Origin of the sequence: Sphingopyxis bauzanensis (genome assembly GCF_002205675.1) — a bacterium.
Taxonomy (GTDB): domain Bacteria; phylum Pseudomonadota; class Alphaproteobacteria; order Sphingomonadales; family Sphingomonadaceae; genus Sphingopyxis; species Sphingopyxis bauzanensis.
The window spans coordinates 447148-504818 of sequence record NZ_NISK01000003.1 but is presented as its reverse complement, the minus strand read 5'-3'; the positions used below and the strand labels follow the sequence as shown (position 1 = coordinate 504818).

General features: G+C 63.3%; 44 protein-coding genes (2 of these 44 only partly in view). 20 read left to right on the top strand and 24 right to left on the bottom strand.

The genetic code is table 11. The annotated features are described in order from the left end of the window. Nucleotides 1–926, top strand: the 3' portion of a protein-coding gene (locus CDQ92_RS13830; RefSeq protein ID WP_088441941.1) for a HEPN domain-containing protein. 4 nt of this gene lie to the left of the window's left edge; the window shows 926 of its 930 coding nt (coding positions 5–930); its start codon lies off the left edge, out of view; the stop codon is at nucleotides 924–926. 105 nt (nucleotides 927–1031) lie between these two features. Further along, nucleotides 1032–1478, top strand: a complete 447-nt coding sequence (locus CDQ92_RS13825; RefSeq protein WP_229667114.1) for a thermonuclease family protein — start codon at nucleotides 1032–1034, stop codon at nucleotides 1476–1478. Here CDQ92_RS13825 and CDQ92_RS13820 read toward each other — a convergent pair. Continuing rightward, entirely contained in the window at nucleotides 1457–1672 is a 216-nt protein-coding gene (locus CDQ92_RS13820) for a conjugal transfer protein TraD (RefSeq protein WP_088441940.1), read from the bottom strand. The genes CDQ92_RS13825 and CDQ92_RS13820 overlap by 22 nt on opposite strands. Before the next feature lie 16 nt (nucleotides 1673–1688). Beyond that, nucleotides 1689–2012 (bottom strand): conjugal transfer protein TraD, encoded by a 324-nt coding sequence (locus CDQ92_RS13815; RefSeq protein ID WP_088441939.1) that lies wholly within the window; start codon nucleotides 2010–2012, stop codon nucleotides 1689–1691. Between the two features lie 172 nt (nucleotides 2013–2184). Here CDQ92_RS13815 and traA point away from each other — a divergent pair, with 172 nt between their 5' ends. Beyond that, nucleotides 2185–5121, top strand: coding sequence for a Ti-type conjugative transfer relaxase TraA (traA, locus tag CDQ92_RS13810; protein ID WP_088441938.1), 2937 nt, complete (start codon nucleotides 2185–2187; stop codon nucleotides 5119–5121). Nucleotides 5122–5343: 222 nt separating this feature from the next. Here traA and CDQ92_RS13805 read toward each other — a convergent pair whose 3' ends face one another. Together CDQ92_RS13805 and CDQ92_RS13800 are read right to left on the bottom strand one after the other, a co-directional pair. Further along, complete coding sequence (locus CDQ92_RS13805) at nucleotides 5344–7269, bottom strand: hypothetical protein (protein WP_144035788.1); 1926 nt, start codon at nucleotides 7267–7269, stop codon at nucleotides 5344–5346. Further along, a complete protein-coding gene (locus tag CDQ92_RS13800; protein WP_144035787.1) occupies nucleotides 7256–10768 on the bottom strand; it encodes an HTH domain-containing protein in 3513 nt (1170 codons plus the stop codon). The genes CDQ92_RS13805 and CDQ92_RS13800 overlap by 14 nt, the downstream gene beginning before the upstream one ends. Before the next feature lie 12 nt (nucleotides 10769–10780). On the opposite strand from CDQ92_RS13800, the gene CDQ92_RS20905 reads away from it, so the two are divergent. Beyond that, a complete protein-coding gene (locus tag CDQ92_RS20905; RefSeq protein ID WP_144035786.1) occupies nucleotides 10781–11785 on the top strand; it encodes a hypothetical protein in 1005 nt (334 codons plus the stop codon). Between the two features lie 348 nt (nucleotides 11786–12133). On the opposite strand, the gene CDQ92_RS13795 is transcribed toward CDQ92_RS20905, so the two are convergent. Together CDQ92_RS13795 and CDQ92_RS13790 are read right to left on the bottom strand one after the other, a co-directional pair. Next, nucleotides 12134–13129 (bottom strand): LacI family DNA-binding transcriptional regulator, encoded by a 996-nt coding sequence (locus tag CDQ92_RS13795; RefSeq protein ID WP_088442257.1) that lies wholly within the window; start codon nucleotides 13127–13129, stop codon nucleotides 12134–12136. A gap of 87 nt (nucleotides 13130–13216) precedes the next feature. Further along, nucleotides 13217–14659: an MFS transporter gene (locus tag CDQ92_RS13790; RefSeq protein ID WP_158213846.1), complete on the bottom strand. Its 1443-nt coding sequence runs from the start codon at nucleotides 14657–14659 to the stop codon at nucleotides 13217–13219. 159 nt (nucleotides 14660–14818) lie between these two features. Here CDQ92_RS13790 and CDQ92_RS13785 point away from each other — a divergent pair, with 159 nt between their 5' ends. The 6 genes from CDQ92_RS13785 to CDQ92_RS13760 all read left to right on the top strand — a co-directional run bounded on the left by CDQ92_RS13785 (nucleotide 14819) and on the right by CDQ92_RS13760 (nucleotide 22839). Further along, the gene (locus tag CDQ92_RS13785; protein WP_088441934.1) at nucleotides 14819–16948 is read left to right on the top strand and encodes a TonB-dependent receptor; all 2130 of its coding nucleotides are present in this window, start codon (nucleotides 14819–14821) and stop codon (nucleotides 16946–16948) included. A 110-nt stretch (nucleotides 16949–17058) separates the two neighbouring features. Next, nucleotides 17059–18168, top strand: a complete 1110-nt coding sequence (locus CDQ92_RS13780; protein ID WP_088441933.1) for a glycoside hydrolase family 68 protein — start codon at nucleotides 17059–17061, stop codon at nucleotides 18166–18168. Between the two features lie 2 nt (nucleotides 18169–18170). Beyond that, a complete protein-coding gene (locus CDQ92_RS13775) occupies nucleotides 18171–19076 on the top strand; it encodes an ROK family protein (RefSeq protein WP_088441932.1) in 906 nt (301 codons plus the stop codon). A 10-nt stretch (nucleotides 19077–19086) separates the two neighbouring features. Beyond that, the gene (locus CDQ92_RS13770) at nucleotides 19087–20259 is read left to right on the top strand and encodes a serine hydrolase domain-containing protein (protein ID WP_158213845.1); all 1173 of its coding nucleotides are present in this window, start codon (nucleotides 19087–19089) and stop codon (nucleotides 20257–20259) included. A gap of 11 nt (nucleotides 20260–20270) precedes the next feature. Further along, nucleotides 20271–21212, top strand: coding sequence for an alpha/beta hydrolase (locus tag CDQ92_RS13765; protein WP_088441930.1), 942 nt, complete (start codon nucleotides 20271–20273; stop codon nucleotides 21210–21212). Nucleotides 21213–21270: 58 nt separating this feature from the next. Beyond that, a complete protein-coding gene (locus CDQ92_RS13760; RefSeq protein ID WP_088441929.1) occupies nucleotides 21271–22839 on the top strand; it encodes a long-chain fatty acid--CoA ligase in 1569 nt (522 codons plus the stop codon). Nucleotides 22840–22937: 98 nt separating this feature from the next. On the opposite strand, the gene CDQ92_RS13755 is transcribed toward CDQ92_RS13760, so the two are convergent. Together CDQ92_RS13755 and CDQ92_RS13750 are read right to left on the bottom strand one after the other, a co-directional pair. Next, nucleotides 22938–24425 carry an MFS transporter gene (locus CDQ92_RS13755; protein ID WP_088442256.1) on the bottom strand — a complete coding sequence of 496 codons (1488 nt, stop codon included), beginning with the start codon at nucleotides 24423–24425 and terminating at the stop codon, nucleotides 22938–22940. Nucleotides 24426–24533: 108 nt separating this feature from the next. After that, on the bottom strand, nucleotides 24534–25568 hold the full coding sequence (locus tag CDQ92_RS13750; protein ID WP_088441928.1) for a LacI family DNA-binding transcriptional regulator: 1035 nt from the start codon (nucleotides 25566–25568) through the stop codon (nucleotides 24534–24536). Nucleotides 25569–25887: 319 nt separating this feature from the next. Between CDQ92_RS13750 and CDQ92_RS13745 the strand changes: the two genes are divergently transcribed. The 5 genes from CDQ92_RS13745 to CDQ92_RS13725 all read left to right on the top strand — a co-directional run bounded on the left by CDQ92_RS13745 (nucleotide 25888) and on the right by CDQ92_RS13725 (nucleotide 35698). After that, nucleotides 25888–28638, top strand: a complete 2751-nt coding sequence (locus CDQ92_RS13745) for a TonB-dependent receptor (RefSeq protein ID WP_088441927.1) — start codon at nucleotides 25888–25890, stop codon at nucleotides 28636–28638. A 61-nt stretch (nucleotides 28639–28699) separates the two neighbouring features. Next, nucleotides 28700–30208 (top strand): tryptophan halogenase family protein, encoded by a 1509-nt coding sequence (locus CDQ92_RS13740; protein ID WP_268239140.1) that lies wholly within the window; start codon nucleotides 28700–28702, stop codon nucleotides 30206–30208. Beyond that, nucleotides 30205–31995 carry an alpha-amylase family glycosyl hydrolase gene (locus CDQ92_RS13735; protein ID WP_088441925.1) on the top strand — a complete coding sequence of 597 codons (1791 nt, stop codon included), beginning with the start codon at nucleotides 30205–30207 and terminating at the stop codon, nucleotides 31993–31995. The genes CDQ92_RS13740 and CDQ92_RS13735 overlap by 4 nt, the downstream gene beginning before the upstream one ends. Before the next feature lie 20 nt (nucleotides 31996–32015). Then, nucleotides 32016–33656, top strand: a complete 1641-nt coding sequence (locus CDQ92_RS13730) for an alpha-amylase family glycosyl hydrolase (protein ID WP_088441924.1) — start codon at nucleotides 32016–32018, stop codon at nucleotides 33654–33656. Beyond that, on the top strand, nucleotides 33656–35698 hold the full coding sequence (locus CDQ92_RS13725; protein WP_088441923.1) for a glycoside hydrolase family 97 protein: 2043 nt from the start codon (nucleotides 33656–33658) through the stop codon (nucleotides 35696–35698). Before CDQ92_RS13730 ends, CDQ92_RS13725 begins: the two co-directional genes overlap by 1 nt. Nucleotides 35699–36131: 433 nt before the next feature. On the opposite strand, the gene CDQ92_RS13720 is transcribed toward CDQ92_RS13725, so the two are convergent. Beyond that, nucleotides 36132–37322 carry an IS91 family transposase gene (locus CDQ92_RS13720; RefSeq protein ID WP_088441922.1) on the bottom strand — a complete coding sequence of 397 codons (1191 nt, stop codon included), beginning with the start codon at nucleotides 37320–37322 and terminating at the stop codon, nucleotides 36132–36134. 5 nt (nucleotides 37323–37327) lie between these two features. Further along, entirely contained in the window at nucleotides 37328–38236 is a 909-nt protein-coding gene (locus CDQ92_RS13715; RefSeq protein ID WP_088441921.1) for a tyrosine-type recombinase/integrase, read from the bottom strand. Between the two features lie 171 nt (nucleotides 38237–38407). Between CDQ92_RS13715 and CDQ92_RS13710 the strand changes: the two genes are divergently transcribed. Further along, nucleotides 38408–39478, top strand: coding sequence for a Fic family protein (locus tag CDQ92_RS13710; RefSeq protein ID WP_088441920.1), 1071 nt, complete (start codon nucleotides 38408–38410; stop codon nucleotides 39476–39478). A gap of 522 nt (nucleotides 39479–40000) precedes the next feature. On the opposite strand, the gene CDQ92_RS13700 is transcribed toward CDQ92_RS13710, so the two are convergent. From CDQ92_RS13700 to CDQ92_RS13675, 6 genes are all read right to left on the bottom strand, one after another. Then, on the bottom strand, nucleotides 40001–41164 hold the full coding sequence (locus CDQ92_RS13700; protein ID WP_088441919.1) for an acyl-CoA dehydrogenase family protein: 1164 nt from the start codon (nucleotides 41162–41164) through the stop codon (nucleotides 40001–40003). Between the two features lie 19 nt (nucleotides 41165–41183). Continuing rightward, a complete protein-coding gene (locus tag CDQ92_RS13695; RefSeq protein WP_088442255.1) occupies nucleotides 41184–42233 on the bottom strand; it encodes an aspartyl/asparaginyl beta-hydroxylase domain-containing protein in 1050 nt (349 codons plus the stop codon). A gap of 53 nt (nucleotides 42234–42286) precedes the next feature. Next, nucleotides 42287–43195, bottom strand: coding sequence for a DUF4349 domain-containing protein (locus tag CDQ92_RS13690; protein ID WP_158213844.1), 909 nt, complete (start codon nucleotides 43193–43195; stop codon nucleotides 42287–42289). Between the two features lie 74 nt (nucleotides 43196–43269). Then, nucleotides 43270–45582 carry an ATP-dependent helicase gene (locus CDQ92_RS13685; protein ID WP_229667113.1) on the bottom strand — a complete coding sequence of 771 codons (2313 nt, stop codon included), beginning with the start codon at nucleotides 45580–45582 and terminating at the stop codon, nucleotides 43270–43272. Between the two features lie 54 nt (nucleotides 45583–45636). Continuing rightward, nucleotides 45637–46179, bottom strand: coding sequence for a 16S rRNA (guanine(966)-N(2))-methyltransferase RsmD (gene rsmD, locus CDQ92_RS13680; protein WP_088441917.1), 543 nt, complete (start codon nucleotides 46177–46179; stop codon nucleotides 45637–45639). Between the two features lie 4 nt (nucleotides 46180–46183). Next, complete coding sequence (locus CDQ92_RS13675) at nucleotides 46184–47047, bottom strand: pseudouridine synthase (protein WP_088441916.1); 864 nt, start codon at nucleotides 47045–47047, stop codon at nucleotides 46184–46186. A 154-nt stretch (nucleotides 47048–47201) separates the two neighbouring features. On the opposite strand from CDQ92_RS13675, the gene CDQ92_RS13670 reads away from it, so the two are divergent. After that, nucleotides 47202–47639, top strand: coding sequence for a response regulator (locus CDQ92_RS13670; protein ID WP_088441915.1), 438 nt, complete (start codon nucleotides 47202–47204; stop codon nucleotides 47637–47639). A gap of 104 nt (nucleotides 47640–47743) precedes the next feature. After that, nucleotides 47744–49300 carry an AmpG family muropeptide MFS transporter gene (locus CDQ92_RS13665; RefSeq protein ID WP_144035784.1) on the top strand — a complete coding sequence of 519 codons (1557 nt, stop codon included), beginning with the start codon at nucleotides 47744–47746 and terminating at the stop codon, nucleotides 49298–49300. On the opposite strand, the gene CDQ92_RS13660 is transcribed toward CDQ92_RS13665, so the two are convergent. The 8 genes from CDQ92_RS13660 to purB all read right to left on the bottom strand — a co-directional run bounded on the left by CDQ92_RS13660 (nucleotide 49297) and on the right by purB (nucleotide 56797). Further along, complete coding sequence (locus CDQ92_RS13660; RefSeq protein WP_088441914.1) at nucleotides 49297–50637, bottom strand: bifunctional folylpolyglutamate synthase/dihydrofolate synthase; 1341 nt, start codon at nucleotides 50635–50637, stop codon at nucleotides 49297–49299. The two genes, CDQ92_RS13665 and CDQ92_RS13660, sit on opposite strands and share 4 nt — an antisense overlap. A gap of 150 nt (nucleotides 50638–50787) precedes the next feature. Next, the gene (accD, locus tag CDQ92_RS13655; RefSeq protein WP_088441913.1) at nucleotides 50788–51639 is read right to left on the bottom strand and encodes an acetyl-CoA carboxylase, carboxyltransferase subunit beta; all 852 of its coding nucleotides are present in this window, start codon (nucleotides 51637–51639) and stop codon (nucleotides 50788–50790) included. Next, on the bottom strand, nucleotides 51636–52427 hold the full coding sequence (trpA, locus tag CDQ92_RS13650) for a tryptophan synthase subunit alpha (RefSeq protein ID WP_088441912.1): 792 nt from the start codon (nucleotides 52425–52427) through the stop codon (nucleotides 51636–51638). The genes accD and trpA overlap by 4 nt, the downstream gene beginning before the upstream one ends. After that, nucleotides 52424–53656, bottom strand: a complete 1233-nt coding sequence (trpB, locus tag CDQ92_RS13645) for a tryptophan synthase subunit beta (RefSeq protein ID WP_088441911.1) — start codon at nucleotides 53654–53656, stop codon at nucleotides 52424–52426. Before trpB ends, trpA begins: the two co-directional genes overlap by 4 nt. Beyond that, entirely contained in the window at nucleotides 53653–54282 is a 630-nt protein-coding gene (locus CDQ92_RS13640; RefSeq protein WP_088441910.1) for a phosphoribosylanthranilate isomerase, read from the bottom strand. Before CDQ92_RS13640 ends, trpB begins: the two co-directional genes overlap by 4 nt. A 114-nt stretch (nucleotides 54283–54396) precedes the next feature. Continuing rightward, nucleotides 54397–55071, bottom strand: coding sequence for an orotidine-5'-phosphate decarboxylase (pyrF, locus tag CDQ92_RS13635; RefSeq protein ID WP_088441909.1), 675 nt, complete (start codon nucleotides 55069–55071; stop codon nucleotides 54397–54399). Then, complete coding sequence (locus tag CDQ92_RS13630; RefSeq protein WP_169714566.1) at nucleotides 55068–55415, bottom strand: lipopolysaccharide assembly protein LapA domain-containing protein; 348 nt, start codon at nucleotides 55413–55415, stop codon at nucleotides 55068–55070. Before CDQ92_RS13630 ends, pyrF begins: the two co-directional genes overlap by 4 nt. Nucleotides 55416–55480: 65 nt before the next feature. Beyond that, a complete protein-coding gene (purB, locus tag CDQ92_RS13625) occupies nucleotides 55481–56797 on the bottom strand; it encodes an adenylosuccinate lyase (RefSeq protein WP_088441908.1) in 1317 nt (438 codons plus the stop codon). Nucleotides 56798–56999: 202 nt separating this feature from the next. On the opposite strand from purB, the gene CDQ92_RS13620 reads away from it, so the two are divergent. Both CDQ92_RS13620 and CDQ92_RS13615 read left to right on the top strand, forming a co-directional pair. After that, entirely contained in the window at nucleotides 57000–57269 is a 270-nt protein-coding gene (locus CDQ92_RS13620; protein WP_144035783.1) for a hypothetical protein, read from the top strand. A gap of 47 nt (nucleotides 57270–57316) precedes the next feature. Continuing rightward, nucleotides 57317–57671 carry the 5' portion of an EF-hand domain-containing protein gene (locus CDQ92_RS13615; RefSeq protein WP_088441906.1) on the top strand. Its footprint extends 116 nt past the window's final position, so the window shows 355 of its 471 coding nt (coding positions 1–355); it begins with the start codon at nucleotides 57317–57319; the stop codon falls past the right edge of the window.

Here is a 57671-nt window from a genome sequence, read left to right as displayed (position 1 = left end):
GCAGCGACATCGATCATCTTCCCCCGCACAAACAGCGTGAGCTCGAGCGCGTCGTGCAGATCATCTTCGAAGAGTTCGAGGACGCGCTCGCGCTCGCCACGCAGGGCTGGAAGAAGAAGGGCCGCATATCGAAGGTCATCCTCTACGGCAGCTACGGGCGCGGCGGGTGGGTCGACGAGCCGCACACCGCGAAAGGCTACCAGTCGGACTATGATCTGCTGATCATCGTCAGCGATAAAAGACTCACCGACCGCATCGAATATTGGGCGAAGCTCGACGACCGGCTGATCCGCGAATTTGGCGTGACCAAGACGTTGCGCACGCCGGTCAATTTCATCGTTCACAGCCTGCAGGAAGTAAACAACGGGCTGCTTGGCGGCCGCTACTTCTTCATGGACGTCGCGCGCGACGGCATCGCGCTGTATCAGGACCATGACAGCGAACTAGCCGAACCCAAGCCGATGACACCGCACGCCGCGCTCGATATGGCACGGGAATACGCAGAAGAATGGCTCCCCTCGGCGCGGAGAAAGTTCAAACTCTATCGCGATGCCGTCGATCAAGATTTCCTAAAAGAGGCGGCGTTTCTGCTGCATCAGACCGTTGAGACGCTTTATCACGGCGTGCTCCTCATCTGCCGATTTTACACACCGCATAGCCACAACCTGGCTTTCTTGCGAACTCAAGCCGAGCAAATCGATCCGCGCCTGATCGATGCGTGGCCGCGCGAAGATCGCACCGATCGCGCCCGTTTCGAGAAGCTCAAGGATGCCTATGTAAAGGCGCGCTACAGCAAGCATTACAAGATCACCGAGGACGAACTCGCGTGGCTTGGCGATCGCGTCGAACATCTCGCCGCCATCGTCGAAACCATCTGCAACGAACGCATCGCCGAGCTCGAAGACACCGCGCGCGACGCGGGCTAGACTATGGCACGGCGCAATTTCCAGAACCGCAAACCATATCGATACCGCCCGCCTAAGTTCCGTCGCTCGAAAGCGGCAAAGAACCGAGTTTCTGCCACTCAAATTTTGATCACCGCGGCGCTCGTCGGCACGTTCGGCGGCCTTGCGTATTCGATGGCATCGAAAGGCGGCGACAGCAGCGAGCCCATGGCCGTTGCTGCGCTCGCGCCTTCGCCAGGCGAAGGCGCGAGCGATATTTCATGCAGCAGTATCTTCGTTGTCGACGGCGACACATTCCGCTGCGACGGGAAGCGTATCCGCCTCCAAGGAATCGATGCACCCGAGCTTGACGGGCATTGCAGGCCGGGACGTCAGTGCACCCCCGGAGATCCTATCGCCAGCACCGATAACCTTGAAGGCCTGATGGCGCGCGGGACGACCCGATGCAACCAGACCGACACCGACCGTTATGGCCGCATAGTCGCGCGCTGCACGTCGAAAGGGGTCGACCTGTCCTGCGAGCAGGTGCGGTCAGGCCATGCCGTCCTGCGCTACGCACCGATAAGCTGCTGATCGAACGCACGCTGCCCGCGCCTGCGCCAGCGGATTAGTTGCTGCTCCGCTTCTGCACCGCGCAGCGTCGCCGCCGCCTCGACCAACAATCCGAGAATGACGGCGCGATCATCGCCCGTCAGCTCAATCAGATCGGCCTTGGCGACAAGCCCGCCCAGCTCGATCAGCTGACGCGTTCGCTCGCGCCGATTCACCTGCCCCGCCCGCGTATCATGCCGCGCCCGCTTCGCCTGGAGGCGGTTGCGCGCCTGTACCGCTCGCCGATGCCCCGCCCGCGTTGCCGCCAGCGCCTTTGCGACTGCCGCTGCCGTTTCCGCCAAAAAAGGCCGCGCCGCTTTTGCGCCACGTCTCCTTCCGCGCCGCGTCTGCGCTGACGGCCTCGATCAGCGCGCCCGCGAGCTGCTCGATCGACACCGCATCGGCACCGGTCGCGATGACGAGTTCGCCGAGCTGGCCTTGCTTCTTCGACTTGAGCGCCTTGGCCTTGTCGGTGAGCGCCTGGAGTTCGGCGTCGAAATCGCGGGGTTTACGCATCGTTTGTCCTTTCCGTTGAGGAGGTCGGACGAACCAGCTATGCCGAGTCTCATTCCCGAGCAAGCGGTTGAAATCTCATGCGACTTTGTGATCCCGGGCGCGATCAAATCGTGTGAGCGCGCCCTTATTCGTCGTGCCGTCGTGCTCGTTTTGCTGTAAATGGATTGCCGTCGTGGCAATCTATCATTTCTCCGCCAAAATCATTTCCCGCTCTCGGGGCAGCAGCGCGGTCGCCGCGGCTGCCTATCGGTCTGCCGATCGGCTCCATGACGAACGGATCGGCCGCAGCCATGACTTCTCGAACAAGGCGGGCGTCGTGCATAGCGAAGTGCTGCTGCCGGAGGGCGCACCCGATGAGTGGCGCGATCGCGAAAAGCTGTGGAATCATGTCGAGGCGGGAGAGATCCGCAAGGACTCGCAGCTTGCCCGCGAGATCGAGTTCGCCATCCCGCGCGAGATGACGGAAGGGCAGGGTATCGAGCTGGCCCGCGACTTCGTCCAAACCGAGTTCGTCGAGCGCGGCATGGTAGCGGATTTGAATGTCCATTGGGACATCGGCGCCGATGGGCTGGCGCGGCCGCATGCGCACGTGATGCTGAGCATGCGAGATATCAGCGTAGGCGAGGATGGCGAGGCCGGCTTCGGCGCGAAGGTGCTGGACTGGAACCGCACTGAGCTGCTGATCCATTGGCGGGAAGCCTGGGCCGATCATGTCAACGAACGGCTGGCATCGCTCGATATCGATGCGCGCGTCGATCACCGTACCTTGGCAGCGCAGGGGATCGAGCTCGAGCCCCAGCACAAGATTGGCCCTGCCGCGTCGCGAATGGTCGAGCAAGGGCTCGAGGTCGACCGCGCCGAAGAGCATCTCGATATTGCGCGGCGGAACGGCGAAAAGCTCATCGCCAATCCTGCCATCGCGCTCAACGCGATCACGCACCATCAGGCTACATTTACCGAGCGCGACCTAGCGATGTTTGTTCACCGCCACAGTGCCGGCACCGACCAATATGCCGAGGTGATGTCGGCGGTGAAAGCATCGCCCGAGCTGATCGCGCTTGGCAAGGACGGGAAGGGTGACGACCGGTTTACCTCGCGCGCGATGATCGAGACCGAGCAGCGGCTGGAACGCGCGACTGCGACGCTCGACGCGCGGCGTGATCATGGCGTCGCCGACCGGCACCGCGAGCTTGCACTGGTGCGTGCGTCAAAGCGAGGGCTTGACCTGTCGGCCGAGCAACGCGGCGCGCTTGAACATGTGACATCGGCGCGGGGGGTAAGCAATGTCATCGGCTATGCCGGGACCGGCAAGAGCGCAATGCTCGGTGTGGCGCGGGAGGCTTGGGAATCTGCTGGTTTTCGGGTGCAGGGCGCCGCGCTCTCGGGCATTGCCGCCGAGGGTTTGGAACATGGCTCGGGTATCGCCTCGCGGACGCTCGCCAGCCTTGAGCATCAATGGGCCAATGACCGTGAGCGGCTGACCAACAAACATGTCCTCGTCATCGACGAGGCCGGCATGGTCGGGACGCGTCAGCTCGAGCGCGTCGTGGCCGAAGCGGAGAAACAGGGCGCGAAGGTCGTGCTGGTCGGCGACCCGCAGCAGTTGCAGGCGATCGAGGCCGGAGCGGCGTTCCGTGCCGCTGCCGAGCGGCATGGCGGCGTCGAGATCATGGATATCCGCCGCCAGCAGGAAGACTGGCAGCGCGAGGCGACGCGTGAGCTTGCCACCGGACGCACCGGCGCGGCGATCGGGCGCTATGCCGAGGCGGGCTTTGTCCATGCTGCTGATACGCGCGAGGCCGCGCGCGCCGAACTTGTCGATGCGTGGGATCGCGATCGGCAGGCGCACCCGAATGCCAGCCGGATCATCCTGACCCACACCAATGACGAGCGCGAGCAGCTCAACGAGGCGGTGCGCGAGCGGCTGAAGGCGGGCGGGGCGCTGGGCAAGGAAGTCGCTATCAAGGTCGAGCGCGGCGAGCGGATGTTCGCCGACGGCGACCGCATCATGTTCCTCCAGAACGATCGCGGGATGGGGGTGAAGAATGGTTCGCTCGGCACCGTCGAGAATGTGAACCCGGTGCGCATGGCAGTGGCGCTTGACGACGGGCGGCGCGTGGCGTTCGACATCAAGGATTATGCCCATGTCGATCATGGCTATGCGGCGACGATCCACAAGGCGCAGGGCATGACAGTCGATCGAGTGCAAGTGCTCGCGACGCCGGGGGTAGACAGCCATTCGACTTACGTCGCGCTGTCCAGGCATCGCGAGACGGTTGAACTCTATTATGGCCGCGACGATTTTGCCAATCAAAACAAACTCGTTCGCGCCGCCTCGCGCGAGCGCGGCAAGGATATGGCGAGCGATTATCGACTCAAAGAAGCCGCGGCTGAACCGAAGCGCGGCATGTTCGACGGTCTGAAGCTCACCGTCTCCCGCGACAAGGAACTCGGCGATGCACCTGCGAGGCCGCGCCCGGTCAAACTTGCCGAGGTTCGCGTCGGCGCCCGTTCACGCGATTCCGCCGCTGCGCGTTCGCCGCTCGACACAGCGATCGAGCGCTTTGCGCGGCTGACGAAAGAGATCGTCGATGTGCGCCGCGCCGGCGGCAAGGAACTTCCGCACGAGCTCGACAACTACAGAAAGGCCCGGCACGAGCTCGATGCCCTGCGTCCCGGCGGCGCGACCGATCTGCGCGAGGCGTTCGGAAAGAGCTACAAGCTCACCAGCGAGGCCGCCGCAGGACAGACCGCGGGAGCCATCGCGGCGATGGATCGGCGCGAAGCCGCGCGTGCCGCCGAGCGGGTGCGGCAGGCCGCTGCGGCTAAGCGGCTCGCAGCCGAGACCGAGAAGCGCGCTGAGCTCTTCGTCGCGGAGTGGAAGAAGGACAGCGCGCGGGCACGCAAGGCACCGACCTATGCGGCGCGGGACGAGGCGCGCGCCAATCTCAACGACATGGCGAAGAGCCTGCACCGCGACCCGCAGCTCGAGTCACTGCTCCAGGGTCGCCGCGCCGAGCTGGGCCTGAAATATTCTTCGACAGGATCGCTGTCACACGATCTCCAACGTCATCTCGGCCTCTCGCGCGGCATGGGGATGTCGATGTAGGCTGCTGCCATGGCAGCAAAACTCCCCCGCTCGGCCAAGCCCTCACCGACGGCCTCCTGTTCGGGGCATGCATTGCGCTGATCAGCGTCGGTATTTGGCGTTAAGTGAGAGGGCGCTGCACAGATCGGCAGCAATGCGCCCAAACTTTGCCGTTCCAGCCTCGAACGTAGTGCACCTGAAAGCAGCCATTCGTAATCGAAACTGCACACCCTTTATCAGCCTTCAGCCATCAAACCGATCATATGCGAGCATCGCACAGGACTTAGCCGATGCAAGCTTAGGAGCGAGGCCGGAATCGAAATCGCAAAGCAGGTTGATCGCACGTCTGAGATTCTGCAGCCCGTTCCCGGGCTGATGTGAAAGCGCGAAATTCCGCGCCATCTGACCGACCCGATCGAGCCACTCGGCGCGGTCCGCCGCGGTCGCCGCCGCCAGCATTGTGTAGCGCGCCGAGGCTCCGCTATCAGGAAGCTCCTCCTTTTGTACGGCTGCCAAAAGGAGGCCGATGATTTGGTCGGCCATGTCGCCGTCCCGCCAGCGTGCCGCGATCTGAAGACCGAACTCGGCGGCCATGAGATGGTCGGCGGGTTCGGCGAACCTCGTCAACGCCGCGAGAATCGCAGCCCCAACATCGGACCGCTTGTCCGGCGAAACTTCGAATGCGACTGCGATCTTGACCAGTTCGTTGAGCAGAACCGATGATCCGTTTTCGTTTCGCAGCCGTTCCAGATTTTCGTCCGCGAATTTCGGTTCGAGTTCGGTCAGGCCCGTCCAGCCGTCCTCGAACTCGTCAAGCGCCCCTGCGGCCACTAGGAACAGGCCGCGGCCAGCCTCGACCGCACCGCTGACCGCCTTGTCGCGCTCCCCGATCCATTCTTCCGGCCGTGACGCCGCCTGCAGCCGCGAGATGGCTTCGGTGACGCGGTCGATCAGCATGGCCTGTACGAGGCCGGCGCCGAAATAGTGGAATTGGAAAACCGGAGCCTCGCGGGTGTCGCATAGTCCCGCAAGGCGGGCCTGCGATCCGAAGCGTTTGCCAATTTCCTCGGCTAAATTCGCGGGATCGACGCCCGCGGCGCGTAACATGCGCAGCAAATGGCTGGCGTGCAGGATTAGCGCTAGGCGCTTCGCGTAGAGCGGCCAGCCATCGAAAGTACGGTTGCGCGCGGTTAGCGAGATCGTAATCGCGAGCGCCGCTTCGAGGGCCGGGCCGGCGGTCTCATACATCGGGTGCTGATGGTTGCAGATACGGCCGATGAGGTCGTTCGCCAGCTCGCGCATCGCTGCATTGTCGATATTGCGGCTCGCGACTTCGAACGCGGCTCCTACGCTGAAAGGGTCGGCACGGCTGGCAAGGAACTGCATAATTTCCAACCGCTCGGGCGGATCCAGGCTATCGCTTGCGGTCGCCACGAGACCGGATTGCATCGCCGCGAACGGACCCGACAGTCGAAGCAACCGGCAAAGGCGCGCCTGGTCGAGGCCCTGGGCCATGTCGACCCACGCAGCCTTGTAGGCGCCGAGTGTGTCAGGAAGGGGCCAGACACCGAGCAACGACGCATAATGCTGGGACTCGATCGGAACCAGATCGTCGAAGATGGCCGTCCCGTTGCTTATCCCCTGCGCCATTTCGCGGTATACGGCCTCGGGCGTCGCATCGGCCTCGCCTTGGAGCGCGATAAACAGCTCATCGTCGAACGGCGCATGCTCTGCGGCCGCGCGCCAAGCCATTTCCCGATCGGCGGACAGCTCGCCCGTGGCAGCGATCTCGTCGATTACCGATGCGCGTTCCGCTCCAATATCGCTGAACAGCCTCACATGCTGGAACCTGAGGCCTTCGGTACCTGAACGGAGGACAGCTGATCCATCTTCATCGAGCCTAGCTTCGTCGGTCGTCGTAGCGCCATCGAAGGAAGACAGATTGATGGTTTCGCCCCGGACAAGCGAGCGAAGCGCGTCGAACATCGCCGTTCGTTCGAACCGCTCGCCCCAGAGCTGCACAAATTCCCCTTGGGGAAGGCCGAGGATCGCAAGCACGGTGGGATCACGAAGCATCACCGAGGCAACCTCCTCAGGAAGTTTCACAATGGCGCTGCGGAAGAACTCGGCTTTCAACTCCTCCGGAGACAGATCCTCAATTCTCGTCATGTTCGCTCTCGTCGCGGGGCAGGTTGTCGAGGAAGTTGAATAGCGTCCGGGCGACCGCCTCGATGGCACCGGGATCGCGCCGCGCTGCACTGGGAGCGACATGGGTCGTGAACCATTGGCGATAGGCTTGGAGCTTGACCGTCGAGAGGTCGAATATCGACGCGATTGCCCATAATGTGTGCCTCGAGACATCCTGCACCCAAAGATCGCGGTCGACCGAATCATCGTCAGCTGCGAGCGCCGCGACGTCCGGAATCATGTCCAGAAGATAGCTTGCCGCGCGGGCGGCGCCTCCCGGTTCGTCGAAATCCTGCCAAATCCTCCGGATGGTCATCCCGATCTGCATCGATACCGACTTTACCCATATACGCTCTTGCGGCAGTTGCAGCAGGCCGCGCGCGATCGGCAGATAAATGGCATCCCGGATGTTGCGCAGTTCGGCATTGGGGCCGATGCTCCAGTTACTTCCGCGTGCAGCCAGGAACAATTCTTCGGCATCGGGTTGTATGAGACCTGCTCCGGCGGCTCGCAGCTTTTCCCGGGCGACTGCGAGTTCCTTTGCCGTGATCACGCCGCGACGATGGAGAAGAATGAGCAGATCGGGCGTTGTGAGGAAGGGGGTCGGGCCGCGCTTGGGATCATCGAACTGAAGATATTTGTTCATCGCTCGGTCGTCGCAGACGAAGGCCTCGACTCCGCCGCTGTCGCGCAGAACGCTCATCACCGGACTATTGATACGATCCGCTCCTTGTCCCTTTTCATCGGGGCGAATGCGCCAGGGGCCGATTCGGATCCTGCCTAGCGCCAATGCGTCGGCAACGGTCTGCCGCACCCGTTCGATGCCGGTACTGATCGTGGTGGCCTCGGTTGCCGCCGCAATTTCGCGATCGGCAAATTCATCGACGTCGCGCCGAATGACGAGCGCCCCCGAATAGGACTGCAATATCGGCAGAAGGCCAGCATCCGAAAGATATTGGACAGCTAAATTGCTGAGGAACAGGGCTCGGCGAGCCTCGGGCTGCGGTTCATTCTCCCATGGCCCGGCACCCTCGACGAACGGCTGCGCCGCTTCCGCCTGAGCCTCACTTAAAACGCCCCGGTCGAGAAGCGCTTTGACCAGTCCGGCTGGGCTGAGCAACCGGTCGCGGAAGCGCATCGGATCCAGTAATTCATGGAAGTTTCCGGGACGGTATATCGGTGCGACGGCTACGAGATAGCCGTCGGCTTCCTCCGCTCCCCTGTAGAGTTCGGCAAACTCCTCTCCGGCATCCGACACCAGTTCCGCGTCCGATTCCAAGTCGCTGATCATTAATAGGCCCGAGGCGATCCGGTCCTTGATTGCACGGGCCTGGACAATACGGCTCGGCTGGGGAGGGCCCGACTTGACCCTATCCTCGAAGAAGCTGTGCATCGTGCCGGCCGGCAACATGACATCATCGAAAGCGGCGAGGGCGCGTGGCAGGAATCCGAGATATTCAAGGATGAGAAGGGATAGCGGATCGAAGGCGATCGAATTGGGACTGAAATCGCCGACAGGACCCCGGTTTCCCGCGAAGAGCGGAAACAGAACCTTTCGCCGGCTATCGGTCAGTTCGGCATTGCCGGCAAACTGGCTGAGAATTAGCGCGCTCTGCGTTGTGCCAAGCGGTTGCATCGCGATGAAGAAGGGAAGCTCAGCTCTCGATACAAGCTTGTTCAGATGTTCGCTACGCGCTCTCGATTCCTTCGCCATCGCGATGAAATCGTCAAGGTCCTTTTCGAAGAGCGGGCCCGCCGTCCCCGATCCGATGCGCGCCTTGGCCAGCCAGCCGGAGACCTCGGCGCTTCGCTCCTGTCCGGCGGCGACGGCAACGGAGTATCCTGCGATATTGAGATGAGCGCCGTCCGGATCCATCGCGATCGCAGCACGCGCAAGCGGCATCGCCTCGCTGCTGTCGACCGCTTGCGCAATCCGCGCCGCTTCCATGAGCTGCGCCGCGCTCCGGTTTTCCTTCATGGCCAATTCGTGCTGAACGAACGAGATGAGGTCCGACCAGCGCCCCGTTTCGACCGCCAGAATGATCCGCAGCTGGCGGATATTCCGGTCATCGACCCCAGATGAGATCAGGGCATCGAGTTCGGTTTTCGCTTCACTCAGCCGGCCCTGACGCTGGCGCGCCCAGGCCAAGTGCGTCCGCAGATAGGGATCGCCGCGAGCCGTATCGCCGAGTTCGTCGAGAAATATCTCTGCTTCTTCCTCTTTTTGCGCGGAGATGAGGGCGTTGCAGGCGGCCCTAGCGTCGTCCAGCTGATGACGAAGATGCCAGAGCCTCACCAGATACTCGCCGAGCCGGTCGTCTCCAGCGTCTCTCAGCGATCCGACCAGGATCTGGAGATCGTGCGTGGATCCCGTCTTCTCGAACTGGCTCAAACGGGCGGCGAGCCCGTCACCGCCCGCCGCTTCGATCAGTGTCGCCTCGAGAAAGCTCCGCTCATCGTCGTCGAGGGCATCCAGATTCTGATCCATAAGGGTGCGTGCGCCCTCGATATCCCCGGATCGTGCCATCGCCTCGACTTCCATCGAAACGATCACCGACTTGCCCTGATATTGATAGAGGCGTTCGCGGTACTTGCCGATAAGGGCCAGAATATCCTGCGCCGAGCTCCGGTGGAGGGTCAGGGTGAACGCCGCGCTCAGCTGGGCGTCGTCATAGCCGCCAAGCTGTTCTGCGCGTTCAAGCTCCTTGCGAACCGCATGCCAGTCGATTTCGATCTTGTATAGCGATGCAAGCGGCGCAAGGCGAACGGCTTCTGCGGGGTCCGCCAGCCTCTCTATGAACAGATCCCGTCCTGCCTTGCGTTCTTCCTCGCTACCCACGCGCATGCCGAGGAACAGCAGATTGATGTCCGCCAACATTGCAAGGTCAGGCGCGTCGATGTCGGAAATCGCGGCCTGCAGCTTGCGCAGATCCTCTTGCGCCGCCGATAGCGCCTGCTCTCCGTCGGCATCGTCTCGCAGATCGCCGGGTTGAGGAATGATGCCTTCAATGAGGACATAGCGCTTTGCCAAATCGGGCGGAAGCGCGGTCGCGATCCGCACATGGGCGCGTGTATAAAGAATTACCGGATTTTCTTCGATCTGTTCGGCAGTCGCTCCGGCGAGCAGGGCTTCGGCATCAGAAAGGCGGTCCAGCTTGCCCAGCTTGAAGGCGGTGGCTTGCAGGGCGTGTCCCGTGAGATCCGCGCCGGTATAATTTGCATCGAAGAAGTCGAGCGCCGCAGTTTCGCCATCGCGATGATTGACCGCATCGACCAGAAGGCTGCGCGAGACTGGATCTGCCCTGTCGCGCAGCAGCGTCATCGCTTCTTCGGCATTGTCTCGCGCTAGGGCGAGACGCGCGCGCTCGCAGGTCGTGTCGGCGCCGAGAGCCTCCGCCTTCTCGATGAATGGTTCGGCATCGTCCGGTCGCTTCGCCTTGGTAAGAACTATGGCGATTTCGCGAAATGCAGCTGCCTTCACATTGTCGCTCGCATGCCGAAGGCCCGCCTCGAGACGCAAACCCAGTTGCTCGGCTACACCCGTAAGACCATCGCCAAGTGCGAGCCGAAGCCTCCGAAGCCGCCGGATATCGCGTTCGACCGCGAGATCCAGCACTTCGGATTCAACTTCGATTTCCTTCGCCTGCTGCCTGTCGACCAACTGCTGGAGATGTTCTGCCATAGGACCGAGCGCACCCTGTATCGCGCCGATCCCTTCTTGGATTGCACCGGCCTTCTCGTTCAAAATCTCGATGACGAACTTGTCGCCGGTCGTGAGGTGGCTGAGCAAGGCAAAGGCGCAGTATCGAACCGCCTCGTCGAACAGAGTTTCTCCGTAGAATCCGTCGCCGCCAAACAATGCGCCGTGGATTTCGCGTGCCTCGGCTTGTTTGTCCGCAACATCCTGATTGCCGAAAGTAGCGAAAGTGGCGGCCTTGACGAGAGGCATCACCCGATTGTCGCCGATAAAATGGCGTGCGTCCGCGTCTGCGAAAGAGGAGGGCCTTTCAGTGGCAATACCTTTGAGGCGGATAAGTATAGCTTCGGGCAGTGTCGCGGAATTGCCAGCAAGTACCGCGATCGCTTGATCGAGGATCGCATCGACCCCGACGGCAGTGGCCGCATCGACATATTGGGAGCCGCGCATTGCAATCTGGCGCCGCAACGTGCCTATCGTCGGTTTTACGATTTCGCCAACCGCTGTTTTCCCCGCGGTCGCGCTGAATGGATCGATTGTCATATTCACCTGATTTGCGGCCCGGAGAGCGCCGTGAACGGATGTAGAACCCATAGCCCGGCCAAGCAAGCGGCTGCTCCCCCGCTGCAAATCTCGTCGATAGCGGTCGCGCCGTTCCATGGCCATTCCTGCCGGCTAGACGCGCTGACCGCGCTGCTGTCCGCCGCGGCCGGGCTGGTAACGGCATGCGTAAGAGACCTGATGAAAATTGTCGCTGGAAGGTCAGCTTGGGGGCCAGTCGGGACCGCTTCTCGCGATTGAGGTGTGAAAGCCGACAATTACCAACCGGACGGGATATGTGCGCGCCGGGTTCGAGCCTAACCCGAATGGCGACGACGTGCACGGCTTCCTGGAATTCCGGTTCCGCCAGGAAATGACGTGGAATGAGACGCCCATCTTCGAAATCACCCCGCCACACGCGCCCGAGGGTTCCGCAGAGTAAGGGAGCCTGCCTTTTGGCTGGCGCATGAACATTGCCGCCTTCGCAGAATGCGCTTCAGACCGCGAACGCCGGCTCTGTTGGCGGACTACTGACCGGGCCGTTGAATCGATCGAATGTCAGCTTTTCCAATCGCTCCGCTTGTAAGCTGACAGGCAGAAGACGGCCATCTAAGGCGCTGGAGCAGAATCCCGTATGATGAGATTTACGGGAAGGACCGCGGACCTGGTGTCCTCTCCGTCGAGACGGCGGAAGAGCTGATCGACCAGAGCTGCGGCGATTTCGGGTACATTCTGGCGAATTGTGGTCAGGCTTGGGCGTGACTGCGATGCGATGTCGCTGTCATCGAAACCGACGACTGACACATCTTGCGGAACGCGACGCCCGGCCGCTTCCAGCGCCCGGATTGCTGAAAGCGCGATCCCGTCGGAGGCGGCAAACACGCCATCGAAATCCACCCCGGCCGTGATAGCACTTTGCACTTGGTCAAAGGCCGATGTTCCCGTGAAATGCGCGGGCAAGATCAGTCTATCGTCGATCGCGATACCGGCATCGCGAAGCGCGTCTCTGTAACCTGCAAGGCGTAGATCGATTTGCGGCAACTCAGCGGGCCCGACGAACAGTATGCGTTTCCGACCCGATCTCAGCAGATGCTCGGCCGCCAACCGGCCCCCTTCGAGGTTGTCCGAGCCCACCGAACAATAGATCTGGTCGGGAAGCTCCGATCCAAGCACAACAAGCGGGCGATAGGAGCTGGCGGCAAGGTTCAGCGCCTTATGCTGGTTGCTCTGTCCAACGATGATGAAGCCATCCGCGCGCTGCGAACGAACCAGCCGGCCGAGCCAATGCGCGTCGGGCGAAGGCTCGCGAACCAACAGAATGTCATAATGCCGCTGCGAGATCTCGTCGGCGAGGTGACCGAACAAGCGAAGGAAAAAAGGATCGGAGATCAGCTGCTCGCGCTCGTGACCGAGGGGAACCGCGACTGCGATGGTCTGCGTCTGACTCTGCCGCAGGTTCCTTGCCGCGCGGTTGATCACATAGCCGTGCTTGGCTGCGAGTTCCTGGATATTATTGCGCGTCGCCTCCGGGATCGCCGGATGATCGGCAAGGGCCCGCGAGACGGTAGACGAAGACACGCCGGCCATCCGCGCGATGTCAGCCATTTTCATCGGTCGGCCAGCCTGCCTTTCTGCTGCTTCCATCGTCTTCTGTCCCGTCGATCAGTTCCACGCTATCGATTGCACGGACAGTCAGTTCTGCGCAAGCGGAGCGATGATCGGGACGGGACTTGGCGTTGCGCTCGGACGTGCCGCAAGGCTGGCCAGGATTTCCGCGTGGCGCGCCTGATCGATGCGGTAGCGGTAAAGAAACGGAATGGCGGCCAGCACGACCAGCGCTCCGCCTAGGCCCCATAGGAGTCCCACCGCGGTTGCCGTGTCGGCGGGTATCGTCGCCGTGCTTCCCTTGGCAGGCGCGGTGAAGCCGACGAGTTGTAGACCAAGCCCCGATAGAAAGGCGCCAATGCCCGTGGCCGCTTTAGCGCCGATCATCAGCGCCGCAGCGTAGAGTGCCTCGCGGCGGACGCCGAACAGATGGTCATGTTCATCGACGGCATCGGCGATCATTGAATAGAAACACACGAAACAGAGTGCCCCGCAGGCTCCAAACAACAGGCCGCTGCCGGCGACAAGTGCGACCGCTGCGATCGAACCGGGCTGGACCATTCCGGCAACCGCAAGCAGCGTGATGAGGATCTGATAGGCGCCAAGCACCGCGACCGCGCCGATTACGCCGTCGCGCTTCTCGATCCGGACGAGGAGAAGCCCCGCCGCGAGCGTGCCGAGAAGCATTCCGACGGGAAGAATGAGAAGCGGCAGCTGCATATAGGCGGCCGGTAGCTCCCAGAAATAGCGGTAGGCGTGCAAGTTGATCGCGGTCGTTGCGCCTTGCCCGACGAGCACAAGCACGGCGCCGAGGAACATCGGCACAAAAGACGGGTTGCGGAAAAGCTGTAGCAGGTCGGCGAAGAAGCCAGTTTCTTCCGTCGCCCGCTCGGGCACGGGGAGGCTCCTCGCCTTGCGGAAAATGCCGGACACGCAGGTCAGACCAAAGCCTCCGATCAGGCAGGCGGTCAACAGGCCGAGCCACTGATAGGGCGGTTTCGACTGGAGCGCGCCGTCCGCGGCGAACAGGAATGCGAAGGCGGGCAACAACGCGGCCGCGGTCCCGAGCACGATGAAGAGGGCGCGAAAGCTACTGAGCACCGAGCGTTCGGAATAATCGTCGGTCAGTTCAGCCGTCAGCGCGGAATGCGGAAGGGCAAATACCGACAGTCCCACGCGCAGCACGATGTTGAGCAGCAGGACGTAGATGTAGAGGAAGGCGTCCGACCGGTTCGAGGGTAGGTTGAAGATGAGTGCAGCTGCGATCATCATTGGCGGAAGTGCGACGAGCATGAAGGGGAGGCGGCGGCCCCAGCTCGATCGCCAATTGTCCGAAAGCCTGCCGATATAAGGATCGAGCAGGCCATCGACCACGAGCGACACCAGAAATATGCTCCCGGCAGCGCCGCCCGACATTCCGCACACGGCCGTGAGATAGAACAGCAGAAAGGTGTTGATCACGGCCTGGACGACCGCATCGACGGCTTGGCCGCTGCCATATAGGAGCTTTATCGGAACGCCGATTTGCATGCGTCGCCCAGAGGCCAAGTCCGTGCTCATCATCTCTCTCCACCTCTATTTGACGCAGCGGGTATCAGACTATTGACAGCTACGCAATCGATTGCGTAAACATCGTGCAATCGATTGCGCGACGACTCGGATGCGCAGCTTTATGAGGAGGGGATACCAATGAACCATCGCCTGTATTTCGCCGCGCTTGCCGGCGTTGCCCATCTGGCCTTCATGTCGCCGGTCGCTGCGCAGGAGAGCGTGAATGCCGACCCATCGGCGGCAGATGATGGCGACATCGTCGTCACGGCGACCCGCCAAGGCTCTCAAACGCTGATCGGCACGCCGCTCGCCATCCAGGCCTTCAGCGGAGAGCAACTGGAAGAACGCGGTATTCGCGAAACAACTGACTTGATCAGCTCGATCCCGGGCGCCTCCGCCGGCGAGCAGGTCGGGTCAGTGATCAAGACCTTTTCGCTCCGCGGCGTCGGTGCCGCCGGCGGCATCGGCGACTCGCCGATCGGCTATTATATCGACGACGTGCCTTTCGCGGTCCCCAATTCGCCGATCGCGCCGCCGCTTCGGTTCATCGACATCGATCGGGTCGAGGTGCTGCGCGGGCCGCAGGGCACGCTCTATGGACAGGGTTCGGCCGGCGGCACGATCATCTATCACACGCGCGACCCCGATCTGAACAATGTCGAGATGCGCGGTGAGGCGACGATTGCCAAAATGGATGATGCGAGCGCGCTGAACTACGGCATCTCGGCAGCCATTTCGGTGCCGCTCATCAAGGACAAACTCGCGATCCGCATCAGCGGCGGATATGACAAGCGCGCGGGTTATGTCGATATTTTCGCCGATACACCGGCAACGGGCGCGCCGACCAAGAAGAATGCCAACGACATCACCAATCGCGATGTGCGCGCCGTGCTTCTCTGGCAGCCGACCGATGCGCTGAAGGTTCGCGTTCAGGCCGCCCATTGGGAGCCGCGCCAAGACTATACCCAGAGCATCAACCAGCTTGAGCCGGCACAGCAGTGGTTCAGCGGGACCACGCAGGGATATGAAAACGGCAATTTCGATCTCTACAGCCTTTCGGTCGAATATGATGCCGGCGCTGCAATCCTGAGCAGCTCGACGAGTTATCTCGACGCAGAATTTGGTTATTTGACGGGCCAGACCTTTGGGCCACTCGGCACAGGCTCGCTTTTCAACGGTTATGACGCCCGCAGCTTCGCGCAGGAAATCCAGCTTCGCTCGAACGGCGATGGCCCCTTCCACTGGCTCGTTGGTGGTTTCTACCAAAATGCCAAGGCGGTTTTTAGCTTCGATGCGAACCTGACCGCGCTGACGATCAGCGGGTTCAACGACACGCGGACACGCAATTATTCCGCGTTCGGCGAGGTCAGCTACGATCTTTTCGGCGGAAAGCTCGTGCCGCTCGTCGGTGTTCGCTATTACAAAGACAATCGCCGGTTCAACGCGGACTCGATCCTGACTGGAACGGGGTCGGGCCAGACCAAGCCAGACAAGATCACCTGGCGCGCGAACCTGTCCTATTTCCCGACGGACGATTTGACAGCCTTCGTCACGGTCAGCACAGGTTTCCGCAGCGGCATCACCCAGACTCCTTTCCAGGCATCGCTCGTCGAGCTCTCGGGTATTCCGTCGTCGATCGCGCTCGATCCCGATACGTTGACCAATTATGAGGCAGGCATCAAAGCCAAGCTTGCCGACGGCCGCGTTCAGCTCGGCCTCAACATCTATCGGATCGACTTCAAAGATCTTCAATTTGGCCTGACGCCGTTCGGGGTCGCTGCGTTCGCCAATGTCGGCGAAGCACGAACCATAGGCGTCGATCTCGAGGCGCGATGGCGTACGCCGCTCGAGGGGCTCAATCTCGGTGCGGTCGCTAACTGGAACGACAGCGAGTTCCGGAATATCTTTCCTGCCGTGACCGCATCGCTGCCCAATGTGGCACAGGGCGAGCGGCTGTCGAGCACTGCCAAATATAACTACCGTCTCGACGCGGACTTCGAGCGGCCGCTCGGCAGCGGCGACCTGCGCTTCTTCCTGAACGGGTCGGCGGCGCGAACCGGAAGCCGGGTCATGTACGACGGCTACGTTGTCCGCCCCTATTCGCTCTACAATGCAAGCGTCGGTCTCCGCACCGACCGCTGGGAGCTCTCGCTGTTTGGCGAAAACCTTGCGGACGAGCGCGGGCCCAGCTTCGTTCGCAACAGCTTGCTGTTGGCGGGACCATATCCGCGCACGATCGGCTTGCGGCTTCGCACGACAATCGATTGATCGGCGTCGGCCGGGTGGCGGTTCACGTCCGCCCGGCCGGTCTCCCAGTCTCCGTCATCGATCGAACGGCATAATCATTGCCAGCAGAAAACCTTAAGAGCGAACCTATTATGACACTTCCAGCCCGCTGGACGGGCGATCACGTCAAGGCGATCGACGCCGTAGCGGTCGCGAGCGCTCCACTTCTCGGCAGCAGCGACGTCGTCCACGTGGCCCCTGACCTTTGCGTATGGGACGCCTGGCCTTTGCAGGACGAAAGCGGCGACCCCCATCATATTGAGGCTGGGCGGCAGCTTTGGATGGCCCTCGGTGCGCCATGGTTCGCAGATCCCGACGAGCGTCATGGCCATGCCCGGATACACTTGTTGCTGCGTGATGGCGCGACATGGCGCGACCTTGGTCCCGCCATGCCCGATGACTTCTCCCCCGGGAGTCGCGAATGGTCCGGCTCCGCCGTGGTCGCGGCGGACGGTGTGACAGCGACGCTTTATTTCACCGCCACGGGACGACGAGGCGAAACGCATATCAGCTTCGAGCAGCGGATTTTTTCAGCGTCGGCAACGCTCGATAAGTCGGACCACATGCCGCGGCTTCGCGACTGGCGCGATCTAAAAGAAATCGTCACGCGAGATCCTGCGCATTATATGACCACTTCAGGGGGCGAAGGCGAGGTCGGCAAGATCAAGGCCTTTCGCGATCCCGCTTTCTTCCGCGACCCGATTGGCGGCGAGAGCTATCTCCTGTTCGCGGGTTCGCGCGCCGGGTCACACTCTGCCTATAATGGCATCGTCGGCATCGCACGGCAGGATCCGGGCCCTGACGCGCGCTGGCATATCCTGCCTCCGGTGATCAGCGCCGACACGCTCAACAATGAGCTGGAGCGGCCGCACATCATATTTCACGGCGACCTCTATTATCTGTTCTGGTCGACGCAGCGCCATGTCTTCGAGCCAACGGGACCCGTAGGCCCTACCGGACTATATGCGATGGTGTCGGACTCGCTGCTTGGGGGCTGGACGCCGGTGAACGGCAGCGGGCTCGTATTCGCCAACCCCGATGCGGCGCCCGCACAGGCTTATAGCTGGTTCGTTTTGCCCGACCTCTCGGTCACGAGCTTCGTCGACGATTGGGCAGGCGACGGTCCCCGGAATTTTGGCGGCACATTTGCCCCCTTCGTCCATCTGTGGCTCGCGGGCGACAAGGCCGGGATCGTGCGATAGCTATGGCGCCGATGGATCAAATCGCAGGCATTGAACTCGGGGGCACGAAGGCGCTCGCTGTCCTCGCAAGGGGCACGGAAATCCTTGCAAGCGAGCGCATTGCGACGACCACGCCCGACGAGACCCTAGGAGCGCTGGTCGATTTATTGAATGGCTGGAAACGCGACCAAGGCTACGCCGCGCTCGGCATCGCATCGTTCGGACCGCTCCGCCTCGATCCCGATGCGGCGGATTATGGGTTGATGCTGGCCACCCCGAAAGTGGGATGGACGGGCGCTGATATCGCGAAAACCTTGCGCGCGGCCTCGGATTGCCCGACCCGGGTCGATACCGACGTCAACGCCGCCGCTCTCGCCGAATGGCGCTGGGGCGCGGGCAAAGGGCTGGACAGCGTCGTCTATCTGACGCTTGGGACCGGCGTGGGGGGAGGGGTTCTTGTCGGCGGCCGTCCGGTCCACGGCGCACTTCACCCCGAGATAGGCCACCTCCGGCTGCGGCGCGCATCAGGCGATGATTTCCCGGGCAGCTGTCCATTTCATGGCGATTGCGCCGAGGGCTTGCTCTCCGGCCCAGCCCTGCGGGCGCGGTTCGGAGCCTCAGGGGCGACTATCAGTGATGACGATCCGCGGTGGTCCTTTGTCGCGCACGATCTTGCGCAACTGATTGGCGCGCTTCTGCTTGTTACGAGTCCGCAGAAAATTCTGATTGGCGGCGGGGTGGGTCTTGGCCGCTCATTCCTGTTGGAACGAGCCTGGCAGCACGTTGTCACCGACTTGGCGGCTTATCTGCCTCATGTCAGCGATGCAGATCCCGTTTCTTTGATCGGACTTCCCGCCTTGGGAGAAAAAGCCGGGCCACTCGGCGCTATCGCGCTCGGCGAGGCGGCGCTTCGCGACGCGAGAGCTTGAGGGGAATATCGTGACCGTAAATATAGAAATCCACGGCACCGTCGATCCGCAATTTTCCGCGTGCCTCGACGCGTTTCGGGGCAATTTTCGCGAAGGCGGTGAACTGGGCGCGGCATGCGCTGTCTACCGCGATGGCGAACTGGTGGTCGATCTTTGGGGCGGATCGGCTGACAGCAAATCGAAGGCGGTTTGGGAGCCTGATACAACCGTGCCCGTCTTTTCGGTCACCAAAGGGATCTCCGCGCTTTGCATCTTGTCGCAGGTGTCGGCTGGCGTGATCGATCTCGATCGTCCGCTCGCGCATTATTGGCCCGAATTCGCCGTGCACGGGAAAGGCGACATCAGCGTTCGCCGCGCCCTCGCGCACCAGGCCGGTGTCCCGCTGCTGAGCGGCAAGATCACGCTCGAAGATCTCGCTGACACGGCGGCGATGGCAGCCAGGCTTGCAAACGAACCGCCGCTCTTCGAGCCGGGTTCGACGCACGCCTATCATGCCGTTACCATCGGCTGGATCACATCCGAATTGATGCGGCGGGTGACGGGACAGACGGTGGGCTCGTGGTTTCGCTCCACGTTGGCGGAGCCGCTCGATCTCAATATTCAGATTGGCCGCGGTGCAGATGCGCGCCCGGCCGTCGCCGTGGTGGAAGTTCCGGCGGAGTATGACACGCCCGAACTCGACCCGGATCTGATCCCGGCGCGCGCGATCACATTGAACGGAATGTTCCCGGCAAGCTTGAGCGGACTGGTAGCGGGCTTGAACGACCCCGCCATGCAGCGTGTCGAACTGGCCGGCGCGAACGGTGTCGCCGACGCCCGATCGCTGTCACGTCTCTACTCTAAAGCGATCGGCGGGGGAGGCGAGGCGCCGCTTCTTTCGGATGGCACTCTGCGCGACGCGTGCGAGGTCGTCTCCGCCGGGACGCCATTGGGACAGGAATTTCCCGGCCCGACTTGGGGAGCGGGTCTCATGCTTCCATGGGCCGTTCAGCCAATGCTTGGCGAGGGATCGTTCGGGCACGATGGCGCCGGCGGGTCGCTCGCCTTCGCCCACGCGCCGTCGGGAGTCAGCTTCGCTTATGTTCGCAATCGCTTTGGCCAGCCAGGGGTGAAGGACCCGCTCGTATACGCGGTCGTCGATGCCCTTGCCCAGACGCTCGGCCTTTCCATCCCCGATTATTGACGGAGAATATCATGGCGCTCGATCCAGTCCTTCAGCAGCTTATCGATCAATTGCCCACCGTGCCGCCGGGCCCCGTGGACTATCCGTCGCTCCGCCAGCAGGCGGCCGCGATGATCCCGCTCATCGTCGGACCTGAAGGCCGCATCGAGGTTGCTTCGGTCGAAGACAGGCAGATCGAGGCAGGGGGCGAGACCGTCCCGCTCCGCATCTATCGTCCCGCAACGGAAGCGGTCGGAACGCTACATTATATCCACGGGGGCGGCTGGGCCATCGGGGACCTCGACACCGTCGATCATACGGTCAGGCGGCTGTGCCGTGACCTGTCGATGGTTGTCGTTGCAAGCAGCTATCGCCTCGCTCCCGAGAACCCTTTTCCCGCCGCATTCGATGACAGCCTCGCAGCCGCCCGGTGGGTCTCGGCCAATCGCGCGGACCTTGGCGGAGAAGCGGCGCCAGCGGTGATCGCAGGCGACAGCGCCGGCGGTAACCTCGCTGCGGCGATCTGTCTCGCGATGCGGGATGCCGCGCAGGGTGTCCGTCCCTTCGATGCGCAACTCCTGCTCTATCCCGCTGTCGATCTTGGCGTGAGCGAAGACGATTATCACTCTCGCGTCCGCGATGCCGATCCCACACTGCGCAGGGCAAGTCTCGAAATCTGCGTGTCGGATTATGCGGCTGGCGCCGACGCCACAGATCCGCGCCTGTCGCCCATCAAGGCGCCAGACCTTTCGGACCTGCCGAGCGCCCTGACCGTCGTTCTCTCGGTCGATCCTCTACGCGATGAAGCGGTCGCTTACGCCGATCGGCTTCGCGACGCCGGGGTCGCATCAGAAATTCTGGAATTCGACAATCTGACCCACGGGTTCGTGCATTTTGCGGGGCTGATCCCTGCAGCAGCCGACGCGACAAATGTCGTCACCGCGCGCTTGCGCGCATTGTTGACAGCGTGCTGACTCGATCGGGCATGGTAAGCGCTTTTGAGAGGACACAGGGGTGACGATACCAGGATTGATGCAGAACCTGCCGCTTAACATCTCGCAGATATTGGAGTTCGCCGCGACCGCGCACGGCGACCGCGAGATCGTGTCCAAGGACTGCGACGGCGACATTTTTCAATACGATTACGCGGGCGCGGCCTCGCGCGCCAATGCCGCCGCACAATGGCTGGGCAGCCTTGGTCTGGCGTCCGGAGACCGCATCAGCTCTCTGGCCTGGAATACGCACCGGCATTTCGAGCTTTTCTTCGCGGTACCCGGGGCAGGCTATGTCTTGCATACGGCCAATCCGCGCCTGCCAATCGAACATATCGCCTTCACGATCAATCACGCTGCGAGCCGCGTTCTGCTTTACGACCGCAATCTCGCAGAGACGGTCGAACGCCTCAAGCCGATGCTGGAGACGGTCGAGCATTTCGTGCTGCTGACCGCCGAGGATTATGATGCGAGGTTAGCAGCATTCCCTAGCCAATCGAACTGGCCGCAGTTCGATGAAAACAGCGGCGCATTCCTTTGCTACACTTCGGGAACAACGGGAGATCCGAAGGGCGTCCTTTACTCGCATCGTTCGGTCGTCCTTCATGCGCTCGTCGCCGGTCTGTCCGGCGCGCTCGATTTCTCGGCCTTCGATGTCATCATGCCCTGCCAGTCGCTCTATCACGCAACAGCTTGGGGGCTCCCATTCGCCGGCGCGATCAACGGCGCGAAATTCGTCCTTCCCTGTGACAAGTTTGATGGTGCCAGCCTGCAGGCGCTCATCAAAGCCGAGGGTGTAACCTTCTCGGGCGGTGTGCCGACCATCTGGACGATGTATCTCGACCATCTGGCTCGAACGGGCGAAGATACCGGCACTCTCGAACGGGTCGTGATCGGGGGTTCCGCTGTCCCGCGCGCGATGGCCGAGACCTTTGAAACCCGATATGGTGTCAAAGTACGGCAGATCTGGGGAATGACCGAAATGTCCCCTCTCGGCGTCCTTGCCACGCCGACGCCGAAAATCGCGGCGCTCGGTGATGACGCGATGAACGAGATAATCTGGACCCGCCAAGGGCGGCTTCAGTTCGGTGTGGAGCTCAAGATCGTCGACGACGACGGGGTGGGGTTGCCGCATGACGGCATCAGCGCTGGAGCGGTAATGGTCCGCGGTCCGTGGGTGATAGAGCGCTACTTCCGGCAAGAAGAAACCGCGCTCGATGCGGAGGGATGGTTCGACACAGGCGACATCGCCACGGTCGACGCAAACGGCTTCATGCGCATCACCGACCGCAAGAAGGACGTCATCAAGTCAGGTGGAGAATGGGTGAGTTCGATCGACATCGAAAATGTGGCGGCGGCTTGCCCGGGCGTCAAAGTTGCCGCGGTGGTGGGCGTATTCCATCCGAAATGGGAGGAGCGGCCTGTTCTTGTGATCGAGACTATGGACGGTGCGACGCTATCCGAAACAGAGGTTCGGGAATGGCTTGAGCCTCGATTGGTCAAATGGTGGATGCCCGACCGCGTGATCTTCGATGAGATCCCGCTCACGGCCACCGGCAAGATTGACAAGAAGACGCTGCGCTTGTCGTTCGCCGATTGTCTGCGCTGAGCAATGCGAAGCGATAGAGACGGCAGCTTTACCTGATCCGGGCCCTAAAGCGGTCGGTCTGGAATCGGCCACCGTCAGCCTTAGCCGTCTTTGCCATGCTATGGGGCCGACTGGTCGACCCGTGTCATCGCAATCATTGCAAGGAGTAAGGCAAATGCAGCGAAGGCCATCGTATAGATGGGCTCTCCTGGAAACAGCGATTTCATGATCGAGCCCATCACCGTTGCGACGAGCAATTGCGGGACGACGACGAAGACGTTGAAGAGCCCCATGTAGATGCCGAGCTTGGCTTGCGGCAGGCTGGAGGCGAGGATCGCATAGGGCATCGCGAGGACCGACGCCCAGAAAATGCCGATGAAGACCTCGCTGACGATCAAATGCGTAGGGTCGCGCAGCAGGAAGAAGCTGGCATATCCGACCGCGCCGCACGCGATGCCGACGATGTGCGTCCGCGCCTGCCCAAGGCGGCGGGCGAGCCAGGGGAGCAAGGTCAGCGCCGCGATCGCGGCGACGCCGTTGTAGATTGCGAACAATTCGCCGACCCAGTTGCCCGCTTCCTGATAGGCAGCGCTGGCGGCGTCGGTCGTTCCGAAATGATATTGGGCGACGATCGGGGTGGTGTTGATCCACATGATGAACAGCGCCGACCAGCTGAAGAACTGGACGAGCGCCAGCCGCTTCATCAGCGGCGGCATGCCGGAGAAATCGCCGACGATGCTCGACAGCATATTGTGGTCGTTGCCCCGGCGCGCCAGCGCGATCGCGGCCATGTTCGCAAGGCCGTAGCCGATGAGCAGCGCGCCGAGCAGCAGGACTTCGCGAAGCAGCGCGAAATGATGCTGGACGAACAGGACGAGGACGCCCGCGGCGGCCCAGGCGAGGCCGCCATGATAGCTGCGCGAGGCGAGCGGGCGGCTGGCCTGACCCCCGTCGGGCGTGGCGCTTTCGAATGCCGCCATCTGTTCGGGGCTAAATTCGTCGGTGGTGACGACGGTCCACAGCACTGCGAGGAACAGCGCGATCCCGCCGAACCAGAAGGCGTAGCGCACCGTGTCGGGGATCTGGCCGGGCGGTGCGACATTGGCGACCCCCATCGCCTCCATCAGCGAGGGGAACAGCGACCCGACGACGGCGCCGGCGCCGATGAAGGCGGTCTGCACCGCATAACCGACGCTGTGCTGGTCCTTGCGCAGCATGTCGCCGACGAAGGCGCGGAAGGGCTCCATCGAGATGTTGAGCGAGGCGTCGAGGACCCACAGCATCATCGCGGCGAACCAGATCGCGGGACTTTCGGGCATGACGAATAAGGCGATGGCGGCGAGGATCGCGCCGGCGAGGAAATAGGGGCGGCGACGCCCGAACCGGCCGAGCCACGTCCGGTCGCTCATATGCCCGATGATCGGCTGTACGAGCAGGCCGGTCAGCGGCGCGGCGACCCACAGGCCGGGGAGCCGTTCGATATCTTCGCCCAGCGACTGGAATATCCGGCTCATGTTCGCATTTTGCAGCGCGAAGCCGATCTGGATGCCGAAAAAGCCGAAGCTGATATTCCATAGGCCGGCAAAGCCCTGCTTCGGTTTTTCCATCATGCGTCTCCCCTTGCGGCCGCCGTCGCGGCTCGCGTTGGTCCGGGTGTCGCAGCGCGCGCGGGGCAGGGCAAGCGCGGTGCGGCTACGTATACGAATACGTTAGTGTCAGACCGCCGTGCTCTGGCGCCGGATCAGCCGGGCCGGCAATATCCGCTCTTCGACCGGGCGGTCGTCGATGCGCGCGAGCAACGCATCGACGAGCAATGTTCCCGCGCCCTTCATATCCTGCATCACCGTGGTCAGCGTCGGCGTGGTCTGGCTGGCGGCCGGGATATCGTCGAAGCCGATGATCGCGACGTCCTGCGGCAGCCGCAGCCCCGCTTCGGTCAGCGCGCGCATCGCGCCGATGGCGATCAGATCGCTCGCGGCGAAGACCGCGTCGAAAGACTGGCCGCCTTCGATCAGCGACCTTGCGGCGGCATAGCCCGAATCCTCCGACGACACCGCGTCGCGCTGCAGCGCCGGGTCGGGTTCGACACCCGCGGCGCGCATCGCGCGGCAAAGTCCGTCGTAACGGTCCTGGAATTCGGGCGCATGGTCCGACGCGTCGCCGAGGAAGGCGATACGGCGGCGCCCGACCTCGACCAGATGCGCGCCCGCTTGCTCGCCCGCGCCGACATTGTCCGATCCGACGGTCAGCCCGATACCGTCTTCGGATACCGATCCCCAGCGCACGAACTTTGTCCCCATCTCGACAAGATGCTCTAGCTTGGTGAGGTAAAGCTGATAATCGCCATAGCCCAGCAGGATGATCCCGTCGGAGCGATGGCTGTCCTGATAGGTGACGTGCCAGTCATTGTGCATCTGCTGGAAACTGATCAGCAGGTCATAGCCGCGCCGCGCGCATTCGCGCGTGATCGACCCCAGCATCGACAGGAAGAAGGGGTTGATCATCGATTCGTCGGGGTTCGGATCCTCGAAGAAGAGCAGGGCGAGCGTGTGGGTACGTTGCGAGCGCAGGCTCGATGCGTTCTTGTCGACGGTATAGTTGAGTTCCTGCGCGATACGCTGAATGTTGGCGCGGGTCGCGGCGCTGACCGATTTGCTGCCGCGCAGCGCGCGCGACACGGTCGGCTGCGAGACGCCCGCCAGATAGGCGATGTCGAAACTCGTGGGCTTCGCCGAGGGCTGGCGCCCCATGTCTCTCTCCCTGATGCCGCGGTCTTGTCGATGGCCGCCGCCTGCCCCGGAGACTAGCGATTGGTCCGGTCTATGCCAAGAATTTGCACAGGCCGGAGTCCCGCCGTTTTCGGCGCTCAAAGCGTTGTATTTCTGCGACAGGGCGCTGCTCCGCATATTATGCGTATACGTATACCCTATGGCGGCGCGGCGTGATTGGTTTCAATTGCGAGGCTCAAGATGGGAAAACCCATATGTTGGAGAGGAGCCTGACGGACGCGCCGCGTCCCCCTCCCGATGCATGGGTCAAGACCACCCGTCCGTGCCAGGGGAGCCACACATGATCTTGCCGAACAATCTCAACCGCGGTGTCAGCGCCATCGCGCTCGGCCTTGCCTTGACCTTCTTGCTGCCCGCAACCGCGATGGCGCAGGACGCGAGCACCGCACCCGTCGATGAAGCACCCGCCGAGGACGAGATCGTCGTCAGCGGCATCCGCGGCGCGATCAACAATTCGGTTCAGGCCAAGAAGATCAACACCTCGATCGTCGAGGTCGTCTCGGCCGAAGACATCGGCAAGCTGCCCGACCTGTCGATCGCCGAATCGTTGTCGCGCCTGCCGGGCCTCGCGACGCAGCGCCTCGATGGCCGCGCCAATGTCGTGTCGATCCGCGGCCTCGCGCCCGACTTCACCACGACCCTGCTCAACGGCCGCGAACAGGTTTCGGCGAGCAACAACCGCGGCGTCGAGCTCGACCAATATCCGTCCGAACTGCTCAATGGCGCGATCGTCTACAAGACCCCCGACGCTTCGCTGATCGGGCAGGCAATCGGCGGCACGATCGACATGCGGACGGTGCGGCCGCTCGCCTATGGCAAGCGCACGATCGCGGCGGGCGCCCGTTTCGAGATCAACGATCTCGGTAAGCTCAACCCCGACATCTCGAACAAGGGCTACCGCGCCAACATCTCCTATATCGACCAGAATGCCGACGGCACGCTCGGCTGGGCGATCGGTTACGCGCGCATGCAGTCGCCGACCGCCGAGGAACGGTTCAACGCCTGGGGTTATCCCGAGGCGACCGACGGCACGAACACCGCTTTCGTCATCGGTGGCGCCAAGCCCTATGTGAAGTCGAACGAACTGAAGCGCGACGGCGTGATGGCGGTCGTCGAATGGGAACCCAGCGACAAGTTCCACACGACAATCGACGGCTATTGGTCGAAGTTCAAGGACGAACAGCGCCTGCGCGGGATCGAATTCCCGCTCTTCTGGGGCAATTCGACGCTGCAGCCCGGTTTCACCGTCGAAGATGGTCTGGTGACCAAGGGCGTCTGGACGGGCACCGAAGCCGTGATGCGCAACGACGTCGTCCATCGCGACTCGACGATCATCGCGGGCGGCTGGAACGCCCAGTTCAAGCCCAACGAGAAACTGACGCTCGAACTCGACCTCGGCTATTCGCGGATCAAGAAGACCGAGGAAAATCTCGAAATCTATCTCGGCACCGGTCGCGGCCAGAACGTCGGCGCGCGCGAAACCGCGCTCGGCTTCGAAATGCGCCCGAACGGCGGGATCATGTTCGACCCCTCGCTCGACTATGCCGATCCCAATTTGTTCGTGATCACCGATCCGCAGGGCTGGAACAGCTGCGGCGGCGCGGTGCCCAACTGCCAGGACGGGTTCGTCAACACGCCGCGCGTCAAGGACCAGCTGAAATCGCTGCGCCTGCAAGCGACGCAGGAACTGGGCGGCGTGATCAGCAGCCTGCGCGTCGGCGCCAACTATTCCGACCGCAAGAAAAGTCTCGACGACCGCGGCTTCGTGCTGACGAGCAAAAATTATCCGGCGAACACTGCGGTGCCTGCCGATTATCTCTATGATCCGGTGTCGCTCGACTTCATCGGCATCCCCGGCATGGTCGCGTTCGACAGCTGGCGTTTCTACAATGACGGAAATTATAATCTGACCGACGGTGCGGGCTTTGACCCGGCGCGCGTCTTCAACGATTATACGATCCGCGAAAAGGTGCTGACCGGCTTCGTCCAGGCGAATTTCAACGCCGATGCGGGCAGCACGCCGATCCGCGGAAACGTCGGCGTCCAGGTCATTCATTCGGACCAGACGGGCTCGAGCTTCTATGCGCAGGTCGTGGGCGGCGTGACCCAGTCGACGCCGGTGACCGACGGCGCCAAATATACCGACATCCTGCCGAGCATGAACTTGTCGATCGAGTTCGCCGACAACAGCTTCCTGCGCTTCGGCGCCGCGCGCGTGTTGGCGCGTGCGCGCATGGACCAGCTGAAGCCCGGCGGCGGCGTCAATTTTGATACATCGAAGCGCAACAACACAGACGTCAACGCGTCGCCCTGGTCGCTCGACCTCGGCAATGCGCGGCTGCGTCCGCTGATGGCCGACACGGTCGATGTCGGGCTCGAGAAATATTTCGGCCAAGGCGGCTATGTCTCGGTCGGCGGCTTCTACAAATATCTCGAAAATTACATCTATCGTCAGGTCAATCCGTTCGACTTCACCGACTTCGAAGTTCCCGACGGCGGAACGGTCGGCACGCGCGCGGGTCTCAGCAAGCAGTGGCTGAACGGCAATGCCGGGCGCGTCTATGGCGCCGAAGCATCCTTATCGCTGCCCTTCGCGAACCTCACGCAGGCACTCGACGGCTTCGGGGTGCTCGGCAGCGCCTCCTATACCAAGAGCCGCGTGCGCGAGGGCACGGAGGACGCGATTTCGATGCCCGGCCTGTCGAAATGGGTCATCAACGGAACCGCCTATTTCGAAAAGGACGGCTTCCAGGTGCGCGCGTCGGGCCGCTACCGCTCGAAATTCCTCGCCGAAGTTTCGACGATCAGCCTCGCGCGCGACATGTTCATGGCCAAGAGCGAATTCGTCGTCGACGCGCAGGTCGGCTATACCTTCCAGAGCGGCGCGCTCGAAGGGCTGGGCGTCCTGCTGCAGGCGTCGAACCTGACCAACGAGCCGTTCGTGACCTATTACAATAATGATCCGCGCCAGATCCGCGACTATCAGAATTATGGTCGCAACTTCATGGCCGGTATCACCTATAAGTTCTGACGGGACGAGCGGGCCGGCGCACAAGTCCGGCCCGCTTCCGGACAAGAGGGAATTGAACAGGGTGGGCGACAGTCGCATCACGAAGGTTGTGATCGTCGGCGGCGGAACCGCGGGCTGGATGGCCGCCGCGGCGCTGTCGCGCACGATGGACAATCTGTCGATCCGGCTGGTCGAGAGCGACGAGATCGGCACCGTCGGGGTCGGCGAGGCGACCATCCCGGCGATCCGCCTGTTCAATGCGCTGATCGGTATCGACGAGAATGAGTTCATTCGCGAAACCGGCGGGACGTTCAAGCTTGGCATCCAGTTCCACGACTGGGGCCGGATCGGCGACGTCTATATGCACGCGTTCGGGCAGATCGGGCGCAGCCTTGGCATGCTGCAATTCCCGCAATATTGGCTTCGCGGCCGGAACGAGGGCATCGCGGGGCGGCTCGGCGATTATTCGCTGAACGAAACCGCGGGGCGACAGAACCGCTTTGCGCGGCTGCCGCAGATCCCGAACACGAGCCTCGACGGCATCGCCTATGCCTTTCATTTCGACGCCGCGCTTTATGCCGCCTATCTGCGCAAAATCGCCGAACAGGCCGGGGCCGAACGTACCGAGGGCAAGATTTTCGGCGTCAGGCGGAACGGTGAAACGGGCCATGTCGAGGCGGTCGTGCTGGAAGATGGCACGGCGATCGACGGCGAGATCTTCATCGACTGTTCGGGCTTTCGCGCGCTGCTGATCGAGGAGGCGCTCGGAACCGGGTTTGAGGACTGGACTCACTGGCTTCCCTGCGACCGCGCCATCGCGGTGCCGAGCGAAAATGCCGGCCCGGCGCGGCCTTATACGCAGGCGATCGCGCATAAAGCCGGCTGGCAATGGCGCATCCCGCTCCAACACCGGACCGGCAACGGCCATGTTTTTTGCAGCGACTTCATCAGCGAGGATGAGGCGACTGCGACCCTGCTCGCCAATGTCGAGGGCCGCCCGCTCGCTGAACCGCGAATGCTGCGCTTCCGCACCGGCATGCGCAGGAAAGCGTGGAACGGAAATGTCGTCGCACTGGGCCTCGCCTCGGGCTTCCTTGAGCCGCTCGAATCGACCAGCATCCACCTGATCCAGAACGGCATCGCGAAGCTGCTCGCCCATTTTCCCGATCGCGATTTCGATGCCGCCAACATCGATGCCTATAACCGCCGGGTCCGCTTCGATTACGAACGCATCCGCGACTTCGTCATCCTCCACTATCACGCCAACCAGCGCACTGACTCGCCCTTCTGGATCCGTTGCCGCGAGATGGGCATTCCCGAAACGCTCGCGCACAAGATCGAGCTGTTCAGGAGTCAGGGCCAGATCGTTCGCGAAGGCGACGAACTATTCATCGAAATCGGCTGGTTCCAGGTGCTCACGGGTCAGAATATCATGCCCGATGGCTATCATCCGATGGCCGACCAGCTGACGCACGACGAACTGGCGAGCTTTTTCGCCGACATCGAAACGATCGTCGCGCGCACCGCATCGCATTTGCCTGGCCACGACGAATTTATCGCGCAGCATTGCGCTGCAGGAGTGCCCGCATGAGCTTGCTCGCATCGATCATTGCGCTGAGCCTGTCGGGCGCCGCGCCTGCCGCGGATTACCGCGAGCGCCCACCCGAGGACGAAATCATCTATTTCGTGCTTCCCGACCGCTTCGAGAATGACGATCCGAAGAATGATCGAGGCGGGCTGGAGGGCGACCGGCTCCAGACCGGCTATGACCCGACCGCCAAGGGCTTTTTCCATGGCGGCGACCTTGCGGGGCTCACCAAGCGGCTCGATTATATCGAGGGTCTGGGGGCGACCGCGATCTGGTTCGCGCCGATCTTCAAGAACAAGCCGGTGCAGGGGCCGAAAGGCGACGAAAGCGCCGGCTATCACGGCTATTGGGTCACCGACTTCACGCAGGTCGACCCGCATTTCGGCACCAATGCCGAATTCAAGGCGTTCGTCGACGCCGCGCACAAGCGTGGGATGAAAGTCTATATGGACATCATCGCCAATCACACCGCCGATGTGATCACCTACAAGGAAGATGCGGCCGGAGGCTTCCGCTACCGCAGTCTCGCCGATTTTCCTTATTCGCGGCGCGGCGGGATAAGGGGCGCGTCAATCAATTCGGGCTTTTCCGGCGACCATGTCGCCGATCTTGAAAACTGGAAGAAACTGACCGACCCGGCTTTCGCCTACACGCCCGTCGTACCGAAGGACGCGGAGCGGGTGAAGGTTCCCGCCTGGCTCAACGATCCGCTCTATTATCACAACCGCGGCAACAGCGACTGGGTCGGCGAATCCGCACTATACGGCGATTTTTCCGGGCTCGACGACCTCGCGACCGAGAACCCGCACGTCGTTCAGGGCTTTATCGACATCTATGGCCGCTGGATCGACGAATTCGGAATCGACGGGTTTCGCATCGACACGGCGAAGCATGTGAACCCCGAATTCTGGCAAGCCTTCGTGCCCGCGATGCTGGCGCGGGCGAAGGCGCGCGGCATTCCCAATTTCCACATCTTCGGCGAAGTCTATGTTGACGCGGTCGATCCGGGCGCGCTCGCCTGGTACACGCACGCGGCAGGCTTGCCCGCGGTGCTCGACTTCGGTTTCGCGCGCGCCGCGATCGATGCCTTGAGCGGCACGAAAGGAACCGGCGAGTTCGCGCGGCTGTTCGACGGTGACGCGCTCTACAAGGGTGGGGCAGGCGCCGCGCAAGAGCTGCCGACCTTCCTCGGCAATCATGACATGGGCCGCTTCGCGATGTTCGTGAAGGCCGCGAACCCTGCGGCGAGCGAGGCCGAACTGCTGCAGCGCGTGATGCTCGGCCATGCAATGCTGCTGACGCTGCGCGGGGTGCCGACGATTTATTATGGCGACGAGCAGGGGTTCGTGTCCGATGACAAGGATCAACTCGCGCGTGAGACCATGTTCGCGTCGAAGGTAGCGGCGTATAACGACAATGATCTGATCGGCAGCGCCGCGACGACCGCGACCGCCAATTTCGATCCCGCGCATCCGCTCTATCGCCATATCGCGACGCTGTCCGAAATCCGGCGCAAGACCCCGGCGCTGATGCGCGGCGCGACAAAGGTTCGCGCCTTTTCCGAAAAGCCCGGATTGCTTGCGGTATCGCGCTTCGATCCCGACACCGGCCGCGAAGTGCTGCTCGCCTTCAACACGTCGGCGGCGCCGCTGTCGGCGAATATTGCCATCGATATGAAAAGCGCGGGCTTTACCGCGCTCCACGGTGACTGTCCGGCAAGCCCCGCCGCGCCGGGCAGCCTCCATCTTTCCCTCCCCGCTTTCGGCACCATCATTTGCCAAGCCAGCTAATAAGCGAAGAACGCGCCACGATGACCCAGCCCCTCGTCCAGAATGCCAGCTTGCCCGCCGCCGTAGAGGCGCCGTGGTGGAAGGGCGCGGCGATCTACCAGATCTACCCGCGCAGCTTCGCCGATTCGAACGGCGACGGGATCGGAGACCTCGCCGGCATCACCGCGCGGCTCGATTATGTCGCCTCGCTCGGTGTCGACGCGATCTGGCTGTCGCCCTTCTACCCCTCGCCGATGGACGATTTCGGCTACGACATCGCCGATTATGAGGGCATCGACCCGATCTTCGGCACGCTCGCCGATTTCGACGCGCTCGTCGCGCGCGCGCATGCGCTCGGGCTCAAGGTCACGACCGACCTCGTCTTCGCGCACACGTCGGATCAACATGCATGGTTCGCCGAAAGCCGCGCCAGCAAGGAAAATGACAAGGCCGACTGGTATGTCTGGGCCGATGCGAAGCCCGACGGGTCGCCGCCGACCAATTGGCAGTCGGTGTTCGGCGGCCCGGCGTGGACATGGGACGCGCGGCGCGGCCAATATTATATGCACAATTTCCTGGGCTCGCAGCCGCAGCTCAACGTCCACAACCCGGAGGTGCAGGACGCGCTGCTCGGCGTCGTGCGTTTCTGGCTCGACCGCGGCGTCGACGGCTTTCGCATCGATGCGATCAACTTCTCGATGCACGATCCCGAACTGCGCGACAACCCGCCCGCCCCGCCGTCGAACAAGGTCCGTACCCGGCCGTTCGATTTCCAGCAGAAAATCCATAACCAGTCGCATCCCGACATCCCGCTCTTCCTCGAACGCATCCGCGCGCTGACCGATCAATATCCGGGCAGCTTCACCGTCGCCGAGGTCGGCGGCGACGATGCGGTACGCGAGATGAAGCTGTTCACTGCGGGCGAAGGCCGCCTCAACAGCGCCTATGGCTTCGACTTCCTCTATGCCGACCGGCTGACGCCGCAACTGGTGCGCGAGGCGGCCGAACAATGGCCCGATGCGCCGGGGCTCGGCTGGCCGAGCTGGGCGTTCGAGAATCACGACGCGCCGCGCGCGGTGTCGCGCTGGACCCCCGAAGGCGTCGACCCGGCGGCCTATGCGCGGATGAAGATGGCGCTGCTCTGCGCGCTGCGCGGCAATATCATCCTCTACAATGGCGAAGAACTCGGGCTCGACCAGGTCGAGATCCCGTTCGAGCTGGTGAAGGACCCCGAGGCGCTCAAGAACTGGCCGCTGACGCTGTCGCGCGACGGTGCGCGCACCCCGCTGCCCTGGGTGGCGGGCGAAACGAATGCAGGTTTTTCAAGCGCCGATCCGTGGCTGCCGCTGGGCTCCGCGCACGGTGCGCTCGCGGTCGACCGGCAACAGGCCGATCCCGCTTCGCTGCTCAACCTCACGCGCCATCTGGTTGCGCAGCGCGCCGCGCACCCGGCGCTGCGGCTCGGCCGCGACGCGCGCTGGATCGCCGAGGGCGACCTGCTCGGTTTCGATCGGATCGCGGACGGCGAGCATATCCGCTGCCTCTTCAATCTCGGCGGCGCGACGATCGATATCGCTGACCATGGGAAGGGCGGCGCGCCCGTCGCTGCGCTCAACGGCGCCGATCCGGCGCATCTGCCGCCGTGCGGCGCTCTCTGGCTGAAACTCGAAGGAACAAATTGATGCATAGCCTGTTCGCCGCCCTCCCGCTGCTCGCCATGGCAGCGGCGCCCGCCTTTGCGCAGGACGCACGGCCCGAGCAGACGGCATCGTCGCCGGACGGCGGCATCGTGCTGACGGTTTCGACCGACAATGACCAGCGGCCGACATGGTCGCTGTCGCGCAGGGGCAAGCTGCTGATCGCGCCGTCGAAGCTGGGTTTTATCCTCGCCGACCGCATCGGGCTGCAACGCGGCTTTGCGATCGAAAGCGTCGAGCGCGCCAGCGGCGACACGCGCTGGGAACAGCCATGGGGCGAGCGCCGCTTCGTGCGCGACCGGCACAATGAACTGCTCGTCCGCTTCCGCCAGAACGAGAGCTGGGGCGGCCATGCGATGAACGTCCGCTTCCGCCTGTTCGACGACGGCATCGGCTTCCGCTACGAACTGCCCGAGCAGGCGGGGCTCAAGACCGCGAAGATCGTCGACGAAATCACCGAATTCGACATCGCGCCCAAGGGCACCGCGTGGTGGATCACCGGTGGCGAGTGGAACCGCTACGAGCAAATCTACCAAAAAACGCCGATCGATGCGGTCGCGACCGCGCACACGCCGATCACGATGCGCCTCGACGACGGGACGCATCTGGCGTTCCACGAAGCGGCGCTCGTCGACTATGCCGGCATTTGGTTCAAGCGCGCCGAGGGACAGAAGTTCCGCGCCACGCTGTCGCCATCCTCGAAGGGCGCGCGCGTCGTGCGCGACCTGCCGTTCGCGACGCCGTGGCGGACGATCCGGATCGCCGACAGCGCTGCGGGGCTGGTCGAAAGCGACCTCGAACTCAACCTCAACGAACCGAACAAGCTGGGCGACGTTAGCTGGTTCAAGCCGATGAAATATATCGGCATCTGGTGGGGGATGATCCGCGGCGACTGGAGCTGGGCCGAGGGGCCCAAGCATGGCGCAACGACCGAGCGGACGAAGCAATATATCGACTTCGCAGCGAAACACGGCTTCGGCGGCGTGCTCGTCGAGGGCTGGAACAAGGGCTGGAACGGCAATTGGTTCGGTCATGGCGACGAGTTCAGCTTTACCGAAGCAACACCAGACTTCGACTTGAAGGCGGTCACCGACTATGCGCGCAAAAAGGGCGTCCAGCTGATCGGCCATCATGAAACCGGCGGCAATATTGCGGTCTATGAAGAGCAGCTCGACGACGCGATGAAGCTCTATGGGCAGCTCGGCGTCGGCACGGTCAAGACCGGCTATGTCGCCGATGCCGGCGGGGTCATTGCGCCCGGCGCCACGCCCGGGACCACTGCGATGGAATGGCACGACGGCCAGCGCCAGGTGCAGCATCATCTGAAAGTCGTCGAAACCGCGGCAAAATATCACGTCGCGGTCAATCCGCACGAACCGATCAAGGATACGGGCCTCCGCCGCACCTATCCCAATTGGGTTGCGCGCGAAGGCGCGCGGGGCATGGAGTATAACGCCTGGGGGGCCTTCGCAAACGGCCCGGACCATGAGCCGACTCTCGTTTATACGCGGATGCTGTCGGGGCCGATGGACTTCACGCCGGGCGTGCTGAGCCTCGAGGGCGCGAACAAGGCGCCGCTCGCCTCGACGCTCGCAAAGCAGCTCGGGCTATATCTCGCCATCTATTCGCCGATCCAGATGGCCGCCGATTTCATCGAGAATCTGGAAGCGCATCCGCGTGAGCTGGAGTTCATAAAGCAGGTTCCGGCCGATTGGTCCGAAAGCCGCCTGATCGCGGGCGAGGTCGGCGATTATGCGATCTTCGCGCGCAAGGATCGCAGCAGCGCCGACTGGTATGTCGGCGGGGTCAACAATGCGACCGAACGCACGCTGACGCTGAGCTTCGATTTCCTCGAGCCGGGAAAAGCCTATACCGCAACGATCTATAAGGATGGCGATGGCGCCACCTATCTGACCGACGCGCGGCACCGCATCGCCCATGAAACGATCCGGGTGAAGAAGGGCAATAGCTACAAGCTCTGGCTCGCACCTGGCGGGGGGGCCGCGATGCGGCTTTCACCAGGCTGATGCAGCACCTCGCAGAGCCGCCGATACTCTAAATCTTCTAGTCGCGACCTACGTCTATCGGCCGAGGCGGTAGATTTGCGCCCCAGCGTCCGCTTCAATCACTATCCGTCCTGAAAGCAGCCGGTCTTCAAACGTTTAGGGTTTCGGACGCCGTCAGGCGTCGGAAAGTCTTCGATGCCCGAACCGCGGGGGTCATCGACCGAGAGCTATGGGGAAAGCGGTTTTGAGCGTGGCCTGGGGCTGACGGATGCTGCCCAAAATCGGACGCATCTGAGAGCTGACCGTCTGGATTGAGGTCGCAAAAGCGGACGCCGAAAAGCGGACATGCCGATTTTAGTGTGGGGATGTCCGCTTATGGGCAGCACCGCCGCAAGCGGGTCCGCTTCCAGGTGCGGGTCTGCCCTGGATCGTGTCTGCGTCAGGCCGTGCCGGGTCACGGCGCCTGTGTCCCGGATGAGAGTGAGGGCGGTGGCGGCGCTCGGGGTTGATAGCGACGTTCGAAGACCTCGATGATCACCATGGTGCCGCCGCAGCACGGGCACAGCGGCTGAGCTTCGAGCTCGGCGGGCGGATCGTCGGCCGGCGCGGGGGCGACATCGAGCAGACCTCGGGCGCGTTCGAGATGATCCTTGCGCCTGGCGCTGGCGAGCAGGCCATAGTGGCGGATGCGGTGGAATCCGCGGGGCAGGGCGTGGAGGAGGAAGCGGCGAATGAACTCGTCGGCGGCGAGGGTCATGACCTGCTGCCGCGCGGTGCCGGCCTCGCGGTAGTTTTTATAGCGGAAGGTGACGCCGTCCGCATCGAAGCGGAGGAGGCGGCTGTTCGATATCGCAACCCGGTGGGTGTAGCGCGACAGATAGGCGAGCACCGCTTCGGGCCCGGCGAACGGCGGCTTGGCATAGACCACCCAGCGCTTCTTGCTGACGGGAGAGAGGTGCCGCAGGAAAGCGCGTCGTTCGCCAAGCTGCGTGAGGCTGCCGAAGAAAGCGAGCTTGCCGTCATCGTGCAGCGCGCGCAGCCGGGACAGGAACAAGCGGCGGAAGAGCGCGCCGAGCACGCGCACGGGGAGCAGGAAGGCGGGGCGTGCGGATATCCAGCGCGTTCCATCGCGCGATATGCCGCCGCCTGGCACGATCATGTGGATGTGGGGATGATGGGTGAGGGCGGATCCCCAGGTGTGAAGAACGGCGGTGATGCCGATCCGGGCGCCGAGGTGCTTAGGGTCGGCGGCGATGGTCAGCATCGTATCGGCCGCCGCCTTGAACAAGAGGTCATAGACCAGCGCCTTGTTGGTGAAGGCGATCGCGGCGACCTCGGCAGGGAGGGTGAAGACGACGTGGAAATAGCCGACCGGGAGCAGGTCGGCCTCGCGGGCCTCGAGCCAAGTGCGTGCGGCGGCGCCCTGGCACCTGGGACAGTGCCGGTTGCGGCAACTGTTGTGGGCGATCCGCCAATGCCCGCAGTCGGTGCAGGCTTCGACGTGGCCACCGAGCGCGGCGGTGCGGCAATGTTCGATCGCCGACATGATCTTGAGCTGATGCAGGCTCAGATGCCCGGCATGCGCGGTGCGATACGCGGGTCCTGCAGCACGGAAGATGTCGGCGACCTCGAGCGAGGTGCGCATCAGCCTCAGCCGTCGGGGGGCGCCTCGATGGGCGATGCCAGCGCGAGCCGGTCGAGCGGGCTGGTCACCTTGCGCGTCGTCTTCGTTGCGACCTGCAAGTAAAAGGCGGTGGTATTGAGGTTGGCGTGTCCGAGCAGCGCCTGGATGACGCGGATGTTGACGCCGTCCTCGAGCAGGTGGGTGGCAAAGCTGTGGCGCAAGGTGTGCGGCCCGACGCGCTTGTCGATATCGGCCGCCTCAGCCGCCTCGACGACGACGCGGTGGAGCTGGCGGGTGCTGATCGGGGCCGAGGCACTCTGCCCCGGGAAGAGCCAGCCCTCAGGAAGCAGCACGCCCTGCTGTCGTCCGGCGCGCCACCAGTCGCGCAGTAGCAGCAGCAAGCCTTCGGGCAGCATGGCGTTGCGGTCGCGTCCGCCTTTACCGCGCTCGACACGCAGCAGCATGCGCTTGCTGTCGATATTGCTGACCTTGAGCGCTGAGACCTCGGCGACGCGCAGCCCGGCGCCGTACGCAACCGACAGGGCAGCCTGGTGCTTGAGGCAGCGCGTGGCATCGAGCAGCCGCTTCACCTCGGCCATGGTCAGGACGACGGGGATCTTGCGAACCTGCTTGGCGCGGATCAGCTTGCGCGCGAGATCGGGGCGGTCGAGCGTCTCGGTGAAGAAGAAGCGGAGCGCACTGACGATGCTGTTCATCGTCGGCACCGGAACGCCCGCTTGCTGCTGATCGATCTGGAACTGGCGGACCTCCTCCGCACTCGCGGTGTGCGGCGAGCGCCCGAGCCAGGTCGCGAACCGTCCGACGTCGCGCAGATAATTACGCTGCGTCTCCGGCCCGAACCGCCGCATCGCCATGTCGTCGAGCAGGCGCTGGCGTAGCGGGCTGATCGGGCCAATCTGGATAAGCTCATTCATCGTTCGACTCCTCAGTTGAAGGAGTCGAAATGCTCTGCCTATGGCAGCCGACGTTCAATCACATGCGGCGCTCGCTGGACGGCTTTACGTCGATGACAGCGCCAATCCGCGATAGCGGTTCGTGCAACGGGTGTCCGACTGGCATCGACAGCGCGCGCCTATCTTGAGAATATGCGACTTTCGCGCGCGCGAGGTGGGCGAGCACAACGTACTCTGCCACGCGAAGATGTCGAAAAACGGCTCGACGCGCAACTACGCCGACAGGATGCGGCCGCCATCAACCGCATTCGCGACGATGCGCGCAGGATCGCGCCCGAGCTTGGCTATGACGCCGAATTCGCTGAACTCGACGGCCTGATCGGCTCGTTGCTCGGCACGCGTGAAGCGAAGCTGGAGAGCGAGGTCGGCAAGGCGCGCAACACCGGCGAGCCTTATGATCCGAACCGTCTGCAGCTGTTCGAAACCCTGATGTTTGCGCTGCGGGACAGCATCGCCGAGCGACGTGAAGCGCCGCCCCGCAGTGCCGACGCCAATGCAACGCTCGCCTTTTTTGAGGCCTATTTCTCCAACTTCATCGAAGGTACCGAATTCACCGTCGATGAGGCGGCCGAGATTGTGTTCGAAGGTGTTATTCCGGCCGAACGGGCGGCCGATGCACATGATGTGCTCGGGACCTTCCGGCTCGTCTCGGACATCGACCATCTAAAGCAGCTCCCGGCAAGTTACGCCGAATTCCGCCAGCTGCTGCGGCACCGGCACGCGATGGTGATGGAAGCGCGGCCCGACAAGGGCCCCGGGGCGTTCAAGGCCGAGCCTAACCAGGCCGGAATGGCGGTCTTTGTAGCACCCGATCTCGTGGAAGGAACATTGGAACGCGGCTATCATCTCTCCCAGGCGCTCGGTGACCCATTGCATCGCGCGATCTATATCATGGCGCTGGTCAGTGAGGTTCACCCCTTTGCCGACGGCAATGGCCGGATTGCGCGGATTATGATGAATGCCGAATTGGTCGCGGCGGGCGAAGAACGGATCATCATTCCGACGGCTTATCGAACCGATTATCTCACCGCTCTCAAGGCCTTCACGCACAACGCGCGGATGGAACTGGTAATCCGCATGCTGTCAGTCGCGCAGGGTTATACGAGCCGAATCGATTGGTCATCGATCGATATTGCGCGGGCGAATTTGGCGGCAACGAATGCTTTCGATGAGGGCGAGCTTGCGAAGCTCAAGCTCGCCTGATCGACGTTAGCAAATAGGACAACCGGTTCGCGCCGAAATAAGGCATGCCCAACTCCGCCAGGAGCAACGTGCCGGCGCCGCCGGCGTCGGAACGCGCTTCATCGTCGATTTCGAGGCAGGAAAGCCGACGCTCCAAATTGAAAAGTACTGCGCGTCCTGCACGGAATATCGGTCTGGCTCAACGGGCGCACGGATGGAATGTCTGGATGACACATCATCTGACCGTTTATTGGGAAACGCGCCGGATACCAGCGGCGACGGATGGCGCATGAGTTGAGCGCTGTCTAGCGAGGAGACGGCCCGCGTCGCGGCCTTCCTGCGTTTTGACGAAAAGCGTCTCGCCGAGCGGGAAGCGGCTTGCTGTGCTGATGGCCTCGGCGACCGGCTCGAGAGCAGGCGGTTTTGGGTTTTCCCGGCTTTCTCTGTCCCATGATGTGCCGGATTGTGCCGTTTCACTGCAACCGAACTGCAGAGGTCAGGGGTTCGATTCCCCTCGGCGCCACCAGCGACCCTCCCGAGCCTTCAGCTCTCGTAGTCACGGATCATGTTCTTGGCGATCACTAGCTGCTGGATCTGCGTCGTTCCTTCATAAATCCGGTAAATGCGGCAGTCGCGATAGAAGCGTTCGGCGAGATATTCCTTGAGATACCCCGCGCCGCCATGGATTTGCACGACCCGGTCGGCGACGCGGCCGCACATTTCGCTGGCGAACATCTTGGTCGCGGCCGCCTCAACAAGGATTTTTTCGCCCCGGTCGGCGCGCGCGCAGGCGTCATTCAGCATACAGTCGGCGGCGTAGATTTCGGCCTTGCTATCGGCGAGCATCGCCTGGATCAGCTGGAAATTGGCAATCGGTTCGCCAAACGCCTTGCGTTCCATTGCATATTTCAACCCTGCATCGAGCATCCGCTTGGCATAACCGACGCTGGCGGCAGCGACCGACAGGCGGCCATTGTCGAGGCTCTGCATCGCGGCGCGGAAGCCGATGCCTTCTTCGCCGCCGAGCAGCGCATCGCCGTCAACATGGACATCTTCGAGAATGACGTCGGCGATCTGCGATCCCGCCTGACCCATTTTGCCGTCGGGTTTGCCGATCGAAACGCCGGGTGCATCGCGCGGAACCAGAAAGGCGCTGACATGCGCGTTCTTCGGCAGTGCCTCGGCATTGGTGCGCGCCATCACAAGGATCATGTCGGCGAAGGGGGCGTTGGTGATGTAACGCTTGGTGCCGTTGAGCACATAGCCGTTGCCGTCACGCACCGCGCGGGTCTTCATCGCCGCGCTGTCGGATCCGCTGTCGGGTTCGGTCAGGCCAAAGGCGGCGATACTGCCCATCGCCAGCTTGGGCAGCCAATGTTCCTTTTGCGCCGCAGTGCCGAAACCAAGAAGCGATTTGCACACCATGCCGATATTGATCGAAACTATCGAACGATAGGCAGGTGAGGCGTAGGCGATCTCGCGGATGAACCCGACATATTGGCTGATATTCATGCCCGCGCCGCCATATTGTTCGGGCATGGTGACCCCGAACAGCCCCATCTCGCGCATTTCGGCAAGGATATCGTCGGGAACGCGGCCGAGTTCTTCGAGCTGGTCCTCCGCCGGGATCAGCCGCTCGCGGACATAGCGGTGAAGTTGCTCCATAAAGGCATCGTAGATGTCGGCGTCCATTCCCGGATTGGTCATTGTCACTCTGTCCCTTGGTCTATTGTTCCGAGTAGGTGTCGATCGCCGAGAAAATGCGCGTCAATTGTTCGCGTTCGTCGGTGTCAATGTCGGGGCGCCATATTTCGAACAGAAGGATGGTGCGGTCACTGGTACCGCGGTTCCAGGCCTCATGTTCGAAACTGTCGTCGAAAATCAGCAATTCGCCCTCGACCCAGCTTCGCGTTTCCGCGCCGACGCGCAGCCCGCAGCCGTTCGGAACCAGGAGTGGCAGGTGACAGATCAACCGGGTATTGAGCATGCCGTGGTGCGGCTGGATATGGGTGCCGGGGGTCAGTCGCGAAAAAAGGGCGAGCGGCGCACGGCCCGGAATGATGGGCTGCGGCGCGTGACTGAGCGCAGCAAGGGCGGCGGGGCAAAGCAAGTCCATGCCTTCGGCGATCTGACCGTCTTTCCATAGCCAGGCAGCGCCCCAGTCGGGTTTATCGAGCAGCGGATTATTGGGTGGCGGGCGATTTGCTGCTGCGGTGACATAGGGACCGAACCGATCCGATGCGGTGTCGTTCAAGGCCAGCAGCTCGGCGCGAATGGCGTCGGTGGCCGCTTCGATTGCAGCTACCCAGTCAAACATCTCGCGATCAAAGAACGGGCGCTGAACTAGACCGGGAAAATAGAACATGCTCGGTTCTTGCAGATAGACCTGCTGTTCACCTGTGAGCAGGCGCAGCGCTTCGGCAATGCGCGGCGTGGCCGTGCGCGCGTCGACGCCCGCGCTGCGGAGCTGGCCGAGCAGATGATCGGCAAATGCGCGCTCCGATGCCATGAGAAATTGTTCTGCGCGTCTAAGGCCGGGGTGAAGTGACACCGGGACGTTGCCCGACTGGGTCGCGGTACCCAGCGCGAGGCGATAAAAGGACGCGGCTGCGCGATTGTCCAGCAGGCGACGCTGGAGTTCGGCCATAGCAAGCACGGCGGCGATGTTTCCACGATCGGACTGGATCGCGGCGGACAGCGCCGCCGTCTCGGCAGCGACATCGCCGCGGCGTTCGGCGTCGCGCGCCTGCTCCAGCCATATCGGTTGCTGCGTCATGGTCCACGCCATAACGCAGCAACCGACCTTTGCAAACGGCACGCCGTTTGGGCTCAGCTGGTCGGCGGGATCGCCGGGTCATTCGCCTTTTGCGAGCTTCGCAATTGCAGGCGAACGGCGGTCACTAACCGGCTGCGCCAAAAGGCGACGATCAGCGCGAGCAGGATGCCCCACGGCAGGATCGCGGCGCCAAGCGTCAGGACAAAGGTCAGCGCAGTGCTGCCGCTGCGCATCAGCGTTTCACGGGCGTTTGCGAACAGATTTTCGTGTCCGATGCCGGGAAGGCCGCCGTTGCTGACATAATTGAATGCGACGCTGGTCCACGCGATCCGCGCCTCGCCCGCGCCGCGGGTCTGGCGTTCTCCGCTGAGCCCCCCGCGAAGCTGGCCGATCTGCGCCAGCAGTTCGGCGCGTTCGCGTTTGTCGAGCCCGCCCGAATTTAGTCGTGCCTCCAGCCGGGCGATCTCGGCCTTGGATCCGGCGCTGCGCTGCTGCGAAGCGAGGATTTCGGTGCCGACGTCTTCACCGGCCACGCTGGCGTCGGCGAGCACGCCTTCTGCCTTTTCGACGCTGGCGATTGCATTGGCGCCGAACCTGCGGGCGATGCCGGGTTCAAGCTTAAATTGGGTTTGCGCCTCGACGAGCTTTTCATCGCTCAGCTGATAACGGACATCGACGATGCGGCAGCGCTGGTTGCCCAGCGTTTCGCAGGCGGCGGCGTGTTCCTCCTGTACACGGGCGATCTGCTTGTCGACGAGGCGGAATGTATAGGCATAGTCGAAAGCAACGCCGGGGGCCGCCTCAATGCCGATGCGCGGGGCCGCGGCGGCATCGGCGCTTTCTTCGGCGACCGCGGGGGCTTCGGTGTCGGCGGCAGTGGTCGTGCTTGCGTCTTCGGACGATTGTTCCGAACAGCCGACCAGGGCAAGCGCCATCACGCCCGCTAAGAGCTTCATTTTCATTGAAGATTCTCCCAAAACGCGACTCGAAGGCCGCGCGGGAAGGCATATCATAACTGTTCTGGTTGACAATAGGCTCAAGCGAGCTGGACGAAACTGTCCAATACGCGCTTGGTCCCGGCCTGTTCGAACGCGACCTCCAGCTTGTTACCGTCGATGTCGGCGATCTCGCCATAGCCGAATTTTTCGTGGAACACGCGCATGCCTATCGCCAGGTCGGCGCGTGGCTTGGCGCCGACCGCCGCCGCCGAACCCTTCTCGCTCGGGGCAGGAGCGCGGGTGATGGTCGACGATTGCGCAGTCGCGCGCTGCCACGCCGGCCCGCGCGTCATGATCCGCGACGGCTGGCGTTCGGCGACATGCGCAAAGGGATCGCCCTGCGCCGACCAGTTGGCGCGCCACAGGCTTTGCCCGCCGCCAAAGCTGTTTTCGCTATCGACATGCTCGGGCGGGATTTCGGCGATGAAGCGGCTGGGGATGCTGCTCATCCACTGGCCATAAATGCGGCGGTTGGCGGCGTGATAGATGCTGGCGCGCACACGGGCGCGGGTGATCGCGACATAGGCGAGGCGGCGTTCTTCCTCGAGGCTGGCGGTGCCGCCTTCGTCCATCGACCGCTGCGAGGGGAACACGCCATCCTCCCAGCCCGCGAGGAAGACATGGTCGAATTCGAGGCCTTTGGCGGCGTGGATTGTCATGATGGTGACGGTTTCGGTGTCGTCATTCTGGTCGCGGTCCATGACCAGGCTGACATGCTCGAGAAAGGCTTCGAGCGAGTCATACTCCTCCATCGCGCGGACGAGCTCGGACAGGTTTTCAAGCCGTCCTGCGGCTTCGACGCTGCGGTCGACTTGCAGCATCGCGGTATAGCCCGACTCGTCCAAGATCAGCTGGGTCAACTCGGGGTGTGAAAGATTGCCCGCCTTATCCTGCCAGCCGCGCATGAGCGCGACGAAGTTAACCAACTGGCGGCGGGCTTGCGGGGTGAGCTCGTCGGTTTCGGTGATGCGCGCCGCGGCGCGGAGCAAAGGCGTCTGCTCGTGGCGTGCAAACTGGTGGATGCGCGCGAGCGCCTTGTCGCCGAGGCCGCGTTTGGGCGTGTTGATGATGCGCTCGAACGCCAGGTCATCGGCGGGCGACTGAACGAGGCGGAGGTAGGCGAGCGCGTCGCGGATTTCGGCGCGTTCGTAGAAGCGGTAGCCGCCGACGATGCGATACGGCATGCCGATCGCGATGAAGCGGTCTTCGAACTCGCGGGTCTGGAACTGCGCACGGACGAGAATCGCGGCGCGGTCGAGGCTGACTTTGCGAACCTGAAGCGTTTCGAGTTCTTCGCCGATCCGCCGCGCTTCCTCGGGGCCGTCCCACACCCCGACGACGCGCAGCTTGTCGCCGGGTTCGAGATCGGTCCACAGCGTCTTGCCCAGACGGCCACTGTTCTGCGCGATCAGCGCCGAAGCCGCGGCAAGGATCTGCGGGGTAGAGCGGTAATTTTGTTCGAGGCGGATGACGGTCGCGCCGGGAAAATCCTTTTCGAAGCGCAGGATGTTCGCAACCTCGGCGCCGCGCCAGCTATAGATCGACTGATCGTCATCGCCGACGCAGCAGATATTCTTGCGCTGCTGCGCGAGGAGGCGGAGCCAGAGATATTGGCTGGCATTGGTATCCTGATATTCGTCGACAAGGATATATTTGAAGCGCTCCTGATATTGCTCCAGCACATCGCGGTGGTTTTTGAGGATCACCAGCATGTGGAGCAGCAGGTCGCCAAAATCGCAGGCGTTTAGCGTCTTCAGCCGCGCCTGATAGAGCGCATAGAAATGCTGGCCTTTGCCGTCGGCGTAGGCTTCCTTGTCGGCGGCATCGAGATCGGCGGGGACGAGGCCGCGGTTCTTCCATTTGTCGATCAGCCCCGCCAGCTGGCGCGCGGGCCAGCGCTTTTCGTCGAGGCCGTCGGCCTGGATCAGCTGTTTCAGGACGCGGAGCTGGTCGTCGGTGTCAAGGATGGTGAAATTGCTTTGCAAGCCGACGAGTTCGGCGTGGCGGCGCAGCATCTTGGCGGCGATGCTGTGAAAGGTGCCGAGCCACGCCATCCCCTCGACCGCGTCGCCCATCATGCGCCCGATGCGTTCGCGCATTTCGCGCGCCGCCTTGTTGGTAAAGGTGACCGCGAGGATTTCGGACGGCCAGGCCCGCCGCGTCGCGATGATGTGGCCGAGCCGGGCGGTGAGCGCCGCAGTCTTACCGGTCCCGGCGCCCGCGAGCATCAGCACCGGACCTTCAGTGGTCAGCACCGCCTGCCGCTGCGGCCGGTTCAATCCTTGCAGATAGGGCGGATCCGACGGGTCGGGCGGGGGCAGGTCGGGCAAGGATGCAGGGGGTAGGGTCACGCGCGAACGATTAGGGAACAGCGGCGGCGCTGTCCAGCTTGGCGCGGTGGATCGTTACGCGAGACGCAGCAGTGTCAGCCGTGCCTTACCGACCTTGCGATCAGCGTCGATGGCAAAGCCTGCCACCTCCACCGTTTCGCCGTGACCGGTTTCGACCGACACCCAGCTGTCGGGGCCGATCCAGCCGAGCCGGTGCAGTTTGTCGAGCGCGACGCTGGCGGCGCCGGTGCCATAGGGCGGATCGAGCATCAGCAGGTCATAGGCGCGCGGCGCCGGACCGAGACCAAGTACCGACCCGGCGCGGACATCGGCGCGCGGGGCCGCACCCAGGCTGGACAGATTGCCCCGCAGCACGTCGAGCGCGTCGCGGTCCTGCTCGGCGAACAGGCAGGTGGCGGCGCCGCGCGACAGCGCTTCGATGCCGAGCGCGCCCGATCCCGCGAAAAGGTCCGCGACGACCAGCCCTTCGAAACTACCCAGGCGGCTGGTCAGCATCGAGAACAAGGTCTCGCGGGTCCGATCCGCGGTCGGGCGCGTCGCGTCGCCCTTGGGCGCCAACAGCTTGCGACCGCGCCATTCGCCTGAAATCACGCGCATCGGATCAGCCCATATGCCGACGGAATTTGAACAATTCGTCGCGCGGCACGACGTCGACCGCGCTCATCGGCAATCCGTCGAGTTCGAACGCGCCGTAGCGGGTGCGGATCAGGCGGCTGACCTGTAGCCCAAAATGTTCGAGCACCTTGCGGACTTCGCGGTTCTTGCCCTCGGTCAGCGTCATTTCCACCCACTGGTTGCGCCCGGTGCGACGTTCCAGATTGGCGTCGATCTTGCCATAGCGGACGCCGTCGATCTCGATCCCCATTGCGAGTTCTTCGAGCTGTTCCTGGCTGATGTCGCCAAAGGCGCGGGCGCGATAGGTGCGCTCGACCCCGCTGGCGGGCAGTTCGAGCTGGCGCTTGAATTCGCCGTCGTTGGTGAGCAGCAGCAGACCCTCGGTATTATAGTCGAGGCGGCCGACGGGCATCAGTCGCGGCAGATCCTTGGGCAACACGTCGTAAATCGTCTTGCGCCCCTTGGGATCGCGCGCCGCGGTGATGCACCCGGCGGGCTTGTGAAAGCGGTAGAGGCGAGTCGAGACCGGCTTGGCAACTGGATTGCCATCGACGGTGAGACCTTCGAGCGAGGTTAGCAATGGCGCGGGTTGGACGACGACGACGCCGTTGAGCGCAATGCGGCCTTCCTCAACCATCCGCTCGACGTCGCGCCGCGAGCCGACTCCGGCGCGCGCGAGCAGCTTGGCAATCCGCTGGGGGCCATCCTCGTCACGCTCCGCGTCGGTCGGCTTGGCTTTGAGCGCCGAGGCGACACCGCGCGCGGCACGGCGGCCTTTCGGGGCGTCGCGGTCGCCGGCGGGCTTGGGCGCTGTCCGCGGCGCGGCGCGGGGAGGTCGGCGGGTGGTCATGGGAACGGGTACGGCTTTCTTGTCGTTATGCGGGCAATAGTGTTGCCCTGTGGCCACGCTCATAGCCGGAAACGTGTCGCTTCGTCGATGGGAAGCGGAAGCAATCTTGCACGACGGCTTTGAGCGCGTCATGGCGCGATTAAAGGGAGACAATATGCTCTTCGCGTCCCGCCCGTCCTGCATCAAGCGGTTGCTGATCATCGAGGATGATCCGCTGATCGCGTTCGACAATGAGCGGACGCTGAAACACAGCGGGTATGACATTGTCGCGACGGTCGATTCGGGCGAGGCCGCGGTGCCGATCATTGCTGATCAGCAGATCGACGCCGTGGTGCTGGATCTGGGACTCGCCGGGCATATGACGGGCCGCGAAGTGGCGCGGCTAGCGCGTGATCGCGGCATTGCGGTGCTGCTGGTCACGGGTCGCTGTCCCGAGGACGCCGCGGATATTGCCGTCGCATGTCTTGCCAAGCCGCACAGCGCATCGGCGCTGGTTGCGGCGCTGCGCGCGGTCGAAACGATGACCTGCAAGAACAAGGCGCCGCGCAAGGTCAGCGGGCTGTTGACCTATTGGCGACCCGAAGCCGCCTGAGCACGGCGAACCGATAAATCGCTGCTTCCAATTTGCCCGCGACGCTATAGGCCAATCGGTCAGCGTGATGGCATCCCGGAACGAGGATGCGGGGGAGCCTGTGCATGTCGATTGATCTGATCCGGTTTTTGATTTTTGTCGCGGTCCTGGTCGGGTTGGTGATCGTCGCCCTGTCGGTTCCCGCGTTTCGCCCCTATCTGCGCAAGAACCCGATGGTGACCTTCCTGCTCGGCATTTCGAGCGGGTTTCCGCTGACCTTGCTGATCGCGACGATGACCTTCTGGCTGGCGAAGGTCGGGATCGACACCGCAACGATCGGCTTCGCGGTTGCGCTCGGCATTCCCTATACGCTCAAATTCCTGTGGGCGCCGCTGGTCGACAAACTGCCGATCCCGTTTCTGACCAGCCGATTCGGGCAAAGGCGCGGCTGGCTGTTCTTTGTCCAAGCGCTGCTGTTCGTGACGATCTGGCAATTGGGTGCCAGCAATCCGCAGCCCGGTGACATCGGCCAGTTTGCGATCTGGGCGCTGATCACCGCCTTTCTGTCGGCGACGCAGGATATCGTTATCGATGCCTATCGCATCGAGATTTTGGAGGACGACGAGTTCGCGCATGGCATCGCGACCAATCAGTTCGGCTATCGCACCGGCAATCTGATCGCGGGCGCCGGGACGATCTATTTTGCGTCGAACGAAGGGCTCGGGCTGGGCTGGGCGACCGCTTATGCGCTGACGGGGTTCTGCATCGTTCCCGCAATCATCGGCGCGCTGTGGGCGGGGCCGGGCAAGTTTGTCGACCGTTTCGCGCAGGCATCGGGCATGAAGGCGGGGCAATGGCTGACCGAAGCCGTGGTCAATCCGTTCCGCGAATTTTTGAGCCGCCACGGCGCCTTCCTGATTCTCGGTTTCGTGCTGGTGTACAAGGTTGGCGATGCGATGGGGCAGGCGATGCTGGGGCCGATGATCGTCGATCTGGGCTTTGCCGATCTCGACTATATTTCGGCGAACAAGCTGTGGGGCTTTGGCGCGCTGATCGTCGGCTCGGCGCTCGGCGCGCCGTTCCTGCTGTGGCTGGGGATGGGCCGCGCTCTGGTCATTTCGGGGCTGATGATGATGTTTTCGAACGTCATGTTCATGATCCTGGCCGCCAGCGGAAACAATTACTGGATGATGGTCGCCGCGATCGTGACCGAAAATGTGACGAGCGGCATCGGCCTGACCGTGTTCGCGACCTATTTGTCAGGGCTGTCGAACATCGCCTACACCGCCACACAATTTGCGCTGCTGTCGTCCTTCGCCGGGGTCGGGCGCACGTTCATGGCGGGACCAGCGGGTATCGTCGCGGAGAATTTCGGCTGGGTGATCTTCTGGGGCTTCACCGTCGTCGCGGCGATCCCCGGTATGCTGCTGTTATGGCTGCTGTGGAGCAAGGGCTATGTCGTCGAAGGCGTGCGGCAGGCCGAGGTGGTCGATGACAAGAAGCTGCGGCAGCCGGTTGGGGCGATGCGGATAACCGGGTTCATGCTGATCGTTGCGGGGTTGGTCGGGGTGTTGTTGTCGCAGCAGCTAGAGCTGGCCAGCTATGTGATGCTGTCGTCGCTGGTTGCGGTCGTGGTGGGCAGCATCATGGCCTGGACCGGCAAGCCTGCGCAGGCAGTTTAGTCGGGCAGCTCGTCGTTGCGGCGCAGGACATCACCGGCGAGGTAAAGCGAACCGCAGATGAGGACGTCGGCGGCGGGGCGGTGTGCGCCAATATGCGCCAGCGCCGCCGCTACGTCGTCACACGGCTGCGCGTCGGCGAGGCCCAGCTCGCTTTGGACCCAATGGCACAGGTCTTTGGGATCATGATGCTCATGCCCCGGGATCGGCACTGCCTGAAACGACGCGATCTTGTCGGCAAAGGGACGCAGGAAACCCATCGCGTCCTTGTTCTTGAGCAGCCCGCAGACGATGTGCAGCGGCGACTGGTCGGCCAGCGCCATCGCCAGCGCCGCACCCGCATCGGGGTTATGCCCCCCGTCGAGCCAGATGGTGGTGCTGTCGCTGAGCAGTCCTTTCAGCGGCCCTTGGCCGAGCCGCTGCATGCGCCCGGGCCAGAAGGCCGCGGCGATGCCTCTCGCGATGTCGTCATCGGTGGGTTGCGGATCAGGGGTACTGCGCAACATGGCAATTGCGAGACCCGCGTTGCGCATCTGATGCGCGCCCGCCATGCGCGAATGAAGGGTCGGTGCAATCGAACCACGATTTGATTGCCAACGGAAGCCGTCGGCTTCGGGGGTGACAGTCCAGCCGTCTCTTTCCGAAATTAGAGTGCCGCCGACCGCGGCAGCCCGGTCTTGGACCAGCTTCATCACATGATCGGGATAGGCGAGCGTTGCCAGCGCCGCGCCGGGTTTGAAAATGCCGGTCTTTTCCCAGGCGATGCGTTCGATCGCCTCGGCTGGCACGCCTTCCTCGGGGGCGAGTAGAAACGCCTCATGATCGATGCCGAGCGATGCGATGCCGCACACTGCGGGGGCGGGGATGATGTTGGTGGCGTCGAGACGTCCACCGAGGCCAACCTCGATGATGCAATCGTCGGCGGGGATGCGCGCGAAAGCCAGGAAGGCGGCAGCGGTGGTGACTTCGAAGAAGCTGGCTTGCAGGTCGGTAGCGACATCGAGCACTTCTTCGAGCAGCGCCGCAAGCAGCGCGTCGTCGATCAGTGTCCCGGCGAGGCGAATGCGTTCGTTGAAGCGGACGAGGTGCGGGCTGGTGTAGCTGTGGACGCGGCGCTCCTGCGCCTCGAGGATGGCGCGGAGGTAGGCGCAGGTCGAGCCTTTGCCGTTGGTGCCGGCGACGTGGAAAGTGCGTGGGAGGTTGTTTTGGGGGTCGCCGAGGCGGGCGCAGAGTTCGGCTATGCGCTCGAGACCCAAGATGTCGCGGCCCGGCGATAGCGCGGCGAGGCGATCGAGCTGCGTTTGCACCGCGGGGTCGGAGGAGTGGGCGTGGTCGGGCATCTGATCCTCCCCTCCCTGTCACGGAGGGGCTGGGGGTGGGTGCGCGGCGAAGCCGCGCTGCAACGTCGCGGAGTGATTTCATCGTTCGGGGCATCGAGCCCCAAACGCCGAGACCCACCCCTAACCCCTCCCTTGCAGGGAGAGGAAACCTTACGCCGCCTTCTCCGGCGCCAGATAGCCGATCAACCGCCCCAGCGTTTCGGGCAAATCCTTGCGGTGCACCACCATGTCGATCATCCCGTGATCGAGCAGATATTCGGCGCGCTGGAAGCCTTCGGGTAGTTTTTCGCGGATCGTGTTTTCAATGACGCGCTGGCCCGCGAAACCGATCAGCGCCTTGGGTTCGCTGATCTGGACATCGCCCAGCATCGCATAGCTGGCGGTCACGCCGCCGGTCGTCGGGTCGGTGAGCAGCACGATGTATGGCAGACCAGCGCGGCGCAGGCGGGCCAAGGCCACGGTCGCACGCGGCATCTGCATCAGCGACAGCGTGCCTTCCTGCATCCGCGCCCCGCCCGCGGCGGTGATCGCGATATAGGGACAGCCGCGCTTGATCGCCTGTTCGACCCCGGCGACAAAGGCCTCGCCGACTGCGACCCCCATCGATCCGCCCATGAAGGCGAAATCCTGAACACCGACGACGGCGGCCTGACTGGCAATGCGACCGAACGAATTCTGATAGGCATCACGATCGCCGGTCTGAGCGCGTGCCGCCTTGATGCGGTCGACATATTTTTTGGTGTCGCGGAATTTCAGCGGATCTTCGGGTGCGGCTGGGGCGGGCAGGATTTCGTGTTGGCCGCCGTCGAACAGCTGGGCGAAGCGTTCGGTCGCGCCGATGCGGTCGTGGTGATCACAGCGCGGGCAGACGTTGAGATTATCTTCCCATTCCTTGACGAACACCATCTGCTGGCACTGGCGGCATTTGTGCCACAGATTGTCGGCGGTATCGCGCTTGGCCGTGAAAGGCAGGGCGTTACGGACGCGGTCGAGCCAGCTCATGCGGCGATCTCCTTTGCGCCTTGGATAGCAGCGGCGAGGCTGCGGGTGAAGGTTTCGATATGGCGTGGCGCGTCGGCGCCATGCTGCGCGACGAGTTCGACCAGCGCCGAACCGACGACCACGCCGTCGGCGACCCTGGCGATCTGCGCCGCCTGCTCAGGCGTGCGGACACCGAAGCCGACTGCGATGGGCAGATCGGTCTGGGTCCGCAGGCGCGCGACGGCTTCTTCAATGCTCGCTTGCGCCGCCTGTTGCAGCCCGGTGATCCCGGCGACGCTGACATAATAGAGGAAACCGCCCGCGCCATCGAGCACCGCAGGAAGGCGCGCGGCGTCGGTGGTCGGGGTTGCAAGGCGGATCTGATCGACCCCGGCGGCGCGCAGCTCGGAGCCAAGGCTGTCGTCTTCTTCGAACGGAATGTCGACGCAGATGATACCGTCGACGCCGGCCTCCTTGCACGCGGCCGCGAACCAGTCGGCGCCGCGCCGGGTCATCGGATTGGCATAGCCCATCAAGACGAGCGGAACGTCGGGGTGGCGGGTGCGAAAGCCCTTGGCGATGGTGAGGATGTCGGCGGTGGTCGTTCCGGCGGCAAAGCTGCGCAGGTTGGCCGCCTGTATGGCCGGGCCGTCGGCCATCGGATCGGTAAATGGCATGCCGAGTTCGATGACATCGGCGCCCCCCGCGATGAGGGCGTCGAGAATAGCGGCGGTGTCGCCGTCACCCGCGGTGACGAAGGTGACGAGCGCGGGGTGGGGCTTGGCGAAGGCGGCGGCGAAGCGGGTCATATCTGCGTCCCCAGCGCCTCGGCGACCGTAAAGATGTCCTTGTCGCCGCGGCCGCACAGATTGACGATGATGATCGCGTCACGGTCCATTTCCAGCGCGACTTTGGTCACCGCGGCGATCGCGTGCGCAGGTTCGAGCGCCGGGATTATCCCCTCGGTGCGGCAGAGCAACTGGAAGGCGTCGAGCGCTTCCTTGTCGGTCGCGCTGGTATATTCCACGCGACCGACGTCGCGCAGCCACGCATGTTCTGGGCCGATGCCTGGATAATCGAGGCCCGCGCTGATCGAATGGGCTTCGTCGATCTGGCCGTCCTCGTTCTGCAGCAGGTAGGTGCGGTTGCCGTGGAGTATGCCGGGCGCGCCGCCCGCGAGGCTGGCAGCATGTTCCTTGTCGAGGCCATGGCCTGCGGCTTCGACGCCGAGCATGCTCACCGACGGGTCGTCGAGGAAGGGGTGGAACAGCCCGATTGCGTTCGACCCGCCGCCGATCGCAGCGACGAGCAGGTCGGGCAGACGCCCGGTGCGGTCGAGCAATTGCGCGCGTGCTTCCTTGCCGATTACGCTCTGAAAATCGCGGACAAGCTCGGGATAGGGGTGCGGTCCGGCGGCAGTACCGATGATGTAAAAAGTATCGTGTACATTGGCGACCCAATCGCGCAGCGCCTCGTTCATCGCATCCTTCAGCGTCCGCGCACCGCTTTCGACCCCAATTACTTCGGCGCCGAGCAGCTTCATGCGGAACACGTTCGGCTGCTGCCGTTCCATGTCGCGCGCGCCCATATAGATGACGCACGGCAGGCCAAAGCGGGCGCATACGGTCGCGGTGGCGACGCCGTGTTGACCGGCGCCAGTCTCGGCGATGATTCGCGTCTTGCCCATGCGGCGCGCAAGCAGGATCTGGCCGATGCAATTGTTGATCTTGTGCGCGCCGGTGTGGTTGAGCTCGTCGCGCTTGAACCAGATTTGTGCGCCCTTGCCCGCAGGGGCGTCATTGCGCAGTTCCTCGGTCAGCCGTTCGGCATAATAGAGCGGGCTGGGTCGCCCGACATAGTGGGTGAGCAGATCGTCGAATTCGGCGGCGAAGGCAGGGTCGCTCTGCGCGGCGCGATATTCGCGTTCGAGGTCGAGGACGAGCGGCATCAGCGTTTCGGCGACAAAGCGTCCGCCAAAAATCCCGAAATGGCCGCGCTCGTCGGGCTGGCTGCGAAAGCTGTTGGGCTGGGTGCTCATGACCGGGCCGCTTTAAGGAAAGCGGCGATCTTGTCCACATCCTTCACGCCCGGGGCGCTTTCGACGCCCGACGAGACATCGACCAGCGGCGCGCCAGTCGCGGCGATCGCTTCGGCGACATTGGCGGGGGTCAGGCCGCCCGCGACGCCCCAGTCCATTGTGTGACGATGGTTTTTAAGCAGCGACCAGTCGAAACGCGTGCCAGTACCGCCGGGGAGCGCGGCTGCGGGGGCGTCGAACAGGATGCGGTCGGCCGCCCCTTGATATTTCTGGATCCGCTCCAGCGTTCCGGCATCCTTCAGTCCGACGGCCTTCCAGACCTGCGCGGGTGCGATCCGCTTGACCACGGCGAGCCATTCGGGGCTTTCGTTGCCATGAAACTGGATGATGTCGGGACGCACCGCCGCCAGCGCTTCGCCGGTTAGTTGCTGTGACGCATTGACCAGCAACAACGCGACCTGGACATGGCGCCCGGCGCGTCTGCGCAGCTCGGCGGCGGTCTTCAGGTCGATGTGGCGCGGACTCGGCTCGTAATGGACGAGGCCAATGTGTGTCGCTCCATGCTCGATGGCGGCGTCGATAGTTTCGGGGGTGGACAGGCCGCAGATTTTGACGAGGAGGGACATGGTATGGTCTCAAGCTATCCGTTCGCATCGAGCGAAGTCGAGATGCCCCTCGACAATGCGCTATTCCGATGGGTGTCTCGACTTCGCTCGACACGAACGGGGACGGGGTGGGGCTTAAAGCGTCGCTTCGATTTCGCGCGCCGCGAGGTCGGGATCGGGCGATTGGCTGATCGGGCGGCCGACCACGAGGATCGAGGCACCGTCCGCCATCGCCTGCGCCGGGGTGACGACACGTTTCTGGTCGCCCGCGCTGCCGTTCGAGGGACGGACACCCGGAACGACGAAGAAACCGCCGGGCCACGACTTGCGCGCCGCCTTCACTTCCTGTCCCGAACAGACGATGCCGTCGAGTCCGGATTCGCGCGCGAGCGCGGCGAGGCGGACGACCTGATCGTGCGGGGTGCCGCCGACGCCGATGTCGTCGAGGTCGGGCGCGTCAAGGCTGGTCAGCACGGTCACCGCGACGACCTTGGTATTCAGCCCAGCTACCGCCTTGGCCTCTTCGAGCATTGCGCGGCCCCCGGCGGCGTGAACCGTCAGGATTGCGGGTTCGAGCGGGCGCAGCGCCTGGATCGCCTTGGCGACGGTGTTGGGAATGTCGTGCAGCTTGAGGTCGAGGAAGATCGGTAGCCCCAGCTTAGCCATTTCATGCACGCCGTGATGGCCGTTGGCGCAGAAGAATTCGAGGCCCAGCTTCAACCCGCCGACATGGTGCCGCACCTTTTGCGCCAGCGTGACCGCTGCGTCGAGGTGGGGATGGTCGATGGCGAGATAAAGCGGCGAGCTCATGGAAAATCCAGTGGCAGGGAGGGAGAGGCGGTTCCGGGGGGCGTCGCCGGGGCTGGTGTCGTCACCGGTGCAGGCTCGACCGGACGATTGGCGAGCGCGCGCATATCGGCGAGCTGGCGTTCGCTGGCGTCGAGGCGGCGTTTGAGCGACCAGCGCGTCGTGCGCAGCGCAACCCACATTGGTACGCTGCCGATCAGGAAGGATGCCAGGATCAGCACCGGCAATTTGGTGTCGAGCACTTGACCCGGCCAGATGGTGACGGTGACGGCAAGCCAGTTTGCCATGGCAAAAATGACCAGCACGGCGGTCAGCAAGACCCAGATAATCGTCCGCAGAATTCCCACTATTCCATGCTCCTCTGTCGGTCGATCACGACCCTAAGCCAGATTGGCGCGGCTTTCCAGTCCGGCTATGCCGCACCGAAGACGCGATCGAAGATCGTGTCGACATGCTTCATATGATATCCGAGGTCGAAAAGTTCCGTCAGCTGTGCCGCGGACAAGCGTGCAGTGACGTCTGCGTCGGCTTTCAGCAATTCGAGCAGTGACAATTGGCCGTCGCTTTCCCACACCCGCATCGCGTTGCGCTGGACCAGCAGATAGCTGTCCTCGCGGCTCGCGCCCGCCTGCGTCAGCGCTAGCAGCACGCGCTGCGAATGCACGAGGCCGCCCATGCGGTCGAGGTTCTTTTGCATTCGTTCGGGATAGATCAGCAGCTTGTCGATCACCCCGGTGAGGCGGCCGAGCGCGAAGTCGAGGGTAATCGTCGCGTCGGGGCCGATGAAACGTTCGACCGACGAATGGCTGATATCGCGTTCGTGCCACAGCGCGACATTCTCCAGCGCCGGGACGACCGCGCTACGCACCATGCGCGCCAGGCCGGTGAGGTTTTCGGTCAGGATCGGGTTACGCTTGTGCGGCATCGCCGACGAACCCTTTTGCCCCGGCGAGAAATATTCCTCGGCTTCGAGCACTTCGGTGCGCTGGAGGTGGCGGACTTCGGTCGCGAGGCGTTCGATCGATCCCGCGACGACGCCGAGGGTGGCAAAGAACATCGCATGGCGATCGCGCGGGATGACCTGCGTCGACACGGGTTCGATCGACAGGCCGAGCTTCGCGGCGACATGCGCTTCGACGCGCGGGTCGATGTTGGCGAATGTGCCAACCGCGCCCGAGATCGCGCAGGTGGCCACTTCGGCGCGCGCGGCGATCAGGCGCGCCTTGCAGCGATCGAATTCGGCATAGGCCTGCGCCAGTTTGAGCCCGAAGGTGACGGGCTCGGCGTGAATCCCGTGGCTGCGACCGATCGTCGGGGTCAGCTTATGTTCGAAGGCGCGGCGCTTGATCGCGGCGAGCAGTGCGTCGACGTCGGCGATCAACAGGTCTGCGGCCTGCGCGAGCTGCACGGCGAGGCAGGTGTCGAGCACGTCCGAGCTGGTCATTCCCTGATGCATGAAACGCGCTTCTTCGCCGACATTTTCCGACACCCAGGTCAGAAAGGCGATGACGTCATGCTTGGTAACCGCCTCGATCGCGTCGATCGCGGCGACGTCGATGACGGGTTTGGTCGCCCACCAATCCCACAGCGCATTGGCGGCGGATTTCGGCACGGTTCCGAGGTCGGCGAGGGCGTCGGTGGCGTGCGCTTCGATCTCGAACCAGATGCGAAAGCGATTCTCTGCCGACCAGATCGCGGTCATTTCCGGCCTGGCGTAACGCGGAACCATTGAATTTCCTTCCTTAACGGGCGCTCTGTCGCGGAATCGCAGCCGAACCGTGATGGGGCGCCCCGTAGCAGGGACAAGGCGTTTCGCCAAACGGCGCGGCACCGCAACCTTGGCGGAATTTGGTGGGTTGCTTCCATGCCCCACTAACAAGGCGACGGGTCGCAATCACCCGCAAAGTCGCCGCGAAAGGAGAATTTCTGTGTTGAAAAAATTACTCTTGATCGGCGCGGCAGCCGTGAGCTTCCCGGTGTTGGCGCAGACGACTGCGCCGACGGACGCGGAACCGGCGCCCACCGATACCATGGCACCGGCGCCGGATGAAAAGCCCGCCGACGACGCCGAGCCCACGGACGACACGGCCCCGACCGAGGACGCCAAGCCGACCGACACACCCCCGGCAGCCGAGCCGAACCCGCCGGCTGACCAGCTTGCCCTTGAGCCCGAACCGACCCCCGAACCGGCCCCCGAATAACACCGCAACGGAATAACGCCCCCAACGAATGATTCAGGAGAATGACTATGTTGAAACAGATGCTTTTGATCGGTGGCGCCGCCGTGAGTTTCCCCGCCTTGGCGCAGACGACCGCCCCGGCCGCCGACCCGATGGCGCCGCCGACGGCGAGTGAGTCGGCCCCGGCGCCGGATACGACGATGCCAACCAATCCGGCTCCCGCTCCGACCCCCGACGCGTCGGCGCCCCCGGCAGCAGCCCAGTCGGCACCTTCGAGCGCAGCGGCAACGCCGACCCAGATCGCGCAGATCGTCGATACGGAATTTCCGACCTATGACGCCGACGCCAACGGCGATCTGAATGAGGCCGAGTTCTCAGCCTGGATGAAAAAGCTGCGCGCCGCGACTGAACCGGGCGTTGATC

Coding starts and splice junctions, on each gene's coding strand:
- CDQ92_RS13760 (WP_088441929.1), top strand. CDS start 21,271: ATGCAGAACCTGCCGCTTAACATCTCGCAGATATTGGAGTTCGCCGCG.
- CDQ92_RS13690 (WP_158213844.1), bottom strand. CDS start 43,195: ATGAAAATGAAGCTCTTAGCGGGCGTGATGGCGCTTGCCCTGGTCGGC.
- CDQ92_RS13735 (WP_088441925.1), top strand. CDS start 30,205: ATGAGCTTGCTCGCATCGATCATTGCGCTGAGCCTGTCGGGCGCCGCG.
- CDQ92_RS13790 (WP_158213846.1), bottom strand. CDS start 14,659: ATGCAAATCGGCGTTCCGATAAAGCTCCTATATGGCAGCGGCCAAGCC.
- CDQ92_RS13720 (WP_088441922.1), bottom strand. CDS start 37,322: ATGCGCACCTCGCTCGAGGTCGCCGACATCTTCCGTGCTGCAGGACCC.
- CDQ92_RS13660 (WP_088441914.1), bottom strand. CDS start 50,637: ATGCCCGACCACGCCCACTCCTCCGACCCCGCGGTGCAAACGCAGCTC.
- rsmD (WP_088441917.1), bottom strand. CDS start 46,179: ATGCGCGTGATTTCAGGCGAATGGCGCGGTCGCAAGCTGTTGGCGCCC.
- trpB (WP_088441911.1), bottom strand. CDS start 53,656: ATGAGCACCCAGCCCAACAGCTTTCGCAGCCAGCCCGACGAGCGCGGC.
- pyrF (WP_088441909.1), bottom strand. CDS start 55,071: ATGAGCTCGCCGCTTTATCTCGCCATCGACCATCCCCACCTCGACGCA.
- CDQ92_RS13670 (WP_088441915.1), top strand. CDS start 47,202: ATGCTCTTCGCGTCCCGCCCGTCCTGCATCAAGCGGTTGCTGATCATC.
- CDQ92_RS13775 (WP_088441932.1), top strand. CDS start 18,171: ATGGCGCCGATGGATCAAATCGCAGGCATTGAACTCGGGGGCACGAAG.
- CDQ92_RS13755 (WP_088442256.1), bottom strand. CDS start 24,425: ATGGAAAAACCGAAGCAGGGCTTTGCCGGCCTATGGAATATCAGCTTC.
- CDQ92_RS13725 (WP_088441923.1), top strand. CDS start 33,656: ATGCATAGCCTGTTCGCCGCCCTCCCGCTGCTCGCCATGGCAGCGGCG.
- CDQ92_RS13675 (WP_088441916.1), bottom strand. CDS start 47,047: ATGACCACCCGCCGACCTCCCCGCGCCGCGCCGCGGACAGCGCCCAAG.
- CDQ92_RS13730 (WP_088441924.1), top strand. CDS start 32,016: ATGACCCAGCCCCTCGTCCAGAATGCCAGCTTGCCCGCCGCCGTAGAG.
- trpA (WP_088441912.1), bottom strand. CDS start 52,427: ATGACCCGCTTCGCCGCCGCCTTCGCCAAGCCCCACCCCGCGCTCGTC.
- CDQ92_RS13700 (WP_088441919.1), bottom strand. CDS start 41,164: ATGACCAATCCGGGAATGGACGCCGACATCTACGATGCCTTTATGGAG.
- CDQ92_RS13665 (WP_144035784.1), top strand. CDS start 47,744: ATGTCGATTGATCTGATCCGGTTTTTGATTTTTGTCGCGGTCCTGGTC.
- CDQ92_RS13815 (WP_088441939.1), bottom strand. CDS start 2,012: ATGCGTAAACCCCGCGATTTCGACGCCGAACTCCAGGCGCTCACCGAC.
- purB (WP_088441908.1), bottom strand. CDS start 56,797: ATGGTTCCGCGTTACGCCAGGCCGGAAATGACCGCGATCTGGTCGGCA.
- CDQ92_RS13710 (WP_088441920.1), top strand. CDS start 38,408: ATGCGACTTTCGCGCGCGCGAGGTGGGCGAGCACAACGTACTCTGCCA.
- CDQ92_RS13765 (WP_088441930.1), top strand. CDS start 20,271: ATGGCGCTCGATCCAGTCCTTCAGCAGCTTATCGATCAATTGCCCACC.
- CDQ92_RS13640 (WP_088441910.1), bottom strand. CDS start 54,282: ATGTCCCTCCTCGTCAAAATCTGCGGCCTGTCCACCCCCGAAACTATC.
- CDQ92_RS13715 (WP_088441921.1), bottom strand. CDS start 38,236: ATGAATGAGCTTATCCAGATTGGCCCGATCAGCCCGCTACGCCAGCGC.
- CDQ92_RS13745 (WP_088441927.1), top strand. CDS start 25,888: ATGATCTTGCCGAACAATCTCAACCGCGGTGTCAGCGCCATCGCGCTC.
- accD (WP_088441913.1), bottom strand. CDS start 51,639: ATGAGCTGGCTCGACCGCGTCCGTAACGCCCTGCCTTTCACGGCCAAG.
- CDQ92_RS13805 (WP_144035788.1), bottom strand. CDS start 7,269: ATGACGAGAATTGAGGATCTGTCTCCGGAGGAGTTGAAAGCCGAGTTC.
- CDQ92_RS13785 (WP_088441934.1), top strand. CDS start 14,819: ATGAACCATCGCCTGTATTTCGCCGCGCTTGCCGGCGTTGCCCATCTG.
- CDQ92_RS20905 (WP_144035786.1), top strand. CDS start 10,781: ATGCCGAAGGCCCGCCTCGAGACGCAAACCCAGTTGCTCGGCTACACC.
- CDQ92_RS13780 (WP_088441933.1), top strand. CDS start 17,059: ATGACACTTCCAGCCCGCTGGACGGGCGATCACGTCAAGGCGATCGAC.
- CDQ92_RS13695 (WP_088442255.1), bottom strand. CDS start 42,233: ATGACGCAGCAACCGATATGGCTGGAGCAGGCGCGCGACGCCGAACGC.
- CDQ92_RS13795 (WP_088442257.1), bottom strand. CDS start 13,129: ATGGCTGACATCGCGCGGATGGCCGGCGTGTCTTCGTCTACCGTCTCG.
- CDQ92_RS13750 (WP_088441928.1), bottom strand. CDS start 25,568: ATGGGGCGCCAGCCCTCGGCGAAGCCCACGAGTTTCGACATCGCCTAT.